66 protein-coding genes, 6 tRNA genes and 4 pseudogenes (2 of these 76 only partly in view) are annotated in these 54072 nt (G+C 49.6%); 30 read left to right on the top strand and 46 right to left on the bottom strand.

Annotated features, from left to right (window positions below; all coding sequences use genetic code 11):
• The 3 genes in view from QUF14_RS26840 to QUF14_RS26830 are tightly spaced (each overlapping or abutting the next) and all read right to left on the bottom strand, a layout consistent with a single transcriptional unit that may run on beyond the window.
• Positions 1–45: the 5' portion of a phage head-tail joining protein gene (locus QUF14_RS26840; protein WP_000198153.1), read on the bottom strand. Its footprint begins 162 nt before the window's first position; only the first 45 of its 207 coding nucleotides appear in the window; the start codon lies at positions 43–45; its stop codon lies beyond the left edge, outside the window.
• The gene (locus QUF14_RS26835; RefSeq protein WP_001027382.1) at positions 42–1967 is read right to left on the bottom strand and encodes a phage terminase large subunit family protein; all 1926 of its coding nucleotides are present in this window, start codon (positions 1965–1967) and stop codon (positions 42–44) included. The genes QUF14_RS26840 and QUF14_RS26835 overlap by 4 nt, the downstream gene beginning before the upstream one ends.
• Positions 1942–2487: a DNA-packaging protein gene (locus QUF14_RS26830; RefSeq protein WP_000453574.1), complete on the bottom strand. Its 546-nt coding sequence runs from the start codon at positions 2485–2487 to the stop codon at positions 1942–1944. The genes QUF14_RS26835 and QUF14_RS26830 overlap by 26 nt, the downstream gene beginning before the upstream one ends.
• 388 nt (positions 2488–2875) lie before the next feature.
• Between QUF14_RS26830 and QUF14_RS26825 the strand changes: the two genes are divergently transcribed.
• Positions 2876–3088: a YlcI/YnfO family protein gene (locus QUF14_RS26825; protein ID WP_000095729.1), complete on the top strand. Its 213-nt coding sequence runs from the start codon at positions 2876–2878 to the stop codon at positions 3086–3088.
• Between the two features lie 1035 nt (positions 3089–4123).
• Here QUF14_RS26825 and QUF14_RS26820 read toward each other — a convergent pair.
• The 5 genes from QUF14_RS26820 to QUF14_RS26800 all read right to left on the bottom strand — a co-directional run bounded on the left by QUF14_RS26820 (position 4124) and on the right by QUF14_RS26800 (position 5851).
• Positions 4124–4348: a hypothetical protein gene (locus tag QUF14_RS26820; protein WP_000735650.1), complete on the bottom strand. Its 225-nt coding sequence runs from the start codon at positions 4346–4348 to the stop codon at positions 4124–4126.
• 23 nt (positions 4349–4371) lie between these two features.
• Positions 4372–4839 carry a lysis protein gene (locus QUF14_RS29125; RefSeq protein WP_001082614.1) on the bottom strand — a complete coding sequence of 156 codons (468 nt, stop codon included), beginning with the start codon at positions 4837–4839 and terminating at the stop codon, positions 4372–4374.
• Positions 4836–4967 carry a hypothetical protein gene (locus QUF14_RS26810; protein ID WP_420056221.1) on the bottom strand — a complete coding sequence of 44 codons (132 nt, stop codon included), beginning with the start codon at positions 4965–4967 and terminating at the stop codon, positions 4836–4838. Before QUF14_RS26810 ends, QUF14_RS29125 begins: the two co-directional genes overlap by 4 nt.
• Positions 4968–4979: 12 nt before the next feature.
• Positions 4980–5162 carry a hypothetical protein gene (locus QUF14_RS26805; protein ID WP_052834940.1) on the bottom strand — a complete coding sequence of 61 codons (183 nt, stop codon included), beginning with the start codon at positions 5160–5162 and terminating at the stop codon, positions 4980–4982.
• A 155-nt stretch (positions 5163–5317) separates the two neighbouring features.
• Positions 5318–5851, bottom strand: a complete 534-nt coding sequence (locus QUF14_RS26800) for a lysozyme (protein ID WP_001092885.1) — start codon at positions 5849–5851, stop codon at positions 5318–5320.
• An 86-nt stretch (positions 5852–5937) separates the two neighbouring features.
• Between QUF14_RS26800 and QUF14_RS26795 the strand changes: the two genes are divergently transcribed.
• Positions 5938–6294, top strand: coding sequence for a hypothetical protein (locus QUF14_RS26795; RefSeq protein WP_000818213.1), 357 nt, complete (start codon positions 5938–5940; stop codon positions 6292–6294).
• A gap of 9 nt (positions 6295–6303) precedes the next feature.
• On the opposite strand, the pseudogene QUF14_RS26790 reads toward QUF14_RS26795, so the two are convergent.
• The 9 genes and pseudogenes from QUF14_RS26790 to QUF14_RS26745 form a co-directional block, all read right to left on the bottom strand.
• Positions 6304–6944: pseudogene (locus QUF14_RS26790) on the bottom strand (hypothetical protein).
• A 3-nt stretch (positions 6945–6947) separates the two neighbouring features.
• The gene (locus QUF14_RS26785) at positions 6948–7163 is read right to left on the bottom strand and encodes a class II holin family protein (RefSeq protein WP_000284518.1); all 216 of its coding nucleotides are present in this window, start codon (positions 7161–7163) and stop codon (positions 6948–6950) included.
• Between the two features lie 561 nt (positions 7164–7724).
• Positions 7725–7889, bottom strand: a complete 165-nt coding sequence (locus QUF14_RS26775; RefSeq protein ID WP_000216624.1) for a DUF3927 family protein — start codon at positions 7887–7889, stop codon at positions 7725–7727.
• Entirely contained in the window at positions 7886–8317 is a 432-nt protein-coding gene (locus QUF14_RS26770) for a tellurite resistance TerB family protein (protein WP_001355126.1), read from the bottom strand. The genes QUF14_RS26775 and QUF14_RS26770 overlap by 4 nt, the downstream gene beginning before the upstream one ends.
• 173 nt (positions 8318–8490) lie before the next feature.
• Positions 8491–8567 (bottom strand) — tRNA-Arg (locus QUF14_RS26765).
• Positions 8568–8580: 13 nt separating this feature from the next.
• Positions 8581–8661: transfer RNA gene (locus tag QUF14_RS26760), tRNA-OTHER, on the bottom strand.
• A gap of 7 nt (positions 8662–8668) precedes the next feature.
• Positions 8669–8743 (bottom strand) — tRNA-Ile (locus QUF14_RS26755).
• 40 nt (positions 8744–8783) lie between these two features.
• Positions 8784–9842, bottom strand: a complete 1059-nt coding sequence (locus QUF14_RS26750; protein ID WP_000799665.1) for a DNA-methyltransferase — start codon at positions 9840–9842, stop codon at positions 8784–8786.
• 150 nt (positions 9843–9992) lie between these two features.
• Positions 9993–10196: a hypothetical protein gene (locus tag QUF14_RS26745; protein ID WP_000917725.1), complete on the bottom strand. Its 204-nt coding sequence runs from the start codon at positions 10194–10196 to the stop codon at positions 9993–9995.
• A 269-nt stretch (positions 10197–10465) separates the two neighbouring features.
• Here QUF14_RS26745 and QUF14_RS26740 point away from each other — a divergent pair, with 269 nt between their 5' ends.
• The gene (locus QUF14_RS26740; RefSeq protein WP_001038608.1) at positions 10466–10912 is read left to right on the top strand and encodes a hypothetical protein; all 447 of its coding nucleotides are present in this window, start codon (positions 10466–10468) and stop codon (positions 10910–10912) included.
• Between the two features lie 85 nt (positions 10913–10997).
• On the opposite strand, the gene QUF14_RS26735 is transcribed toward QUF14_RS26740, so the two are convergent.
• The 13 genes from QUF14_RS26735 to QUF14_RS26670 form a co-directional block, all read right to left on the bottom strand.
• Complete coding sequence (locus tag QUF14_RS26735) at positions 10998–11363, bottom strand: antiterminator Q family protein (protein WP_001204819.1); 366 nt, start codon at positions 11361–11363, stop codon at positions 10998–11000.
• 17 nt (positions 11364–11380) lie between these two features.
• The gene (locus QUF14_RS26730) at positions 11381–12370 is read right to left on the bottom strand and encodes a DUF968 domain-containing protein (RefSeq protein WP_001202270.1); all 990 of its coding nucleotides are present in this window, start codon (positions 12368–12370) and stop codon (positions 11381–11383) included.
• Between the two features lie 9 nt (positions 12371–12379).
• Positions 12380–12832, bottom strand: a complete 453-nt coding sequence (locus QUF14_RS26725; RefSeq protein ID WP_001113917.1) for a pseudouridine synthase family protein — start codon at positions 12830–12832, stop codon at positions 12380–12382.
• A 78-nt stretch (positions 12833–12910) separates the two neighbouring features.
• Entirely contained in the window at positions 12911–13726 is an 816-nt protein-coding gene (locus QUF14_RS26720) for a KilA-N domain-containing protein (RefSeq protein ID WP_001072669.1), read from the bottom strand.
• Between the two features lie 151 nt (positions 13727–13877).
• Positions 13878–14273 (bottom strand): RusA family crossover junction endodeoxyribonuclease, encoded by a 396-nt coding sequence (locus QUF14_RS26715; protein WP_000767110.1) that lies wholly within the window; start codon positions 14271–14273, stop codon positions 13878–13880.
• Positions 14270–14596 carry a LexA family protein gene (locus tag QUF14_RS26710; RefSeq protein WP_000210144.1) on the bottom strand — a complete coding sequence of 109 codons (327 nt, stop codon included), beginning with the start codon at positions 14594–14596 and terminating at the stop codon, positions 14270–14272. Before QUF14_RS26710 ends, QUF14_RS26715 begins: the two co-directional genes overlap by 4 nt.
• Positions 14593–15246 carry a phage N-6-adenine-methyltransferase gene (locus QUF14_RS26705; RefSeq protein WP_024212172.1) on the bottom strand — a complete coding sequence of 218 codons (654 nt, stop codon included), beginning with the start codon at positions 15244–15246 and terminating at the stop codon, positions 14593–14595. Before QUF14_RS26705 ends, QUF14_RS26710 begins: the two co-directional genes overlap by 4 nt.
• Positions 15246–15734 carry a PerC family transcriptional regulator gene (locus tag QUF14_RS26700; RefSeq protein ID WP_000055024.1) on the bottom strand — a complete coding sequence of 163 codons (489 nt, stop codon included), beginning with the start codon at positions 15732–15734 and terminating at the stop codon, positions 15246–15248. The genes QUF14_RS26705 and QUF14_RS26700 overlap by 1 nt, the downstream gene beginning before the upstream one ends.
• The gene (locus tag QUF14_RS26695) at positions 15731–16555 is read right to left on the bottom strand and encodes a helix-turn-helix domain-containing protein (protein ID WP_000061530.1); all 825 of its coding nucleotides are present in this window, start codon (positions 16553–16555) and stop codon (positions 15731–15733) included. Before QUF14_RS26695 ends, QUF14_RS26700 begins: the two co-directional genes overlap by 4 nt.
• The gene (locus QUF14_RS26690) at positions 16552–16776 is read right to left on the bottom strand and encodes a hypothetical protein (RefSeq protein WP_000620696.1); all 225 of its coding nucleotides are present in this window, start codon (positions 16774–16776) and stop codon (positions 16552–16554) included. Before QUF14_RS26690 ends, QUF14_RS26695 begins: the two co-directional genes overlap by 4 nt.
• Positions 16773–17924 (bottom strand): Rha family phage regulatory protein, encoded by a 1152-nt coding sequence (locus QUF14_RS26685; protein ID WP_001087304.1) that lies wholly within the window; start codon positions 17922–17924, stop codon positions 16773–16775. Before QUF14_RS26685 ends, QUF14_RS26690 begins: the two co-directional genes overlap by 4 nt.
• Entirely contained in the window at positions 17921–18472 is a 552-nt protein-coding gene (gene ymfL, locus QUF14_RS26675; protein WP_000515860.1) for a protein YmfL, read from the bottom strand. Before ymfL ends, QUF14_RS26685 begins: the two co-directional genes overlap by 4 nt.
• Before the next feature lie 43 nt (positions 18473–18515).
• Entirely contained in the window at positions 18516–18716 is a 201-nt protein-coding gene (locus QUF14_RS26670) for a helix-turn-helix domain-containing protein (protein ID WP_000649477.1), read from the bottom strand.
• Positions 18717–18806: 90 nt separating this feature from the next.
• Between QUF14_RS26670 and QUF14_RS26665 the strand changes: the two genes are divergently transcribed.
• Entirely contained in the window at positions 18807–19481 is a 675-nt protein-coding gene (locus tag QUF14_RS26665; RefSeq protein WP_000859465.1) for a LexA family protein, read from the top strand.
• Between the two features lie 195 nt (positions 19482–19676).
• On the opposite strand, the gene QUF14_RS26660 is transcribed toward QUF14_RS26665, so the two are convergent.
• Positions 19677–19886, bottom strand: coding sequence for a hypothetical protein (locus QUF14_RS26660; RefSeq protein WP_021559686.1), 210 nt, complete (start codon positions 19884–19886; stop codon positions 19677–19679).
• 844 nt (positions 19887–20730) lie between these two features.
• Between QUF14_RS26660 and QUF14_RS26655 the strand changes: the two genes are divergently transcribed.
• The 6 genes and pseudogenes from QUF14_RS26655 to QUF14_RS26635 form a co-directional block, all read left to right on the top strand.
• Positions 20731–21093, top strand: coding sequence for a YfdP family phage-associated protein (locus QUF14_RS26655; protein ID WP_000135680.1), 363 nt, complete (start codon positions 20731–20733; stop codon positions 21091–21093).
• Between the two features lie 65 nt (positions 21094–21158).
• Positions 21159–21983, top strand: a complete 825-nt coding sequence (locus QUF14_RS26650) for a YfdQ family protein (RefSeq protein WP_000081305.1) — start codon at positions 21159–21161, stop codon at positions 21981–21983.
• Between the two features lie 127 nt (positions 21984–22110).
• Complete coding sequence (yfdR, locus tag QUF14_RS26645; protein ID WP_000008209.1) at positions 22111–22647, top strand: 5'-deoxynucleotidase; 537 nt, start codon at positions 22111–22113, stop codon at positions 22645–22647.
• On the top strand, positions 22638–23000 hold the full coding sequence (locus tag QUF14_RS26640) for a YfdS family phage-associated protein (RefSeq protein ID WP_063815049.1): 363 nt from the start codon (positions 22638–22640) through the stop codon (positions 22998–23000). The genes yfdR and QUF14_RS26640 overlap by 10 nt, the downstream gene beginning before the upstream one ends.
• Positions 23000–23125: pseudogene (locus tag QUF14_RS29120) on the top strand (hypothetical protein); the annotation flags it as partial. The gene QUF14_RS26640 and the pseudogene QUF14_RS29120, both read left to right, overlap by 1 nt.
• A 414-nt stretch (positions 23126–23539) precedes the next feature.
• Positions 23540–23779, top strand: a pseudogene (locus QUF14_RS26635) (DUF551 domain-containing protein); the annotation flags it as partial.
• A 476-nt stretch (positions 23780–24255) separates the two neighbouring features.
• On the opposite strand, the gene QUF14_RS26630 reads toward QUF14_RS26635, so the two are convergent.
• The 6 genes and pseudogenes from QUF14_RS26630 to holD all read right to left on the bottom strand — a co-directional run bounded on the left by QUF14_RS26630 (position 24256) and on the right by holD (position 28377).
• A complete protein-coding gene (locus tag QUF14_RS26630; protein ID WP_000040218.1) occupies positions 24256–24975 on the bottom strand; it encodes a hypothetical protein in 720 nt (239 codons plus the stop codon).
• 239 nt (positions 24976–25214) lie between these two features.
• Positions 25215–26471 (bottom strand): tyrosine-type recombinase/integrase, encoded by a 1257-nt coding sequence (locus QUF14_RS26625; protein ID WP_001218284.1) that lies wholly within the window; start codon positions 26469–26471, stop codon positions 25215–25217.
• A 226-nt stretch (positions 26472–26697) separates the two neighbouring features.
• Positions 26698–26766: pseudogene (locus tag QUF14_RS29115) on the bottom strand (hypothetical protein); the annotation flags it as partial.
• A 90-nt stretch (positions 26767–26856) separates the two neighbouring features.
• Positions 26857–27534 carry a pyrimidine 5'-nucleotidase gene (gene yjjG / locus QUF14_RS26620; RefSeq protein ID WP_000870712.1) on the bottom strand — a complete coding sequence of 226 codons (678 nt, stop codon included), beginning with the start codon at positions 27532–27534 and terminating at the stop codon, positions 26857–26859.
• Positions 27535–27548: 14 nt separating this feature from the next.
• Entirely contained in the window at positions 27549–27995 is a 447-nt protein-coding gene (rimI, locus tag QUF14_RS26615) for a ribosomal protein S18-alanine N-acetyltransferase (RefSeq protein ID WP_001092449.1), read from the bottom strand.
• A complete protein-coding gene (gene holD / locus QUF14_RS26610; RefSeq protein WP_000204018.1) occupies positions 27964–28377 on the bottom strand; it encodes a DNA polymerase III subunit psi in 414 nt (137 codons plus the stop codon). The genes rimI and holD overlap by 32 nt, the downstream gene beginning before the upstream one ends.
• A 102-nt stretch (positions 28378–28479) precedes the next feature.
• Here holD and rsmC point away from each other — a divergent pair, with 102 nt between their 5' ends.
• The 4 genes from rsmC (at position 28480) to QUF14_RS26590 (ending at position 30032) form a co-directional block, all read left to right on the top strand.
• On the top strand, positions 28480–29511 hold the full coding sequence (rsmC, locus tag QUF14_RS26605; protein WP_001272310.1) for a 16S rRNA (guanine(1207)-N(2))-methyltransferase RsmC: 1032 nt from the start codon (positions 28480–28482) through the stop codon (positions 29509–29511).
• Between the two features lie 199 nt (positions 29512–29710).
• Positions 29711–29797, top strand: a tRNA-Leu gene (locus tag QUF14_RS26600).
• A gap of 28 nt (positions 29798–29825) precedes the next feature.
• A tRNA-Leu gene (locus QUF14_RS26595) sits at positions 29826–29912 on the top strand.
• Between the two features lie 33 nt (positions 29913–29945).
• Positions 29946–30032 (top strand) — tRNA-Leu (locus QUF14_RS26590).
• A 27-nt stretch (positions 30033–30059) separates the two neighbouring features.
• On the opposite strand, the gene QUF14_RS26585 is transcribed toward QUF14_RS26590, so the two are convergent.
• Positions 30060–30296, bottom strand: a complete 237-nt coding sequence (locus QUF14_RS26585) for a DUF1435 domain-containing protein (RefSeq protein WP_072271683.1) — start codon at positions 30294–30296, stop codon at positions 30060–30062.
• A 140-nt stretch (positions 30297–30436) separates the two neighbouring features.
• On the opposite strand from QUF14_RS26585, the gene fhuF reads away from it, so the two are divergent.
• Positions 30437–31225, top strand: coding sequence for a siderophore-iron reductase FhuF (gene fhuF / locus QUF14_RS26580; RefSeq protein WP_000331606.1), 789 nt, complete (start codon positions 30437–30439; stop codon positions 31223–31225).
• Positions 31226–31263: 38 nt separating this feature from the next.
• On the opposite strand, the gene bglJ is transcribed toward fhuF, so the two are convergent.
• From bglJ to QUF14_RS26555, 5 genes are read right to left on the bottom strand one after another with little or no spacing between them, the layout of a single operon-like run.
• Positions 31264–31941 carry a DNA-binding transcriptional activator BglJ gene (gene bglJ, locus QUF14_RS26575; protein ID WP_001353481.1) on the bottom strand — a complete coding sequence of 226 codons (678 nt, stop codon included), beginning with the start codon at positions 31939–31941 and terminating at the stop codon, positions 31264–31266.
• A gap of 50 nt (positions 31942–31991) precedes the next feature.
• A complete protein-coding gene (locus QUF14_RS26570; RefSeq protein ID WP_000381395.1) occupies positions 31992–33563 on the bottom strand; it encodes an IS66-like element ISCro1 family transposase in 1572 nt (523 codons plus the stop codon).
• Positions 33564–33582: 19 nt separating this feature from the next.
• Positions 33583–33930 (bottom strand): IS66 family insertion sequence element accessory protein TnpB, encoded by a 348-nt coding sequence (tnpB, locus tag QUF14_RS26565; protein WP_000624622.1) that lies wholly within the window; start codon positions 33928–33930, stop codon positions 33583–33585.
• Complete coding sequence (gene tnpA / locus QUF14_RS26560) at positions 33930–34607, bottom strand: IS66-like element accessory protein TnpA (RefSeq protein ID WP_100733974.1); 678 nt, start codon at positions 34605–34607, stop codon at positions 33930–33932. Before tnpA ends, tnpB begins: the two co-directional genes overlap by 1 nt.
• Positions 34608–34656: 49 nt before the next feature.
• Entirely contained in the window at positions 34657–35331 is a 675-nt protein-coding gene (locus QUF14_RS26555; RefSeq protein WP_100733724.1) for a helix-turn-helix domain-containing protein, read from the bottom strand.
• A 619-nt stretch (positions 35332–35950) separates the two neighbouring features.
• Here QUF14_RS26555 and QUF14_RS26550 point away from each other — a divergent pair.
• From QUF14_RS26550 to opgB, 6 genes are all read left to right on the top strand, one after another.
• Complete coding sequence (locus tag QUF14_RS26550) at positions 35951–36721, top strand: threonine/serine exporter family protein (RefSeq protein WP_100733725.1); 771 nt, start codon at positions 35951–35953, stop codon at positions 36719–36721.
• Positions 36712–37185: a threonine/serine exporter gene (locus QUF14_RS26545; protein WP_000538188.1), complete on the top strand. Its 474-nt coding sequence runs from the start codon at positions 36712–36714 to the stop codon at positions 37183–37185. The genes QUF14_RS26550 and QUF14_RS26545 overlap by 10 nt, the downstream gene beginning before the upstream one ends.
• Positions 37186–37292: 107 nt before the next feature.
• Positions 37293–37832 (top strand): primosomal protein DnaT, encoded by a 540-nt coding sequence (gene dnaT, locus QUF14_RS26540; RefSeq protein ID WP_000098814.1) that lies wholly within the window; start codon positions 37293–37295, stop codon positions 37830–37832.
• A gap of 2 nt (positions 37833–37834) precedes the next feature.
• Positions 37835–38572 carry a replicative helicase loader DnaC gene (dnaC, locus tag QUF14_RS26535; protein ID WP_286333215.1) on the top strand — a complete coding sequence of 246 codons (738 nt, stop codon included), beginning with the start codon at positions 37835–37837 and terminating at the stop codon, positions 38570–38572.
• A 48-nt stretch (positions 38573–38620) separates the two neighbouring features.
• Positions 38621–39115, top strand: coding sequence for a DUF2501 domain-containing protein YjjA (gene yjjA / locus QUF14_RS26530; protein WP_077630113.1), 495 nt, complete (start codon positions 38621–38623; stop codon positions 39113–39115).
• A 253-nt stretch (positions 39116–39368) separates the two neighbouring features.
• Positions 39369–41660, top strand: a complete 2292-nt coding sequence (gene opgB / locus QUF14_RS26525; protein WP_001292672.1) for a phosphatidylglycerol--membrane-oligosaccharide glycerophosphotransferase — start codon at positions 39369–39371, stop codon at positions 41658–41660.
• 134 nt (positions 41661–41794) lie between these two features.
• Here opgB and lgoD read toward each other — a convergent pair whose 3' ends face one another.
• Positions 41795–42820 (bottom strand): L-galactonate oxidoreductase, encoded by a 1026-nt coding sequence (gene lgoD, locus QUF14_RS26520; RefSeq protein WP_000106034.1) that lies wholly within the window; start codon positions 42818–42820, stop codon positions 41795–41797.
• A 138-nt stretch (positions 42821–42958) separates the two neighbouring features.
• Here lgoD and QUF14_RS26515 point away from each other — a divergent pair, with 138 nt between their 5' ends.
• Both QUF14_RS26515 and QUF14_RS26510 read left to right on the top strand, forming a co-directional pair.
• A complete protein-coding gene (locus QUF14_RS26515; RefSeq protein WP_000091572.1) occupies positions 42959–43873 on the top strand; it encodes a GntR family transcriptional regulator in 915 nt (304 codons plus the stop codon).
• A gap of 214 nt (positions 43874–44087) precedes the next feature.
• Positions 44088–45449: an MFS transporter gene (locus QUF14_RS26510; protein ID WP_000410144.1), complete on the top strand. Its 1362-nt coding sequence runs from the start codon at positions 44088–44090 to the stop codon at positions 45447–45449.
• A 48-nt stretch (positions 45450–45497) separates the two neighbouring features.
• Here the strand turns inward: QUF14_RS26510 and tsr are convergent, their stop codons facing one another.
• Together tsr and hpaR are read right to left on the bottom strand one after the other, a co-directional pair.
• Positions 45498–47162, bottom strand: a complete 1665-nt coding sequence (tsr, locus tag QUF14_RS26505; RefSeq protein WP_000919558.1) for a methyl-accepting chemotaxis protein — start codon at positions 47160–47162, stop codon at positions 45498–45500.
• A gap of 118 nt (positions 47163–47280) precedes the next feature.
• Positions 47281–47727, bottom strand: a complete 447-nt coding sequence (hpaR, locus tag QUF14_RS26500) for a homoprotocatechuate degradation operon regulator HpaR (protein ID WP_000543916.1) — start codon at positions 47725–47727, stop codon at positions 47281–47283.
• Positions 47728–47999: 272 nt separating this feature from the next.
• Between hpaR and hpaG the strand changes: the two genes are divergently transcribed.
• The 7 genes from hpaG to hpaX form a co-directional block, all read left to right on the top strand.
• Positions 48000–49289 (top strand): 4-hydroxyphenylacetate degradation bifunctional isomerase/decarboxylase, encoded by a 1290-nt coding sequence (gene hpaG, locus QUF14_RS26495; RefSeq protein WP_000679105.1) that lies wholly within the window; start codon positions 48000–48002, stop codon positions 49287–49289.
• Positions 49286–50752, top strand: coding sequence for a 5-carboxymethyl-2-hydroxymuconate semialdehyde dehydrogenase (hpaE, locus tag QUF14_RS26490; RefSeq protein ID WP_000757521.1), 1467 nt, complete (start codon positions 49286–49288; stop codon positions 50750–50752). The genes hpaG and hpaE overlap by 4 nt, the downstream gene beginning before the upstream one ends.
• A 1-nt stretch (position 50753) precedes the next feature.
• Complete coding sequence (hpaD, locus tag QUF14_RS26485) at positions 50754–51605, top strand: 3,4-dihydroxyphenylacetate 2,3-dioxygenase (RefSeq protein ID WP_000516999.1); 852 nt, start codon at positions 50754–50756, stop codon at positions 51603–51605.
• A 9-nt stretch (positions 51606–51614) separates the two neighbouring features.
• A complete protein-coding gene (locus QUF14_RS26480) occupies positions 51615–51995 on the top strand; it encodes a 5-carboxymethyl-2-hydroxymuconate Delta-isomerase (protein WP_001119868.1) in 381 nt (126 codons plus the stop codon).
• A 68-nt stretch (positions 51996–52063) separates the two neighbouring features.
• Positions 52064–52867, top strand: coding sequence for a 2-oxo-hept-4-ene-1,7-dioate hydratase (hpaH, locus tag QUF14_RS26475; protein ID WP_000459744.1), 804 nt, complete (start codon positions 52064–52066; stop codon positions 52865–52867).
• 10 nt (positions 52868–52877) lie between these two features.
• Positions 52878–53666 carry a 4-hydroxy-2-oxoheptanedioate aldolase gene (hpaI, locus tag QUF14_RS26470; RefSeq protein ID WP_000432048.1) on the top strand — a complete coding sequence of 263 codons (789 nt, stop codon included), beginning with the start codon at positions 52878–52880 and terminating at the stop codon, positions 53664–53666.
• Positions 53667–53789: 123 nt separating this feature from the next.
• A protein-coding gene (hpaX, locus tag QUF14_RS26465; protein ID WP_046076305.1) for a 4-hydroxyphenylacetate permease crosses the window boundary here: on the top strand, positions 53790–54072 show its 5' end (the start). It continues 1094 nt past the right edge of the window; the window shows 283 of its 1377 coding nt (coding positions 1–283); its start codon is at positions 53790–53792; its stop codon lies beyond the right edge, outside the window.

The raw sequence follows: 54072 nt of genomic DNA, 5'->3' as shown, positions 1-54072 counted from the left end.
ATGCAGTGCCGCACGGGCAGCGGCAAGTTCTTCCTGTCGCGTCATTCATCCTCTCCGGATAAGGCACGGGCGTAATCTGCCAGTGTTTTCTTGTTGGTTGCTGCACCATCCTCTTCCTGCAGGCTCGCCAGCAGCGCACTGAGATCCAGCTGCCAGCGGGAAATACTGATGCGCAGCGCCGCCAGCGCATAAACGAAGCAGTCGAGTGCCTCATTGCGTCGCTTTTTGCTGTCCCACAGTATTTTTTTCCTGCCATCCACCCATTTTTCGACCTGCTCTTCAGCAGTCAGCTGCTGCGCTTCGGTCAGATCAAAAATATCCGGGTTATTCGGGAAGTGAACGGCACCGGGAAGCGGTTCATCCCCTTCCGGCGTCAGTGTGAAGCGGTTATAAATCTGCTCTTTCGCGGTATCCGTACCGATTTCGGTAAGGTAAACCCCGTTTTTGTTTCGCTTACGTGGCATGCTGGCCACAGGCTTACCGTAGACGGATGCCCCTTTAATGGGGATCACCCGGAACAGCCCATGCTTTTTCGAGCGTTCATACACAATGGTCGGGTCAATGCCCCCAATATCCCAGCAGATACGGGATACCGACATTTCTGCACCATTCCGGCGGGTATAGGTTTTATTGATGGCCTCATCCACACGCAGCAGCGTCTGTTCATCGTCGTGGCGGCCCATAATAATCTGCCGGTCAATCAGCCAGCTTTCCTCACCTGGCCCCCATCCCCATACGCGCATTTCGTAGCGGTCCAGCTGGGAGTCGATACCGGCGGTCAGGTAAGCCACACGGTCAGGAACGGGCGCTGAATAATGCTCTTTCCGCTCTGCCATCACTTCAGCATCCGGACGTTCGCCGATTTTCGCTTCCCACGTCTCACCGAGCGTGGTGTTCACGAAGGTTTTACGTTTTCCCGTATCCCCTTTCGTTTTCATCCAGTCTTTGACAATCTGCACCCAGGTGGTGAACGGACTGTACGCCGTCCAGATGTGAAAGGTCACACTGTCCGGCGGCTCAATCTCTTCACCGGATGACGAAAACCAGAGAATGCCATCACGGGTCCAGATCCCGGTCTTTTCGCAGATATAACGGGCATCAGTGAAGTCCAGCTCCTGCTGGCGGATGACGCAGGCATTATGTTCGCAGAGATAAAACACGCTGGAGGGATCATCCGGCGTCCATTTGAGGCCAAACGGCGTCTCTTTATCGCCAAATTTAAGGTACTGCTCCTCCCCGCAGTGCGGGCAGGCAACATGAAAACGCATAAAATGCGGGGATTCACTGGCTGCACGCTCAATCTGACAGGTGCCTCTCACTTTGGGCGTGGAGCCACGGATGGACTTTGGCCAGACCGAGCCTTCAATACGCTTGTCACCCAGGAACGTCGGAGAGCCTTCCTGTTCAATATCATCATCAAAGGCAGCAAGTTCATCATAACCCGCCACATCCACTGACTTTTCACGGTAGTTTTTTGCCGCTTTACCGCCCAGGCACCAGAAACCACGCCCATTGGTGAAACGCTTCATGGTGAGCGTGTTATCCCGGTGCTTTTTGCCATACCACGGGGCCAGCGCCAGCAGCGACGGAATATCGCGGATGGTCGGCTCAACGTGGGTTTTCATAAAGTTCTCGGCATCACCATCCGTCGGCAACCAGATAAGGGTGTTGCGCTGCTTATGCTCTATGAAGTAGGCATAAACACCCAGCAGCATTTTGGAATAACCGACACGGGCAGACTTCACCACATTCACCTCACGGATGTAGTCGCTGCCCATCGCATTCATGATGGCCCGCTGAAAGGGCAGTGTTTCCCAGCGCCCTTCCTGGTATGCGGATTCTTTCGGGAGATAGTAATTGGTATCCGCCCATTCAACGGCGGTCTGTGGCTCCGGCCTGAACAGTGAGCGAAGCCCGGCGCGGACAAAATGCCGCAGCCTGTTAACCTGACTGTTCGATATATTCACTCAGCAACCCCGGTATCAGTTCATCCAGCGCAGCTGCTTTGTTCATGGCTTTGATGATATCCCGTTTCAGGAAATCAACATGTCGGTTTTCCAGTTCCGGAAAACGCCGCTGCAACGACAGGGGGATCCCGTCGAGAATACTGGCAATTTCACCTGCGATCCGCGACAGCACGAAAGTACAGAATGCGGTTTCCACCACTTCAGCGGAGTCTCTGGCATTCTTCAGTTCCTGTGCGTCGGCCTGCGCACGCGTAAGTCGATGGCGTTCGTACTCAATAGTCCCTGGCTGGAGATCTGCCTCGCTGGCCTGCCGCAGTTCTTCAACCTCCCGGCGCAGCTTTTCGTTCTCAATTTCAGCATCCCTTTCGGCATACCATTTTATAACGGCGGCAGAGTCATAAAGCACCTCATTACCCTTGCCACCGCCTCGCAGAACGGGCATTCCCTGTTCCTGCCAGTTCTGAATGGTACGGATACTCGCACCGAAAATGTCAGCCAGCTGCTTTTTGTTGACTTCCATTGTTCATTCCACGGCCAAAAACAGAGAAAGGAAACGACAGAGGCCCAAAAGCTCGTTTTCAGCACCTGTCGTTTCCTTTCTTTTCAGGGGGTATTTTAAATAAAAACATTAAGTTACGACGAAGAAGAACGGAAATGCCTTAAACCGGAAAATTTTCATAAATAGCGAAAACCCGCGAGGTCGCCGCCCCGTAACAGGCCGGATCGCCAGAAAGGACCCTAAAATGATAATAATTATCAATTAAATAAAAGTTATCTCAACCGACAAGTTCACCATGAAAGAGGACAAATAATGAGTTCGGTCTCAATGCATTAATTGATCTGCATCAAATTTAAGTAAAAACATCTTTGGACAATACAGAACACTGCCGTGAATATGGAAAAAGACAATGTCATCGAAGAACAAAACCAGCAAAACAACAACCCGTAACATCCGTTTTCCCAATCACATGATTGAGCAGATCAATATCGCCCTTGAGCATAAAGGCTCCGGCAACTTTTCGGCATGGGTTATTGAAGCCTGTCGCCGGAGGCTGGCAGCAGACATAAAATGTGCCCGTCAGTTAACTGTAACAAAGAATGATACACCGTCTGCTCTGTGATAACTGTTCATATAACCATTTCTTTATATTGCTGAATTTACAAAAAGTCGCAGTTATTAGTCGTATTTATTCCGAATTGAAATCATCCGTCATATAAAATAAAAAAGAATAACAATAATAATCTTCTACCCTTATCAGTACCTTTACTGCTGTGCTCCAACACAGCAGTTTTTTTGATTATGCTCACATATTTTTCATCCCCACCGCACTGCACATTATAACTGTTGCTTTTCAATTCAGGCTTTGTGCAGGTATGTCTGAATCTCCTCCGGGAGAGGTCTTCATCGTTATCAGCCCCAAAACACACCAGCGACACTGACAAAGAGCCTGCGAGTGCAGTTGCCCCGTTTTCATTTTATGATGTATTCACCCAGTCAAATAATGAGCAAATTCAATCCATGTCAGACGGCAGAGAATCATAAAATTTAACCATCGTGCTTACATAAACAATCCGATAAAGACTTAACATACTTAAAATCGCATATTGCATAAGAATAAATAATAAGTCATCAAAAAACATCGGGCAAAACTACCGCAACTCCAGTTAAAAAGACAATATATTAATCCAGCGACCTCATTTATTATTCAGAAATGCTTAATAATAAGATATTTCCTGTTATTCCTTTATGGAGATCGGGTAACTGCTCCATGCCAGTCTTGTTGAATGGCTCAAAAAATAAGAGAATAATTCATAACATATATTGTAATTCAGGCTCGGTTATTTCGAATTGAATACTTGCATTAAAATCTGATAAAAAATTCGTCATAACAACAACATTCTCTTCTGCATGTGCCATAACCTGCCGTAACAACCCGGCAGGTTTTTTTATTGAATAAATTTCCGGTTTCTTCCACCATCGCACCGGCCAGGCGACTATGAGGGGACAACGCCGCGCTCCGTTAACGCAGTAAACCCCGGTGTGTATCGTTTTTGATTATCCCCGCACACTCGCGCAGAGGAGTCTCCCTGTCGGGCTACGGTCTCTGTTAATACGGGAATACGGCGACAATACCGCGCATGGATAATAAGGTCGCTCAACACACTGGCTGTAATGCAGCCGATACCATGCGGCATTTAGCGGCATTCATCGTACACTCAACGGTTAGCTCTTCATTCGTGGCATTCACCTGAAAGATCCGGGAGTGTAATTGCGTACATTTACCACTGAACGAACCTTCAACAAGAACACGACCACGCTGCAAAATACGGAACAGAATTGTTCCCTGAAAAGGCTTTACGGTTACCAGTAATTTCTTCATGCATTCTCCGGATAACAAAAATACTAGTTAATACACTGAGTGCGGATATATTCCTGCGCCCCTTCCAGCTGCTTCTGCATCATCATCAACCGCTCTCTGAGAGTGAAATAATCCCGTTCAACTGTGTCTGCCAGTCGGGGGCCGGTTGCATTATCCACGCCGGAGGTGCCGGTGGCTTCACGCACGGTACCGGAGCAGGTGGCGTTGATCCGCAGGCGCTTACGACCAGCGGCAACATCAGCACGCAGAGTTTCATTTTCAGCTCTCGCATCGGCTAATTCCCTCGAGTATCTGGCATCAAGTGCAGCGACATCACGCTGGCGTATCTGCATATCAGTAATTGTCGCGTTCGCCAGCTCCAGCTCTCTGACTTTTTTATCGCGCTGCGCTTTGTAGGTGATGGCGTTATCGCGGTAATGATTCAGCCCCAGACCAAGCGCACCACAGGCTACCAGCAGGACAATAATCACCACACACAGAACACGGTTCATATCCCCCTCACCCCATCATCCCCGACGAAGACAACATCATCCAGCCTAAGAGCAACCAGCATTAGTGAAAATGAAATGCCGACGATTACACAGAGGATCTTCGCCAGCGTTATGAGCTTGTCTGACATGCTTAATCCTCTTCACGATTTCAACGCAATGACCAGTTTTGCCAGCCCATACAGCATCGGAGACACAGCAATACCGACCGCCACCCACTTAATAGCAAAAGCCAGCGCTCTGCTGATGTCATCAGTTACAGGCGCTTTCAGTTCAAGGCCGTTTTTCATAGTCAACCTCAACAGAATTCGTTTATACTTTTCCATGTTCTCCCTTGCCTTATCCAAGGTCAGAAACACAAAACCCCGCTTGCTGCCAACAAACGGGGTTTTACTTTTATTCACTTAGGTTTTGCCAGTTCGCAGGATTTCGTGTTATCCGTCCGCGTTGGTCAACGTCATTTTTCAGCAAAATATTCTGCTTATCTGTCGATTCCCCAGCACGCCAGCGCGCTCTCCTGGTCACGACGGGATATCTGACCGTAACAGTTGTTTGAGCGGATACGGCAGTCTCTGCCACCGTCCTTAATCCACCAGCGAATCGCTTCACACGCTCCCCTGCGATCGCCTGCATTAATTCGTTTATAAAACGTCGACGGGAAACACTTACCGGGGCCAATGTTATACGGGCAGAATGACGCGATCCCCGCTTTCTGGGGTTCAGTCAGTGGCACTTTGATGTTTTTCGCCACCCATGCCAGCGCCTTATCACGTTCAATGGCGTTAACCCGGTCGCATTTTTCCTTTGACAGCTTCATGCCAGGAATAACAGGCTTACCATCCACCCGGGTGGCTCCACGGCAGATGGTCCAGATCCCCGCACCATCACGGTATGCCGTGGTGTGGTTACCTTCCTTTTCATCCAGAAACTGGTCGAGGATTTCAGGCGCAGGCGCACCTGCGGCAATCAGCGCCAGAACGGCAGCCGACAGACCGTATTTGATTTTGGTGTTCATGGATATTTATCAGGATTTATCGGTTCCGAATCCCTGGATATGTTAAGTCTTCAGCCCGCCAGTGGTGGGCACTGGTGTTTTACCTGATGGCTGAAATATATCTGACAATTCCCGTCGAGGATTTAGCAATGTATAACGATGAACATAAATATACCGCCTGCATGCAGGCCATGAATGAACAATTTAAATCAGCATTCCTTAAACTCATTCAGCAAAACCACAAAGCAGTAAAATCCATTCAGGCTGAGCCGTATGGACACCTCACACCACCAACTCTCGACATTATGTCCAGAATATTAACACCAGCCATGCTTCTACGTCTGAAAGACAATATAAATGACTGGTTAAACGAAGAATTAAACTACCTTGAATGTGAGTGGGATCATCATTACGCCAAATCACAAAAAGAACGCATCTTCCGTCGATTATCCGGCAACAGATAACGAGCCAGCTTATATACGTCCTTTAAGATAAGTCAGTCCTGGATGAAACCAGTAAGCAGGCACTTTTTTAAAGGGTGGATTATCAAAATCACGAAGAAGAGCCTCCCGCACAACTGCATCCTTGTCCGCACCACTGGCCAGCGCTTCAATCTCAGCAGCTACCTGCAGATATCCCATGCAACGACCAATGCGCTTCATTAGTCCCTGCTTTTTATTGTTCTTCAGGTAATCAATGGCAAATTCAATGAGCGCCTCACTGTGCTGGTGCGATGCTGGTGTTACTTTTCCATCTTCACGGATCGTGATATTCCAGTCATCGCTTGTCACAATAAAAGATGGCCGATTCCCCCCCCATGCCTGGTCTTTATCCGGTGCAGACGCAATAAAATAACGTTTATTGCCTTCCTCTCCGGCACTTTTAACTGTAATGGAGTACTTTTCTGACAATGCGGTCGGTAAAAACTTTTCCTGCAAAATCTTCTCAAAGGTCCTGCGAGCAATTTTGATGCAATCATCGTAAAACGCTGCTTCCTGCTCATCGCGGCGTTTTTTTCATCTTCAGAAACCATCAGCACCGACAGTTTTTTATTCAGTTCAGTGATTTCATTTTCCAGGCAACTTATGCGCTGATTCATTTCTTCATGGTTCATCGTCTACTCTCCCCGCGCCGCCTTACGCCGGTCCTCTCTGATTTTGAAATACAGGTTAGTCAGGTACGTCAGCAGGCCAAACAGCAGACTCCCCAGCACACCTATCGCCACCCACTGGGACGGAGAGACTTTGTCCAGCAGCTGCAGTAACCAGTATCCCGTCCCCACCGCTGACGTGGTGTATGACACACCTGTTGTGATTTTTTCCATCTGGTACATACCCCGTCTCCCGTTATCCGGAAACTGACAACAATAAAAAAGCCACCCGTTAATTACTGATGGCTCTGATGCATAAACGTCATCATTCCTGACCGTTATGATTGACAATGGTTATCATTTTTATATAAAAATACTCCCGATATGTGTTACATATCATTTCTCCACGGGGAATATCCCCACGCCAGCGTCAGACTCGTTTTCCCGTTCTCTTCTGTGCTGGCGTTTTTTTTATTATGATGTCGGTACATTTATCTCCAGCACCAGGCTTTCAATCTCAACACCATACGCGGAATTTTTGGGCGTAAAAAATCCCCTCCGGTGAGGGGATTTGCTTATGTAAACATTTACACTGCTTACCTGCATGGTGCCGGGTGCCTCCCGGTGAATTCAGTATCAGCACCTGAATCCGCAATTATCCCATATACCTACTTGCTGATTGCCCCTCCGCACAGGGGGATTCACCATGCGAAATTTTTTTAACAAATGCTCAGTCTGACAGGCAACTGTCAACTGGCTGAATTGTGAGACATTTAAAATTTTCGGGGCGTAACTGATACCCGGTTAACTACCTGGCATGTCCTTTTTCACCAAAGGAAAAAGCACCACCACAATACCGACCACCAGCACTCCATCCGCCAGCACCGACATGATCCTGCTGGTGAAATCCACCATCACCACCAGAAACAGCAGGAGTGCCACAGCGGCCAGACGCAGTTTTACCGTCACAGGTGGTTCTCCAGTCGCAGGCCAAGAACACCAGCAATCTCTTCCAGAACCTTACGCTCTTCCGGCTCAATTTCACCATCTGCTTCAGCAATGGCCACCGCCACATCCAGCACATCTTCCGCTTCACGCGTATCGTGTTTCACATCTTCAATTTCACGCAACGCTGCACGACGACCAATTTTAAAATTGGTGTCAAGCTGACCTGTGATCGTGGCACTGATGGCATTAATTTCTGACGTAAACGTGGACAACGCTGGCTGGTTACGTAATACCTGTTCGATCTTCGCTTTCTCTGAAGTCTCACATTCACCATCTGCATAGGCCACTAGGTAGGCAGCATTAATAACCGCCTGTGCCAGATCGCGTTTCTCAAACTTTTTAATTTCAGTTGCTGCTCTGCGGGTTTTCTTTTTGAAAATACCAAACATCGTGACTTTTCCTTTTAGTGGGTGAACCTGCGCCCTGCGGGGACCAGCCCACAGAGAAAGTCACACTGACCATCCCGTAAGCTCACCCCTGAAAAGCTCTGTGGTTTTTGATATACGCCGGGCGTGGCGCGGATACAAAAAAGGCCCGCAAAAGCGAGCCAGGAAAATAAGTATGGCGCGTTGTACTGGATTCGAACCAGTGACCGATTGCTTAGAAGGCAATTGCTCTGTCCGACTGAGCTAACAACGCATGATGCAGATAATGGACCGCCATCGAGGACTCGAACCCCGCACCAACAACCCTGTTATCGTGTCGTCTGCTCTTCCTGATGAGCTAATGGCGGTACGTTATGGTGGCCCTGCTGGATTTGAACCAGCGACCTGGCGATTATGAGTCGCTCACTCTCACCACTGAGCTAAAGGGCCGGGCGCAGGATAATAACGGTACGTAACTAATTCTGCAATATCATCCGTTCTGACTGACTAAATCCTGAACTTCCTTGACCGTCTGCTCAAAACGCTCAGTCTCCAGCTCAACGCCAATTGCACGACGTCCCAGCGCCATCGATGCTTTGACCGTCGAACCCGACCCCATGAAAAAATCTGCAACCAGATCTCCCGGACGACTGCTTGCGCTGATTATCTGCTGCAACATTTCTGCCGGTTTTTCGCACGGATGTTTCCCGGGATAGTACTGCACCGGTTTATGCATCCACACATCGGTGTACGGCACCTGCACAGTCACACCGAAATACCGCCGCAAATTTTTATATTCTCTCAGCAGTTCCGTATACTGCCGGTTCAGTTCACTGTATGTGCTGACCAGCTGGTGGTGTGGCTGCTCCAGTTCACCGCGCTGATGTTTTTCTGCTGCAACACGCGCAAACAACGCCTGCAATTTGTTGTAATCAGCTTCGTTCGGTAACTGCCACTGACTGGTACCAAACCAGTGCGAAGCCATGTTTTTCTTTCCGGTGGCTTCCGCTATCTGTTTTGACGTTATTCCCAGTTCGGCACGAGCATCCCTGAAATACGATATCAGCGGTGCCATTATGTGCTGTTTGAGTTCCCTTTCTTTTGCCGCATAGCCGTCACTTTTGCCGCGATATGGCCCCTGGTAATGTTCAGCAAACAGAACGCGCTCTGTGGCAGGAAAATATGCGCGCAGACTTTCTTTATTACACCCATTCCAACGTCCGGACGGCTTCGCCCAGATGATATGGTTAAGCACGTTGAAACGTTCACGCATCATGATCTCAATATCAGATGCCAGGCGATGCCCACAGAACAGGTAAAGGCTTCCGGCAGGTTTCAACACCCGCCAGAACTGGGCCAGACAGTGGTCCAGCCACTTAAGATAATCTTCGTCCCCTTTCCACTGATTGTCCCAACCGTTGGGTTTCACCTTGAAGTAAGGCGGATCGGTAACAATCAGGTCAATGGAATCATCAGGCAGGGACTGAATAAAATGCAGGCAATCAGCGTTGATTAAATCAACACTGTTTATTTTTACAGTATTTTTCATGGATCAGTAAGCGTAACTCTGGTAGGCTCACTCTGCTTTTGCGCTAAAGCAGTGGGCCGTGGTTCGCTTGTGACCAGTAAGCATGAGCGAATGGCTGGCAGGTGCTACCAACACCCACCAGCCGCCCATTTTCACAGCAGGAAACCGCCATTACTGGCAGCGTCTGAATTTATTCCCGTACCCGCCGTTATCCTTCGCCAGACCCGCCAGAACTAACTGAGTCAGTATTAACTGGCACCGGACTTCGCTTACTCCGGTAGTTCTCGTCATCATGCGTGGCGTTACCCACTTGTCAGCAGGTAAGAAATGAAGGACTGCGGCGGCGGTTTCTGTCATATCTTGCTGTTTTAGCATGTTTTTTCCCTTCTGGTTAACATGACATACCAATAACTCTTGTCTAAAAAGCCAGCAAGATAAAAAGTCAGTATTCACGACCACCAGCGTGTTTACTGTACTGCACCAAGTTTACAGGTACAAAAAAACCGCTCAGCGGCGGGTTTAAGTTGTGTGGCGAAGTAACCACTCTTAACAGCATATTTGATTTTTTACGATTGTAAACGGTTGATTATTCATCTCCAATAAAAATAATTGTGTAGGTATGCCCTTAACAATGGATAAGAAACATGAATAAAATGACTGTATTATTACTTAGCGCAACTATCATTTCAGGTTGTACTTCTTCCGTACCATTGATAAAGAAAACTCAATCAGGAAAACCTGAGGGGGTTTATCAAAATACGACAAAAGATAAAGTCAAAGATGCCCTTGTGAATTACTGCAATAGTAGAGGGTTGATAATTTACAACGCGGATAACAGCAGTGTTATATGTGGTAAAGAACTGGAAGGCGGGTCTGCTGTTTTTGGACAAATGTTAATCGGCAATGCCTATTCAACAACCCCGGTATCAAAAGTCAGATTTACTATCGCTCAAGTTAATAACGATACAAAAGTGTGGGCCGATATGTGGATGGAAACTCAAATGGCAATGGGGCAAGTACAACAAATGGCTATAACAGACAACGCAAGCAAAAACACTATCCAACAACGTCTTGATGAATTAAAACCTTAAGTAAATTAATTAAATAAAATGGGGAGAAATAAATCGACTCCCCACACATTAAACTGATTCAATTACCCCCTCAATAAGAGATCTTCTAACGATCCATCTCTAGCTCAATTTCTAACATCATTAACATGCCATCAACTACACCTTCAGCCTTTTGCAATAAACGCCCAACCCAGCAATCAGAACGCCCATGTTTACGGGCAAGCGCCATAAACGTCATACCACCTACATAATAATCCACTAATAAATCGTGCAAATCGCTGTTGTTCTTTTTCAGGCGAGCCATGCACCCACAAATGATCATCGCGTCATCGTCACAACATTGCGGGCGGGATTTTACTTTTGAAGGGATTAGTCCTTTAAATCCTGCAGCAATAGACGACCAGGTGACATCCTCGTGATTATTTGCCACCCATGCCCCCCAACGTTCAAGAACCATTTGAATATCACGCATCAACTTTCTCCACAAAATCAGGCCAGAACGCCAATTGCCAGCGCACGATCGATAAAACGAAATATCAGCTCCAGCTGGGAGCCATACTTCTCTTCAAATGCCACGGTATCCGCATGCAGCTCGTCGTGATGCTTTCTGCACAAAGGCAACACAAAAAGGTCATGCGCTTTTGTTCCCATTCCACCCTGACCGTGACCTATCAGGTGGTGGGGATCATCAGCAGGCTTTCCACAACATGCACACGGCTGTGTCTTAACCCAGCGCGTGTACTTTTCATTAACCCAGCGGCGACGTTTGGGGCGTAACATAAAAGACTCCGGCGACTCCGGATCCACTTTCAGCGCCAGCACCTTTTTCGCTTTATCCTGGATGATGCTGGTGGCAGGAACCGAAGGCACAAGGTCACACTCCCGGGTGACAGACGGCACAACAGGCGTCGGTAATCTCAGTGCCTTACGGGCTGCACTTTCCGGTAAGGCATCCGCCAGGTCATTACGAGCCAGCCACCAGCACAGTTCCGGCATTGTCACAACGTGACTATCATCAAAACCGAGATCCCGACGCACGACAGATAACACCCACCGGGCACAGTTATCCGTTGCCATTGATTCCAGCCGTTCCGTGAACTGATCGCGCAGCTGGTTATCGCAGTGCCAGCACAGACGGATTGCGCCCGGAGCGTGTCGCATTGTGGTCATATTCTCGCTGTGCCAGTCGGAATGAGGCCACTGGCAGCCTTTTTCACGAAGTAACCAGCTTTCAAGACATTCCACGCCACCAGCACGACGGATTACCGCCTCATTGCGGAACATAGCCCGAACGGCAGGATCATCCGCCAGCGGTTGTGATGCCGCCGGAACGGCACCACTGGCAAAAGATGAATAACGTTCCGGCTCAGGCTCCAGCAGGACACGCCCCTGCATAAACAGGGGCATCAGCTCTGAACCGGGTCTGAACAATACGATCCCCATACGTGGGGCAATTTCAGGGGTCAGTAGTGCTCTCAACGTAGAACCTCACAGCACAATCTGTTTCAGTTTCTGTACCGCTTTCCCCATATCCGCCATAGCATCAACAAACTCATCAAATTTACGACTTGCCATTCCATACGCCTGGAGGATTTCCAGTTTCAGAGGATCCAGTTGCTTTTTAATTTCCGCACGATCATTAAATTTCTTCTCTGCTTCTTCCGCAGCCCTGATCAGCTCCTCAGCATGCCTGCGTAATTCATCCGGAGTAACGGTCTTTTTAATCACAACGGGTTCCTCTGTTTTTACTGGTATTTCACTATTTACTGCCTGATGTCCAAATTTAGGATGATGTAACGTTGTAGTTCTTCCATCATTCGCAACGACCAGAAGTCCACTGTCGCGGATAATGCCAATGAGTATCTCCTTATCCCTTTTATTCAGCAGACTGTACGCCTGCACTTTCTGTGATATCTGGGTCAGTGTTGCGCCTTCCGGCATTCGTTCAACAAAACGTTTAACCCTGGATAAAACTGGCTGCAGATGGGGTGGTGTAATTCGCATGCTCCACGCCTCCCATCAGTGAACGGTATCGAGCAGCTTTAACAGCTCAGGGAATCGGGATTCGAAGAAATGCGGCTGCGTCTCGCGCGGATTTGCAGGACTGGTGATGTTCTTGCCGAACATGCAGCCTTTCGCCGTCAGCGACCAGAATTTTTTGATGTTGTTAATCGCGGTACGGCTGTATCGTTCGCGTTGTTCAACGATCCCCAGCTTCGCCATCTGGTGATATGCCTGATTAGCCGTCAGGCGGATACCATACTGCTTCAGCAGTGCACTCAGCGACAGCGTAGGGCGGCTTGAACCATCTGGCGCATCAGCAGGTGCATCAATGGCATAGATCGGCATAAGTTCAGGAAGACCTGCTACCTTTGATAATTTCTGGTATGCACCAAGTTTCGAGGAGTTTGACAGATTTAGAGTCTTTGCTGCTGATTCAAGCAGAATGACCCCGGATTTAATTTTGTCGGATGTGGTTTCTTCTGGTGATGAATTATGAAGCGCATCAAAAGTACGTATCACTTTTAAGCTGAATGCCGGGCTGATCCACATTGCATATGCATAGACCAGCTCTTTACAGACATACGTCCCACCATTGCGCCCCTGAATGGTGATGACAGGAATACTACGGGAATCTCCCGTAGTTTCTTCTTCCAGTAATTCCACAAGAGCCTTCGTTTCAGGACGACGCATAAACTCGTGAACTTCCAGCGAACGGGAGGAGCGATTCTCACCAGCGGCAAGAAGAGCAGCTTTCTGAAGGTCGTTAAGACAGTAGTTAGATTCAAAGTACTGGCGCACAGAAACGCCATCAATTACAAGCAACTGATTCATTGGTTTCTCCACAAATTTCGGGACTGCACTCCCTTTTCGTTGATGCAAGATGAACTTACTGCGATTTTTAATAGTTATCAAGGATACACTGTTCATAAATACAGTATCTTTAACGAGGTAATACCCAAATTTAGGGTGTTGCTCAATTCCGTTACCGAGTTGCTAATTTGCAACTCGCTTTTTCGTACTTACTGATAGTGATCTCGACCTTACCTTCCGGGATAACCGGTCCCCACTCCACCAGCATTCTTTTCACCTGACTGTCGTCTTCCCACACCCCCGCGTGGGTCAGGGCGTCAAACAGCGCCTTGTTATAGTTGTCCAGATCGCGGATCCGGTTATCCGGAGGAAACAACACGATCTCCACTGAAGCAGGTGCCGACGTTGGTTTCGGCAGACGACGTAACTGCTCAACTATTGCTGCGCACGCCGCGCTCTGGAATTTTCGCCCCGCCGCGCTTATCAGGCTCTTACCAGCAAACGCCCCTTTGTTGGGGTGTCGCCAGTACGTGTTCACGCTGGGCGGGAAAGGCAGTATTAGCTTCATACTTTCAGGCCCCTCTCATGTAACCAGTGGGTTGCACGCAGCCTGGCGTTTTCCTCACCGGCAAGCAGTGAGCGGATAATCCCGACCGCCTCGCTGTCGTCGTCCTTCATCGCAGTATGAAGCGTTATCCCCCGGGCCACGCCACGCTTTATCGTGATGACGCCTTTTTTCTCCAGTGCGCGAAGATGCTCCACCGCTGCATTCACTGAACGGTATCCCAGCATGGTTGCCACCTCCTGATTGGTTGGCGGGAAGCCACGTTCTTTCTGATAAGAAATCAGCATATCCAGCACCTGCTGCTGGCATTGAGTTAACGTCGTCATGCCGCCATCTCCCTGACCAGTTTTTCCGCCTGCTGGCGAACCTGCGCCAGAAACGCCTCACCACATGCCTCAAGTTCATCGCGCCCGATGTAGCTGATTGCCGGTCCCTTCCAGGTCTTGTCGAAAACAGCAATAGCACCAGCGAAGAAAGCGCCTGTCGGCACCTGCTTCTCATCTTTCGGGATAAACCAGGCAGGCAGTTCAAAACCAATACGCCCGCGAATAAAAGCAATATGATCTGCATCTTCCGGCCACCACACTTCGCTGGTGGCAGCTTTGATCAGGAAAACATAGCGCCCGCCTTTATCACGCATGGCACTGGCATGTTTCATGATGTAACGCATGCCGGTGATGTATTGCCCCTCATGCTGACTGGCGCGGCTGTATGGGGGATTACCAAAGGCAGCACCTTTAAGCTCCGCAAGACGTTCTGACCAGTCATGCGCCAGCGCGTTGTCTTCCGCCGTGTAATACGCGGTACATTTGGCGTTATCACCGTCAGTAAACAGATCTAGGACAAACGGGCCAAACAGGGTGTTAATTCCCCAGAAAATGTTACCCGGCGTGCGCCACTGATCGCCCACTTCCTTCAGTTCATGGGCTGGTTTGTTCCGCAGTTCCACCAGCGCCCGGCAATATTTATTACTCATTAAGCCCCCACGTAATTCCCTGACAGATACCACTCTTCACCCGATGCAGCGCGCTTGCTACTTTTCCGTAAGCACCGCTCACGACGCGCCAGAAAATTGTTTCGTTCTGGCAGGGAGTGGCTTTCACGGAATGCCGCCATCCACACGGTTGCAGCACGACGAAATAAGCCCCTGGACTCCAGTTCTTCCGCCTGGCGGGTCAGGCACAAAATCACCCGTGGATCGTTAGTGCCGACATAGAAATTGCGCACAGGTCTGGTTTCACGAACTGGTTGTGGTTCCGGCTCCTGCGCTCTCTCAGTCAGGCGTGGGAAATGTCTGCGTGTATCTCCTTCACAACGGTGAGCCACACGCCCACTCTGACGTAACTTGCTTGCTGACTGCAGAACGCGCTGTCGTGAGTAACCAGCAAAAGCATCCGCAATGTCTCCGGAAGTACACCCCGGATGGGCTTCAATGAATTTCTGAACTTCATTCAAAAGACTCATAATCCCCCCCTGAATCCTGCCGGGATCTGGCTGTAGTCCACGTTGTCGTAACTGGCTTTGAAGTACGGGTCCTCGCGTCTGGCTGCAGATACCGCAGGAACTTCCCAGGATTCTTCGAAATGACGATCCGGACCAAAGAACGTGACAGCCTGTTTCACAAATTGTGTGCCGCTGTTACCCATCGCAGATACCCAGCCCGCGTAGCGTTTCACACCTTCCAGCATGGTTTCGGGGTTTACTCCCTCATTCAAACGGGCTTTCCAGGCTTTGAAGGCTGCAGATTTTGAATTGCCACCAGCACGTTTGGGATATGCCAGCCATGCCTGCTCAAACTCCGGAGAGTATTCCGGTCGGTTTGAACGAACTCGCACGGACTCATCAACTGATGCACCAACAGCTATTGGTTCATTGACTGGTTCTTTGACTGGTTCAAAAGAGTGACTGGTTCTGGGTGAATCTCCTGCACTACCCCCTGGTGCAACTCCTGCACTACCTGGTGAATTTGCTGCACCAGATAGTGAATTATTTGCACTACCCCCTAGTGAATCTCCTGCACCATCCAGATGAAGGAGATAGATATTACTTGAGTTACCTTTTTCACCTTTCCGGGTGACTTTTTTTACCAGCCCGGACTCACAAAGGGCCGCAATATGATTCATCACAGAACGTTTGCTAATCTCGCACTGGTCAGCAATATGCTGGTAGCTGGGCCAGCACTCACCCTGATCGCTGGCATTATCAGCCAGCTTGATCAGAACCAGTTTTCGCAATGGATTACCCACTCGAATTTTCATCGCTTTAACCATCAGCTCCATACTCATGCTGCACCTCCGAGATGCTTCATGTTTTTTCCGGAGCGAAAGGCTATAAGCGGCATACTGACGCGGTAATTACGGCCCAGCGGTTCACAAATCACCTTCTGACATTCACGGTCAACCAGGCTAACACGTAGAACATGCCCTGCAGGCGTGGTGTACCACTGACCCGGTCGAGGACAACGGAAAGTCTGATTGGTAAACCGTTTGAAAATATTCCGGATCATTTGCGCCCCCTTACCTCGGAAGAGTTCAGCGACGAATGAATAAGACGGGCAAGAAATGCCGCATCGTTAATTCGGTCATACAGACTTACAGCCAGCGGTGATTCAGCTTTTTCCAGCATGGGATAAAGCTGCTGCAACCAGACCTGATGAATTGATGAAATGTAGGAATAGAGTACGCTGGCGTTATGTGCAACGTCGCTCGGTACAGCGGGCTTTGAAAGCTGTTTCTCCATCTGGTTAAAGGCATTGATGTATGCCTCTTTGAACTGGGCAGCACGTTTACCCGTGAAACCCATAGCAAGAAACGCAAAACCGTCGCGGGTTATTTGATAGCAAGGTAGTTTGCGGCCTGTGCAATCGGTGTAATCACTCACCGAAAAATTGCGGGCAGTGAATGATGCGGAGCATTCAAGCGTGCGGATCTTTTTCAGTACATCGTCATGACGTTTGGAGAAGAAGTTGGCAACAGCCAGGGATGAAGTAACAGCCTGACCATCAACGATGGCAATTTCAGGTTGAGTGAGGGTTGGGATCGTAGCCATGATGGCAGCCTCTTTGGTGATTTTTAATAACTCACCACCAAGGCTTTCCACGACCTTATTGGTGGTGAGACGTACAGGGGTGGAAATACCGGTCACCAAAGAACCCGGCCCAACCGAAGTTGGCCCTGCACGCCCCACCATAATTTGGGCGTAATGCTGCTCATGACACAAAAAAACCGCAAGAGCGCGGTTGTGCGCTTTGGTGAATTCCGGGTTTCCACGCCCGGCACCCGCTTTATAAGGTGCCTGAACAGTGTAACGTCCCGGAATGGCAGAATCAATGTGCTGGTGGTCCTTCACACTCAACAAAATCACGCCTGAATTTCCACAAAGGGCTAAAGCACTCATGCGGGTAGTCTTTGCGAAGATAGATAACGCGCTGTGTTTCTGGCTCCCAACGAATAACATGAACATAAAGTCCTCTTCCGTCACGAAACCAGCGGTTAAGTTCCTGCACAACTCGCCCCCCACAGTCAGGTAAAGTTCTCTGTGGTTACTTACAGCCAGGAGATTTGGTAATCTGCATTCATGCCGTAACAACAGGTGTTCAGCGACGCTGACCACCAGCTGTTGCGACAAATGGTTATTTGCCGTTAAACTGTTCATGCGTTAGTTTCTCCACAGACACAAAACGCCACGACGCCCGGAGCTGCACACTCGCGGGCGTCACTCTTTTCTGGAGCGCAAAAGATTTTGTAGACCAGTGCTGCATGCTCCTGGAGCTTCGAAATTGACAGATACAACTCATCATTAATTGCTGTCTGCTCGTGTGGCTCCACTACCCCATCTTCGATTGCCGAACGAATCTGCTTTGAGTAACTCCCGATCTGTTCGATGACTTCCAGCAGGCGCTGGTTTATATCGGCGTTCTCTACTTCCTCAATTTCAGGAAGCGATACAAACACCCCACCAGCAGACTGTGCGACAGCATCCGCAATGTAGTGAGTGCCAGCCGCGCGCTGTAAAATCATTGCCCATCCCAGCGGGAAAATCTGATCGCCATCTGCACGAAGGCGGTTGAATAAAGCGTTCTCTGTTACATCCAGCCACTCAGCAGCTTCAGCGTAACCCCCCGGCAACGCCGCGATAGTTTTTCTGACAGCTTTCACGTACCACTCAGGCTGTTTTTCTACTTTCCAGTGATGCTTACCCACGGTTAGCCTCATCGTTCTGTGGTTAAAAATTAAAGGTGTTCTGTTAATCTTTCGGATAGATATCCGGTCTTAAGTCAGATTTCGTAATTGCACCTGACGTGCATTGCTCAAGTTTTTTAGCCAGCACAAAACTGGCTTTTTTATAACCATTGAAAACCAGCCGTAAGTAGCCTGGTGTTGAGCCAACTTTTCCGGCCAACTCGCCCTGCTGTTCTTTGGTTAAAGAGTCCCAATACGCTTTCATACAATATGTACCTCTTATATACATATTACATGATTGAAATGAACCTTCAAGATACTTGTACCCTATCGGTACAAAGGTTTTAATTTCGTTATGAAAACAGTCCATGACATCCGGCGGTCTAACGCCAGAAAACTGAGAGATGGTGTTGGCGGGAATTCTTCCTTTGCCACCATGATTGATCGCGAACCAACCCAGACCAGCAGGTTTATGGGAGATGGTGCTACTAAAAATATCGGTGACAGCATGGCACGGCACATCGAAAAATGTTTCGACCTGCCTGTCGGATGGCTTGATCAAGAACACCAGACAACGAACATCACAAAAAAACCTGATGTTTCAATCACTAATAAACAAATAACGTTAGTCCCTGTCATATCATGGGTACAGGCCGGAGCATGGAAAGAAGTTGGCTATTCTGAGGTTGATTTGAGCACAACAGAAACATATCCCTGCCCTGTACCCTGTGGCGAAATGACTTATATATTGAGGGTGATTGGTGATTCAATGATTGATGAGTACCGTCCGGGGGACATGATTTTTGTCGATCCAGAAGTACCAGCCTGCCACGGCGATGACGTTATTGCATTGATGCACGATACAGGTGAAACCACCTTCAAAAGGTTGATAGAAGACGGGACACAGCGTTATCTCAAAGCATTAAACCCCAACTGGCCTGAGCCTTACATTAAGATAAACGGTAATTGCTCTATCATTGGTACAGTTATTTTCTCAGGAAAACCAAGAAGATACAAAATTAAAGCCTGATCAATGTCTATGAACCTGCTTCGGCAGGTTTTTTTATACTTGACAATGTACCATTAAGATACATAATGTACCTGCATAAGATATCGAACAGGCAGGACGCCCACGAAGTAGCCGTCCGGGGCATACGAAGACCGGAATGGTTCGTAAATAAAAAAGCGCCCAAGTGGACGCTTCACTTTTGAACTGGATTTATAATCAATTATTTTCTTCATAAATGTTTTGTAATGTATTTATGAGATTTGGTATTTCTTTTATGGGAAAAGAATATATTGGACTTTCGATAATTTTATCAGATTCAAATGGTGGTTGTTTGCAGGACAGTTGAACTATAACTGAATTATGATCTTTAACTGGCACACAGTACCAACCACATACATCAAAAACAGGAGTATTTTGATTATCCATTATGTCCTCGACAACTAAAAACACTGCGTACAAACCTCAAAAGCAGGGAGTTATTTATAAAATTTCATAAAGAATAATTACTGATGGCGACAATTCATTGTTCTTGAATTTTGAAAAATAGCAAGACAAAACAATGTAAACTTATTTAAGAAAAGTTCTTATTATGTAAACAAAACAACCAATTCGTTATATAGGAAAAACAAATAGTACGCAAGAAAATATTCAACAGGGGTATTACATTCAACCATAAGAGTAATCGTCTCTTTGGTAACTAATACCGAACATTTTATTGTAACACGTCGTATGGCACATGCGTCGTTAGCGGTCTGGGGACGTTAAAGGGGACAATCCACTCCTTGCTCGGGCAAACAAACCAGGTAGCCGGAATGTGCAAGTCAATGATGATGCTGATAAGACGCCTAACCAGCGTGGCGATCCGGTTTGACGCCTGGGAAGAGACCAGGGTGCAACGATGAGGGCATTTATGGAGCCGCGACAAAGTGTGGTGCCATAACTGGCTAAGTGCTCTCAGCGTTGTGGTAATCCGCGAAATGGCGCGGCGGTAAGTATGGCGGGGTTACTCTTTCCCCGTTGAGGACACCGGATTGTCAGGTTGACCATACGCCTGAGTGACAACCCCACCACAACAGCCACTGCTTTGGCGGTACCAGCTTGTACCCTTGCTTCCGGCTGGTACCGTCCTTTTTACAAAACAGAGAAGAGCATCACCGGACGACGGGCTCATAACCCAATCCATCCGGGCGGCTGCCACCGCAGGTGTTCTTCTCTGTTTTGTGGAGAAACCAACCGGCCTTGCAGGGTCGATATGATGAGGAGCAGCAAAATGGCTAGCGAACGCAGTACTGATGTGCAGGCATTTATCGGGGAGCTGGACGGCGGCGTATTTGAAACCAAAATCGGCGCAGTTCTCAGTGAAGTCGCTTCCGGTGTGATGAACACGAAAACCAAAGGTAAGGTCTCACTCAACCTGGAAATCGAACCATTTGATGAGAACCGTGTGAAAATCAAACACAAACTCTCATATGTTCGCCCGACTAACCGCGGGAAAATTTCCGAAGAAGACACCACCGAAACGCCGATGTATGTCAATCGCGGTGGTCGCCTGACTATTCTGCAGGAAGACCAGGGACAATTACTGACTCTTGCCGGTGAACCTGACGGAAAACTCCGCGCAGCAGGTCATTAATATCGTTCTTAATTAACTGATTATTTATCTCATCACTGAATATCTTTATATAGTGAGGACTTATTATGTCTCAGAACTTAGACGCAACCGCAATTAATCAAATCCATGCCCTTATTTCTGCTCAGGGTGTTAATGAAATTATCAGTAAGATTGGTGCCGATGCTGTGGCATTGCCTGAGAATTTCCGCATTCATGATCTGGAAAAATTTAATTTAAATCGCTTCCGTTTCCGTGGTGCGCTTTCCACTGCCAGCATCGATGACTTTACCCGTTATTCTAAAGATCTTGCAGATGAAGGCACCCGCTGCTTTATCGATGCTGATAATATGCGTGCCGTCAGTGTGCTTAACCTGGGTACTATTGATGAACCAGGTCACGCAGATAACACCGCCACTCTCAAACTGAAAAAGACAGCACCGTTCTCTGCCCTGTTGTATGTTAACGGCGAGCGTAACTCCCAGAAGTCACTGGCAGAATGGATTGAAGACTGGGCCGACTATCTTGTGGGCTTTGATGCTAATGGTGACACCATTCAGGCAACAAAAGCGGCTGCGGCGGTCCGTAAAATCACGATTGAAGCAAACCAGACCGCTGATTTTGAAGATAATGACTTCAGCGGCAAACGCTCCCTGATGGAGTCTGTCGAAGCGAAGACCAAAGACATTATGCCAGTGGCATTTGAATTTAAATGCGTTCCGTTTGAAGGTCTGAAAGAACGTCCGTTTAAATTACGCCTCAGCATTATCACTGGCGATCGTCCTGTACTGGTTCTGCGCATTATTCAGCTGGAAGCGGTGCAGGAAGATATGGCTAACGAATTTCGTGATCTGCTTGTTGAGAAATTCAAGGACAGCAAAGTAGAAACCTTTATTGGTACTTTCACCGCCTGATTTCATTACTGCAAATGCCCCTGCGGGGGCATTTATGGAAACGTAATTTACTCAATAATCGCCGGATGGTGAGGGATTCTTTTTACCAGAATTCAGCGCGGTGCAGCGCATATACGTGGAGAACAAAATGTCATTTATCAAAACTTTTTCTGGGAAGCATTTTTATTATGACAGGATAAATAAAGACGACATCGATATTAACGATATCGCGGTTTCCCTTTCAAATATCTGTCGCTTTGCCGGTCATCTTTCGCACTTCTACAGCGTCGCCCAACATGCGGTTCTTTGCAGCCAGCTGGTGCCGCAGGAATTTGCTTTTGAAGCGTTAATGCATGATGCAACAGAAGCGTATTGCCAGGACATTCCCGCACCACTGAAACGCCTTCTTCCTGACTATAAACGGATGGAAGAAAAAATAGACGCCGTAATCCGTGAGAAATACGGGTTACCCCCGGTTATGAGTACACCCGTGAAATATGCCGATCTCATCATGCTGGCAACCGAACGCCGCGATCTCGGGCTTGATGATGGCTCTTTCTGGCCTGTACTGGAAGGCATCCCGGCAACAGAGATGTTCAACGTGATTCCACTGGCACCGGGCCATGCCTACGGGATGTTTATGGAACGTTTTAACGATTTATCGGAGTTACGCAAATGCGCATGAATGTTTTCGAAATGGAAGGGTTTCTTCGCGGGAAATGTGTACCGCGAGATCTGAAAGTGAACGAAACAAATGCTGAGTACCTGGTACGTAAATTCGACGCGCTTGAAGCTAAATGTGCGGCACTGGAAAACAAAATAATACCAGTGTCAACTGAACTGCCACCAGCAAATGAAAGTGTTCTGTTATTTGATGCTAATGGAGAAGGCTGGCTGATTGGCTGGCGTTCTCTCTGGTACACCTGGGGACAAAAAGAAACCGGAGAATGGCAGTGGACATTTCAGGTCGGGGACCTTGAAAACGTCAATATCACTCACTGGGCAGTAGTGCCAAAAGCACCGGAGGCTGGAGCATAATGACCACATTTACCAATAAAGAACTGATTAAAGAAATCAAAGAACGAATCAGCAGCCTAGAGGTTCGAGACGATATTGAGCGCCGTGCTTATGAAATTGCTCTGGCATCGCTAGAAGAGGAGCCGGTGGCGTGGCTGCATTCAGAAAATGGCTTAGGTATTCCGGCAATAACGAGGAGTAAAAACATTGCTGACAGTTGGTTATCAAAGGGCTGGTATGTTCAGCCGCTATATATAGCCAAGCCAGTGCCGGTAGTGCCAGATGCTCGTCCGTCTTTAAATAATGGCATAGTCGGTTTTGATGAAGGCTGGAACGCCTGCCGCGCCGCCATGCTTCATGGTGCCGAACCTGTAAACCAAACTTACAAGTCACCACACACGCAGTTTGAACAAGTTGCTGACCTCTACGAAATGCAATTTGATGACGGTCGCACTTGTGCCTTTCACACTGATGCGCAAAAGGCTGCGCAATGGCTTCAGGTGTGCGACGGAAACAGGGTTCAGGAATACGTTAAGCTGGAACGGCTGCAGAACGCGCTGTCTGGCAACTCTCCGGTAAGTCCAGGTGGTTGGATAAGCTGTAGTGAGCGAATGCCGAATGATAAACAGTATGTTTGGTGTTGGGGGAAGTCTTACGGCTGGACTGAGTGCGATACCTTCGAAGGGTATTACGATTGGTCGAGAAACAAATGGTGGGCAGTTACTGACAATGAGGAAGAACAGGCATCGAAAGTAACCCACTGGATGCCACTACCGGAGCCGCCGCAGGAGGTGAAGTAATGAACAACTTAATGACAACTAAACAAGTCGCCGATTTCTGTGGTGTTTCAGTATCGACAGTTCTTCGCTGGAACAGCGTAAACAGGAGAACTGGTCAGAAATACAGGCCTGACTTTCCAGATCCTGATATTAAATCCTGCCCAAATAAATGGGCATCACACAAGATTTACAGATTTGCGGGAGTGATTGAGTAATATGTATTAGCTTAGATGTGAGCTGACACATCTATGCTTAGATGCCAAACCTAATCTGAGCGTCCACTCTTTACCAAGAGCGGACGTTACCAATGACCATATGACATGAATCGATAAGATCAAAACATTATCGCCAAGAAATGTCATACCATTGATACAAATAAAATTGATTACCCCCTTACTCTTGTTGAAAAGTTAGTCGTAGAGTACCTATCGCAATGTAATCAGCTTTAATCATCTGAAAATTACTCCTTAAAAATTAGCTTTTATATACTGAACAAATTAAATCTCTGTTTCTTTTCCTGCTCGGCTCAACCAATACTCCATTGTTTGAGTATGAATCTTTTCAGCGTATATTTTATCAATTAATTTATCTTGTTTTTCTTTAATGACTTCACGCAGTGAATCATATAACATAAAAAAACGTTCATCATCTTCCTCATTATTACCGTAATTTATTTGATTGAGCTCTGAAAAAATATGATAGTACCTTTTTTTCTTGGTCCCCGGCAATATTAAAACCAAGCCACATTGATCATATTCGAATTCACCTTTATGGGCAGCAAAGTTATGTCTAACATTCATAATAGAATCATGTAAATCTCTATATTTTTCTGGCACATGCTTTCTCTGCAATGTGAATCGACGCCCTTTCGCCTCTGTAAAACACTTACCGTAAGTAACAACTTTTGATATAAACAAAGACTTTAATATTAGATTCTTTTCTAAATCCGGATAAATAAAGTGTTGTTCTTTATTAATGTTATTACAAATATTTTTTATTATATTCTCCCAACCAATAACATTCCGAAGATCTTTATCAAGCAACTGTAAGGCCACATATTGTTCTACAAAGCGGCCTTTTAAAGGTATTCGTGGTAATATTACACCTTTCTGCTTATAAATTCTTTCTATCGTATTATCTGGATATTGGATCTTCCTTATTTCTATTCCGTCTTCTTCTGATACCCTTACTAATGGTTCATTTTTTAACTTTGACATGTTAACCCTCTTAAATAAAAAACTAACTTTATCCAGATAGTGTCCGTTAAGAAGTTTTCGTTACAACTAAGTTTCTAGGTAAATCATGAATCGACCTATAGTATCAAAAACATTTGGTGGTAAACATCTGCATTTATCAAATGGCAGGAGCGATTTAGGGGCATAGGGATAGTGATGATATCGATACCCGCCCCCTCTTATGTCAACACAATGGCGTAAACTTAACGCTCACATCTCGCTCAAAGTGTGCTAGGAGATTTGGTTATGTTCAGGTGATACAAACCGTCAGTTTGACAATTAACAATCGATTCAACCCTCTTCCACCATGCCAGGTAAGCTTTACGCTGTTCTTCTAGATAATCACTCTTATCATAAACTTGCCATACCCCTGGCAGCTTATGACCAAGCATAATTTCTGCGATATGAGGCGCAGTAAGATCAGAAAAATTTGTTCGAGCTGTACGTCTCAAGTCATGAAGAGACCAATGAGGGAATTGATATCCTAAACACCGCCATGCGTACTGCATTAAATTGTAAGGCAGCGACTGCAATGATGTCCGACCAACGGGTTCCCTGCTTCCTTCCTTAGTAAAAAGCATATCGGAACCATTGTTCATAGAGATAGCGTACTTTATAAGCTCTTCAACCGGTTCAATAATGGGCCGCTTTAGCGGTTCGCCTGTTATCTCCCCAGTCTTATGTCGTTCTGGTGGTACAGTCCATACTTTATTAATGAAATCAAAATCGTCCACCCGGGCGGTAATTAGCTCTGAACTACGGCAACCAAAATGCAGCAATAGTTTAATGAAGGCCCGGTATTTAGGAACCATTCGAGAACCATCGATCGCAGCATAAAGGATTTTAATTTCATCATGTGTCAGAAACCGTTTCTTCTGACCTTTACGGATATCCATATCTTTACCCGTGATATCCGACAGCGGGCGAGTTTCAATGAGCTTTCTCTTATACGCCCAGACATGGGCCTGCTTTGCGTTAATTAGCAATCGGTCTGCTATTGCTGGAGTCTTAGTGCTAAGAGGCTCCAGGACTTCTAACCAATCATGCAATGTAGCTGCATCGTGAGGGATATTCCCGATTTTAGAGAACAGGTGCAGCTCAAACGAGCGAAGTATCTGTTCAGAACCTTTTTTATTTTTTACACAATATGCTTCATACCAAGCACGGATCACAGACTCTACCGTCATGGCTTCAGTAGCTTTTCGTTTTTCAGCCTGCTTGACCAATCGTGGATTACGGTTTGACTCGAGTTCACCACGAAGACGGATAACTTCTTCTCTGGCCTCTTTTAATCCAGTTGCCGGGTAAGTTCCGATATCAAGACGCTCACCTTTCCCTGCCCATTGATAACGATATTGGAACACTACGCGACCTTTCGGTGATACTCTGACAGACAGACCATCACGATCGGATTTAACCAAAACCTTATCACGTTCCTTTCCAACGACTGAACGCAACCACGCATCAGACAGCGCCATTACTCACCTTGTACAAATCGCAAAACACCTCTGCTGTTTTGTACATTATGTACAAGCATATGTACAGATTTTTGATGAAAGCAAGCTGATCGATTTAAAGTTACATGAAAGAGTTTTCAATTAAAGAAGCTACATAACCAAATGTATTTAAATGAGTTACATAACTCAACCTAAATTAACTGAAAGGATTTTGAAAGAGTAAAAGAGCTTTAATTTGGGCTTAATTATTGGGGTGAGAAATAATGGCAAAAGTGCGGCGCTTCGCCACCTCTTGCAAATAAGGAGACAACGTCATAATTCTTTCTTCTTGAGTAAGCGGCATCGCGCCGCGCTTGTTGAAAACGAAAAATTGCGGCTATTTTACCCATCAACGGGGGGGAGGCAATCAGTGTTTACACAGGAGCTGCTCCAGTTCGTGCAACGAAGAAACGGTCCAGGTAGGCGCGATGCCTTCTGGTTGCTCGCGATTGTGCGCATTCAGCCAGCAGGTCGCAAGCCCGGCGTTGATGCCACCGAGAATATCGGACTCGGCAGTGTCGCCAACCATTAGCACGCGTGAACGGTCAGGATTGCCCGCCTGTTCCAGCGCATAATCGAAAATTTTCTTATTCGGTTTGGCTACGCCAACTTCTTCGGAAATCACCAACAAATCGAAATAATCACGCAGGCCCGTGCGTTCCAGACGCACTTGCTGCAAGGCGCTAAAGCCGTTGGTGATGATGCCGATTTTGGCGTTGCCGCGAATGGCATTAAGCAGGGAAACCGCGCCCGGCAGCGGCGTGCAAATTTCCGCCATCGCATTAATGAAGGCCTCGTTGAGTTTACCTGGCTCGACGTTCAGCCGTTCGGCCCAGCTCTCAAAACGCCCGTGCTGAAGCTGTAATGAAGTGATCGCGCCGTTTTGATAATCTACCCACAGGGGCTTGTTAACGGCCTGATAGTCCTGAAAATCTTCAGCGGTAAAAGTGACGCTGTAATCAAGAAACATCCGCTGCAGGCCGGTGAACGAGTCAAAGGTAAACAGCGTTTCATCGGCATCAAAGAAAATCCAGTCCCACTTCATTATTCCACCTTGTCTTACATACTGATTGGCAACGCCATGATGATGGCGTCTTCGCGACCGTCCTTGGTGGGGTAGTAATTGCGGCGAATCGTCGCCTCGTTAAAGCCTAAACTTTCGTACAGGGCAATGGCGGCAGCGTTTGAGGCACGGACTTCCAGCCATAACGTCGCCACACCGCGTTTTTCCAGTTCGTCGATCAGATGTTCCAGCAGCGCCCTTCCCAGTCCCTGACGCTGATAGTCAGGATCGACCGCAATATTGAACAATGTAGCTTCATCCAGCACCACTTGCGTAATCGCAAACGCCGCCATTTTGCCGTTTTGCGTTAACTGAAAGTTGAGATAACGCTCGCCCTGATTACTGGCAAAGGTTTTTTCACTCCACGGAAAGGCGTGGGCGCGTTGTTCAATGTGGAAAGCCGCTGGTAAATCAGTCGTTTCGAGGGAAGAAATCGTGTTCATATGTGCAAATTTGTTGCCATAACGCGGCGCGTGCCGTTGGGTTTGCCCGTAATTCGGTGAGCGCCGGTGATGCCACCTGAGCGCCTTCCAGTGATAGCGGTTCGTCAGTACCCAACCGCCAGCTGTTGCAGCGACTGCCTTGCGGCAGCATAGCGATTTTTTCTGGCGTCAGTTGCAGCACTTGATCGGGGCTGACGGTTAATGCACGCAGAACATCGCTCACCAGAGGATCGGTCAGGGCGGGAAGATCGTTTGCCACCATCACCAGACGGACGTGTGCCGGGATCGCAATGGCAATCTCCCCCTGCAACGCGCCAGGGCGACGCAGCGACCACTGGGTAATGCCCAGTTGCTGTAACTGCCAGTCTCGTCGGGATGTCATAGCGAATCGCTCCTGTTGTCAGGGGCGCAAATATAGCAAATTCGTCGATACCGCGCCAACATATGGCTATAATCGCCGCCAGTATCAATTGAGGAGCATTCCATGTCAGCATTTACCCCGGCAAGTGAAGTCTTGCTGCGTCACAGTGATGATTTCGAACAAAGCCGTATTCTTTTTGCCGGAGACTTACAGGATGACCTGCCCGCGCGTTTAGATACCGCGGCCAGCCGTGCTCATACCCAGCAATTCCACCACTGGCAGGTGTTAAGCCGCCAGATGGGGGATAACGCCCGTTTTAGTCTGGTCGCCACGGCGGATGACGTCGCAGATTGCGATACGCTGATTTACTACTGGCCGAAGAACAAACCGGAAGCCCAGTTTCAGTTGATGAATTTACTTTCTCTGCTGCCGGTGGGAACGGATATTTTTGTCGTTGGCGAGAACCGAAGCGGCGTGCGCAGCGCCGAGCAGATGCTTGCAGATTATGCGCCGTTGAATAAAGTCGACAGCGCCCGTCGCTGTGGCCTCTATTTTGGTCGTCTGGAAAAGCAGCCGATGTTTGATGCCGATAAATTCTGGGGCGAATATAACGTCGATGGCCTGACGGTCAAAACGTTGCCGGGCGTGTTTAGCCGCGACGGTCTGGATGTCGGTAGCCAACTGCTGCTCTCGACGTTAACTCCGCACACGAAAGGTAAAGTGCTGGATGTCGGCTGTGGCGCGGGCGTGCTTTCGGTTGCCTTTGCGCGCCATTCGCCGAAAATTCGTCTCACGTTGTGCGATGTTTCTGCGCCAGCAGTTGAAGCCAGCCGTGCAACACTTGCTGCCAACGGTATTGAAGGTGAAGTCTTTGCCAGCAACGTCTTTTCCGAGGTGAAAGGTCGCTTTGATATGATCATCTCCAACCCGCCGTTCCACGATGGGATGCAAACCAGCCTGGATGCGGCGCAAACGCTGATTCGCGGCGCGGTGCGTCATCTTAACAGCGGCGGCGAGCTGAGAATTGTGGCGAACGCCTTCCTGCCTTACCCGGACGTGCTGGATGAGACATTTGGCTTCCACGAAGTGATCGCGCAAACCGGGCGATTCAAGGTGTATCGCGCCATTATGACCCGCCAGGCGAAGAAAGGTTAAGTATCTGATATCTGTCGCCGCATACTGTGTCGGATGCGGCGTACACGCCTTATCCGACCGACAAACGAATTATCCACAATCCGCCGATGGCCATTTTTCCAGCAATTACACCTCCGTCGATAATTAACTATTGACGAAAAGCTGAAAACCACTAGAATGCGCCTCCGTGGTAGCAATTCTTTTTAAGAATTGATGGTATGCGAAGGTGGCGGAATTGGTAGACGCGCTAGCTTCAGGTGTTAGTGTCCTTACGGACGTGGGGGTTCAAGTCCCCCCCCTCGCACCAAAAACCACGTTGATATTGCTCGCACTGGGCGAAGGTGGCGGAATTGGTAGACGCGCTAGCTTCAGGTGTTAGTGTTCTTACGGACGTGGGGGTTCAAGTCCCCCCCCTCGCACCAAACGAGGCGATATCAAAAAAGTAAGATGACTGTGCGAAGGTGGCGGAATTGGTAGACGCGCTAGCTTCAGGTGTTAGTGTCCTTACGGACGTGGGGGTTCAAGTCCCCCCCCTCGCACCAATTATCTTTACTTCCTTCCTTGTTTTTTCATCCCTGATTCAAATTCATTATCATCAGCATGACGCCAGCAATAAGCACCAGGCACGATGGTAGCAAAATGTAATGCCGTAACTGTTTGTGATACAACATCACCGGCGTCAACACCAATCCCATCAGAATGACAATCCGCCACTGATCCGGCGATAAATCCGCATACGTCAGCCCTGCAATCAGCAATCCTGGCAGAAACACTCCCCAGCCACTGCCCAGCATACGTTGCAACATGGTTTCATCTCTTTCATTGATAATGATAACCAATATCATATGATAATTTTTATCATTTGCAAGTCAGAGAAATCCCTTGCTATCGAATAAACCTATCGCTAGGATTAGCAATCATTATCATTTAGATTACCATCGCGATTATGGCCTATCGTTCCGCACCGCTCTATGAAGATGTTATCTGGCGAACGCATCTCCAGCCGCAGGATGCTGGGCTTGCACAAGCAGTACGTGCGACGATCGCCGAACATCGTGAACATTTGCTCGAGTTTATCCGTCTGGATGAACCCGCCCCGCTTAACGCCATGACGCTGGCGCAATGGTCATCACCGAATGCGTTAAGTTCTCTGTTAGCTGTTTATTCCGATCATATCTACCGCAATCAACCAACGATGATCCGCGAGAATAAGCCGCTGATCTCCCTGTGGGCGCAATGGTACATCGGCCTGATGGTGCCGCCATTAATGCTGGCCCTGTTAACGCAGGAAAAAGCATTAGATGTGACGCCGGAACATTTCCACGTTGAGTTTCACGAAACCGGACGCGCCGCCTGTTTCTGGGTCGATGTGTATGAAGATAAAAACGCAACACCACATTCACCGCAGCAGCGAATGGAAACGTTAATCAGCCAGGCGCTTGTTCCGGTTGTGCAGGCACTAGAAGCAACGGGAGAGATTAACGGTAAACTTATCTGGAGCAATACCGGTTATTTGATCAACTGGTATCTGACTGAGATGAAACAGCTGCTCGGCGAGGCGACGGTTGAATCGCTGCGCCATGCCCTCTTTTTTGAGAAAACGCTCACTACCGGTGAAGATAATCCACTCTGGCGTACCGTGGTGCTGCGCGACGGCCTGCTGGTGCGCCGCACTTGCTGCCAGCGTTATCGCTTGCCGGATGTGCAGCAATGTGGTGACTGTACGCTGAAATAGAAAAATTTGCCGGGGAAGTAAACCCGGCATTAAACGTATTAATAGGGGTGCAACACGTTACTTGCTTCGCAATGACGCATACATAACAGAATGTCTGCGGCCTCCAACAACCCTGCATCAGAACTGACGCCCAGTTTCGACATTACATTAAATTTATGCGCGCGGATCGTTTTGATATTGCGTTTAAGCTGCTCGGCAATTTGTGTCATTGAGTAGCCACGCGACATAAAGCGCAATATTTCTCTCTCCGTCGGGCTTAGCGTCCGGCTTTGGTTAATGTACCACTGATTGTTCAGTCGGTCGGTCGCCTGACGCACACCATTTAATGACAAAAAGAGTTCTTGATGAAAAATCTCCAGCGTCGACGCTTTACTTAATACACCGTCCAGCGGTGATGGCGACAATGAACCAATCAGCCGAGCTTCAATATCATCATCCGCAATAACTAAACGTCGGGTACGCGGAAACTTAATCGCCAGTTCAGTCAGGCAAGATAATCCCTCTCTGCGTTTACTTCTCATGGCAGAAAAAGAAAAAATGACCGCCGCAAATGAGATCCGCGACATGGCATCCTGAAATGACTCCTGACTGGTATAGATATGGAGCTTATAAGGGTTACCTGCAAACTTTCTGAATAAACTCTCAATACCGATACTGCTCATGACGCATTTTTCTATGAGTGCGACATTTCTCTTCTTAATTCGGCTGTGTTCCATTCTGCGGCATCTCCATAAACGTAAGCGACTCGTCAGAACCGTATTGATATTTACTGAGAGCTCAGATCAACTTTCCAGGGCAACAGATCGCGTACCCGGTTTGCCGGCCAGTCCTGGATATGTTCAATGACGTAACGCAGCCACTTTTCTGGCTCCACATTGTTCAGACGGCATGTGCCGATCAGCGAGTACAACACCGCCGCATGTTCACCACCGCTGTCGGAACCCGCGAACATCCAGTTTTTCCGGCCTACGGCCACTCCCCGTAAGGCGTTCTCTGCGATGTTGTTGTCGATTTCCACCCAGCCATTACTGCAGTACACGTTCAGTGCATCCCACTGTTTCAGCAGGTATGCGAACGCTTTTGCCGTATCTGAGTGACGCGACAGTGTTTTCATCTGTTGCTGTATCCAGTCATACAGTGACTGCATCAGTGGCGCGGCTCTGGCTTTTCTTGCCGCCAGACGCTGTTCTGCTGAACAGCCCCGGACCTCTGCCTCGATGGCATACAGTTCACCGATACGCTGCAGGGCTTCCGTGGTGATGTAGGTGGGCGCTCTTGCATGCACATCGTGGATTTTTCTCCGGGCATGAGCCATACACGCGGCTTCCGTTATTCTGCCGGATTCGTATAACGCCCGGTAACCACCGTAAGCATCGGCCTGAAGCACACCGCTGTAACCGGCCAGGTGATTTTGTGGATGGATACCTTTCCGGTCCGGACTGTACGCGAACCAGACCGCCGGGGGCATCTGTGAACCGGCGTTACGGTCATCACGGACGTAGACCCACAGCCGGGCTGTCCGGGTTTTACCGCTGCCCGGCTCCTGGACCGGGACGGGGATATCATCAGCATGGACTTTACCGGGCATCAGCACATACTGGCGCAGGACGTCATACAGCGGCTCCAGCAGTTCAGCAACAGCACCTGTCCAGCGCCCCAGTGTGGCACGGCTCAGCTCCACTCCCTGACGACGGTATATTTCTGACTGGCGGTATAACGGCAGATGGTCTGCATATTTCCCGGTGACAACATGGGCCAGAAGCCCCGCTCCGGCATAACTGCGTGCAATGGGTTTTGAAGGTACTGGTGCCTGCACGATATGGTCGCACCGGCAACAGGCCTGTTTCGGACGTTGTGTTTCGATAACCTTAAAGGCGCTGCTGATAAGCTCCAGTTGCTCTGACACATCACATCCCAGAGAACTGAGTTCACCACCACAGGCAGGACAGCATTCCTCTTCCGGCCGGATAACCCGGGTTTCACGGGGAAGTGAGGCCGGTAACGGTTTACGGGCTGAAGACTGGCGCAGGGCGGATGGCAGTACCGGGTCATATTGCTCACCCAGCGTTTCCGCCATTTCTTCCTGAAGTGCGCTGATTCGCTCCTGTGCTTCCTGTATCTGCCGTTCGGTTTTTGCACGAAGTTTTTCTGAGCTTTTACCGAACTGCATACGTTGCAGTTTCGCAACCAGCGCCTTCAGCCGGTTGATTTCGGAAGCATAAGCCGCCACCCGCTGTGAGAGCAGGCGGTTGTATTCAGCCATCTGGCGGATGGTGTCCTGTTGCGTCTGCAACAGTGCCCGCAGGCGGGCGTTCTCATGAGCAAGTGAGGTGTCCATATCCTCACTTTACAACGGGTTATATGCGGATTCCAGCGCGTTCCGTTCGTTTCGGGTGCTTCCAGTTGATACCTTCAAGAAGCATGGATAACTGAGCCGGAGTAAGGTGCACCTTGCCGTCACGGGTGACTGGCCAGACGAAGCGGCCCCGCTCCAGGCGTTTGGTGAAGAGGCACAGTCCGTCACTGTCAGCCCACAACACTTTTATCTGGTCACCCCGGCGTCCGCGGAAGATGAACAGGTGTCCGGAGAACGGGTCATCCTTCAGGACGTTCTGAACTTTTGATGCCAGGCCGTTAAAGCCATTTCGCATATCGGTGATACCTGCAACCAGCCAGATACGCGAACCTGCAGGGAGAGATATCATCAGTGGCTGCTCCCTTTTATTTCGCGGATAAGTGTCTGTAATAACGCCGGCGTCAGTTTACCTTTAAGCCTGAGAGTTCCGGCCGGCAGAACCAGCTCACAACACAGACTGTCGGACGGTGTATTTATCTGCTCTGGTTCCTGTGCGGGGGCCGGGATTTTATTATCCGGCTCCGGCGTTAACGTCACGGGAAGCAGTGCCGGCATATTTTTTCCGGAAGGCAGCAGGCCACCTTTCCGGTATTGATGGCGCCAGTTGAAGAGCAGGTTATCGTTGATTCCGTTTTCCCGGGCGATCTGCGCCACACAGGCTCCGGGCTGCAGTGACTTCTCCACTAAGGCGATTTTAAACTCATAAGGGAAGTTGGGCCGCCGGGGACGTTTTTTTACCACGGGGGCTTCGGATATAACGGTGCTTTCAGGACGTACGACTGGTACCGTGGAAAATTGTCCGTAAAGGCAGGCATCAAGTTCCTGCTCCGACATGCCTGCGGGCAAAGGCCACGAAAGGCCAGCTCTCCGAAAGCGCACGAACATACTACAAACTGTTGATTTTGGTACACCCAGGCGACGCCCGGCCACAACCCGGGGTAAATGTTCTTCAAAGTGAAGACGTAAAGCTTCAGTGATCCAGGTCCGGTGTTTCATACGATAGTGTCCATTAAAAATGATGGACATTATTTTTGTAGAGCCGGAGGAAACAGACCAGACGGTTTAAATGAGCCGGTTACCCATAAACAGAAGGCAAGTTAAGTTCTCTTGCACCCTGCGCGCTATTTATCCATGCATACATTTCAGCGTTGCTGTGAATTGCCAGTCGACGCATCGCACTGTTTTTTTGGGCGCTGATAGTTTTATTACTTTTCTTAAGCAATGAAGCTATCTGGTTGATGCCCCATCCTTTACCTAATAGCCGCAGTACTTTGCGCTCTGAAAGAGTGAGAATAACGGAGCGATAGCTAAAATCATGCGTTTCAGTCATTGCCGGAGAGGTCAGCATGGCACTGATACGCTCTGCGTGCGTATTGCCAGAACGCACGGTCTTGACCAGATTCTCAATGGGTTCAACATCAGACAATAATGTCGCCGTAGGGCACATGAGCAGTTCTACCGCCTGGGAATACCAGGAGCGTGACACCATGAAAACCCAGTGAATTTCCCGATATTGTGAGATTAAAGAATAATAATGCTCACAAACAGAACGAGGATCTTCACTTTCACCGGCTAAATCTGCAATAACTAATCCGGAACGACGTAATTGTAATAAGGTAAGGTCCTCCGCAGAGGCGCTGGATATTATTTCATATTCAGGGAAGTGAGTCCTCATGACCTCTTTTAACCCTGCTTGCATAACAGGTATTTTACTGATAACAATTCCATTTTTGCAGCATCCTGGCAACATATTTCCTCCACATCCACTGTCTAAAAATCATGATGGTTTATTCAGGATATTCATTCCTTAAATGTTCCCAGCAAATTAATAGATTAAGCGAATAAATTATCCTTTGCATTCACTTTCATATCAGCATACTCCTGCTACACAATAACTCCACTGCATGTGTCAGAAGGTTAGCATCAAATGATAACCTGGTGAAATAGCCTGGAGACATTTAAAATATCTACATTAAGTTGTTAGAAATACTTAATGAAAAACAGAATTCTCATTCATTTAATTTATAATTAAAAAATATTTCTTCTCGCAAAATAAAAAATCACACAATCAATATTTATTCAATAAAATCTGATAGTTTTATCTTTTTTAAACCCTAAAAAAGCACTCAGTTATCGATAATCCCGATTCGTAAAAACCAGACCATACATTCATTATACCGATAATATTCACGTTATAATTTGTTTACAGCTTGAGATTATTCGCTTTTTACCACCGAACCTCTCCCGATAACCAGGATTAATCAGCGCAATTTTGATCTTAACCTGCCGCAAAACAACCGCGCTTCATGATACAAATGGATTCTCATTATCTGAACAATACGCAGCACGTCTATGACAAAGGGCGAGTTATGCAAACTGAGCAACAGCGAGCCGTAACACGGCTTTGTATCCAGTGTGGATTATTTCTTTTGCAACATGGTGCGGAAAGCGCGTTGGTCGATGAACTTTCCTCACGACTGGGTCGGGCGCTGGGAATGGACAGCGTCGAAAGTTCTATCTCTTCGAACGCCATCGTACTGACAACCATTAAAGATGGGCAATGCCTGACATCGACACGTAAAAATCACGATCGCGGCATTAATATGCATGTGGTGACTGAAGTCCAGCACATTGTGATTCTGGCGGAGCATCATCTGCTGGATTACAAAGGCGTAGAGAAAAGATTTAGCCAAATTCAGCCATTACGTTACCCGCGATGGCTGGTAGCCTTGATGGTCGGCCTTTCTTGCGCCTGTTTCTGTAAACTCAATAACGGTGGCTGGGACGGTGCCGTCATCACCTTCTTTGCCAGTACGGCCGCGATGTATATCCGCCAGCTGCTGGCACAACGTCATCTTCATCCACAGATCAACTTTTGCCTCACCGCTTTCGCCGCCACCACCATTTCCGGTTTGCTTTTGCAACTTCCCACTTTCAGTAATACCCCCACCATTGCGATGGCCGCCAGCGTTCTCTTGCTGGTACCGGGCTTTCCGTTGATTAATGCCGTCGCCGATATGTTTAAAGGCCACATCAATACCGGACTGGCACGCTGGGCGATCTCCAGTCTGCTGACACTGGCTACCTGCGTCGGCGTGGTGATGGCACTGACGATTTGGGGGCTACGCGGATGGGTGTGATCGAATTTCTGTTAGCGTTGGCGCAGGATATGATCCTCGCCGCCATTCCTGCAGTCGGCTTTGCGATGGTGTTCAACGTTCCCGTTCGGGCGTTACGCTGGTGTGCGCTGCTTGGTGCGATAGGTCATGGTTCCCGAATGATCTTAATGACCAGCGGGCTGAATATTGAATGGTCAACCTTTATGGCCTCTATGCTGGTCGGCACCATTGGTATTCAATGGTCGCGCTGGTATCTGGCACATCCGAAAGTGTTTACCGTGGCGGCTGTTATCCCCATGTTTCCGGGCATCTCTGCTTATACTGCAATGATTTCGGCGGTAAAAATCAGCCAGCTAGGTTACAGCGAACCGTTGATGATTACCCTGTTAACCAACTTTCTTACAGCTTCATCGATTGTTGGTGCATTATCCATCGGCCTTTCCATTCCTGGATTATGGTTGTACCGCAAGCGCCCTCGCGTATAAAATTGCCTCACTTAAAGCACGCGGATGAGAGACAGCCTCCTCTCCTCCGTGTGTTACTATAAAAGTTATCTCCCTTCTCGTTCATCGTTCCATATTTGAGAAACAGTATGTCTTCCAGAGTTTTGACCCCGGACGTCGTTGGTATTGACGCCCTGGTACACGATCACCAAACCGTTCTGGCAAAAGCTGAAGGCGGTGTGGTTGCCGTATTTGCTAACAATGCCCCGGCGTTTTATGCCGTCACGCCTGCGCGCCTGGCTGAACTGCTGGCGCTGGAAGAAAAGCTGGCGCGTCCGGGAAGCGATGTCGCTCTGGACGATCAACTCTATCAGGAACCGCAAGCCGCTCCCGTTGCTGTACCCATGGGGAAATTCGCCATGTATCCGGACTGGCAACCCGATGCCGACTTTATCCGCCTGGCGGCGCTATGGGGCGTGGCGCTAAAAGAGCCGGTGACCACCGAAGAACTGGCCTCATTCATTGCCTACTGGCAGGCGGAAGGTAAAGTCTTTCACCATGTACAGTGGCAACAAAAACTGGCGCGCAGCCTGCAAATCGGTCGTGCCAGCAACGGCGGACTGCCGAAACGAGATGTGAACACGGTCAGCGAACCTGACAGCCAAATTCCACCAGGATTCAGAGGGTAACGATGAAAAACGTTGGCGACCTGATGCAACGCCTGCAAAAAATGATGCCTGCCCATATCAAACCCGCATTCAAAACGGGCGAAGAACTGCTGGCCTGGCAGAAAGAACAAGGGGCAATCCGCTCCGCCGCTCTCGAACGTGAAAACCGGGCGATGAAAATGCAGCGCACCTTTAACCGCTCCGGTATTCGTCCACTGCATCAGAACTGCTCCTTTGAGAACTATCGCGTTGAGTGTGAAGGGCAGATGAATGCGTTAAGCAAAGCGCGCCAGTATGTCGAAGAGTTTGACGGCAACATCGCCAGCTTCATCTTTTCTGGCAAGCCAGGAACCGGCAAAAACCATCTGGCGGCGGCAATCTGCAACGAGCTACTGCTACGCGGTAAATCCGTATTGATCATCACCGTGGCCGATATTATGTCGGCGATGAAAGATACCTTCAGGAATAGAGGTACCAGCGAAGAACAACTGCTTAACGATCTGAGCAACGTTGATCTGCTGGTGATCGATGAGATCGGTGTGCAGACCGAATCGAAATACGAAAAAGTGATCATCAACCAGATCGTCGATCGCCGCTCTTCTTCCAAACGCCCAACCGGGATGCTGACCAACAGTAATATGGAAGAGATGACCAAGTTGCTGGGCGAACGCGTGATGGATCGTATGCGCCTGGGCAACAGTTTGTGGGTGATCTTCAACTGGGATAGCTACCGTAGCCGGGTAACGGGTAAAGAGTATTAATCCCAATTTCTGGCGGTATACTGCGACACAATTCCACCTTGAGTAATGATGATGAAAACTATTAAACATCTTCTGTGCTGTGCCATTGCTGCCAGCGCATTAATTTCCACCGGGGTGCATGCTGCATCCTGGAAAGATGCGCTCTCCAGCGCCGCCAGCGAACTTGGCAACCAAAACAGCACGACACAAGAAGGCGGTTGGTCGCTCGCTTCATTAACTAGCTTGCTTAGCAGCGGGAACCAGGCCTTAAGCGCAGATAACATGAACAATGCCGCAGGCATACTGCAATACTGCGCCAAGCAAAAGCTAGCTTCGGTAACCGATGCCGAAAACATCAAGAACCAGGTGCTGGAAAAGCTGGGCCTGAACAGTGAAGAGCAAAAAGAAGACACCAACTATCTGGATGGCATTCAGGGTTTGCTGAAAACCAAAGATGGTCAGCAACTCAATCTGGATAACATCGGAACGACTCCGCTGGCAGAAAAGGTGAAAACCAAAGCCTGCGATCTGGTGTTAAAGCAGGGGCTAAACTTCATTTCCTGATCCGCGAAACGCCGCGTTTTAGCTGTTACCCGGCTGACGCGGCTCTCTCCTGCCCTTTTCCCTGCTCCTGTACGGTTTTCCCCCTGTTACACGGGAAGCGACCATAATCAAAAAAGTCTGTTTATAAACTAATTCCTAACAACATCGCATTTTTTTGACACTAGAATTGCAGCAATATGGCGACGCCATTACATTGTGCTTCTCAAAAAGCTTAAACGTTGGCTAAACGGCCCGGTTTAGTGAGGATCGCCCGTTGTCAGAACTACTCTCTTTCGCCCTTTTTCTCGCCTCTGTGCTGATTTACGCATGGAAAGCGGGACGTAACACCTGGTGGTTTGCAGCCACGTTAACGGTGCTGGGGCTATTTGTCGTTTTAAATATCACCCTGTTTGCCAGCGACTATTTTACTGGCGATGGTATTAACGACGCGGTCCTCTATACCTTAACCAACAGCCTGACCGGTGCTGGCGTCAGCAAATACATTCTTCCGGGTATCGGCATTGTGCTGGGGCTGACGGCGGTGTTCGGTGCTCTGGGCTGGATCCTGCGCCGTCGTCGTCATCATCCGCACCATTTTGGTTACAGCCTGCTGGCACTCTTACTGGCGCTGGGTTCAGTGGATGCCAGCCCGGCATTTCGTCAGATAACGGAACTGGTGAAATCCCAGTCACGCGACGGCGACCCGGACTTTGCGGCTTATTATAAAGAGCCGTCGAAAACTATCCCTGACCCGAAACTCAACCTGGTTTATATCTACGGCGAAAGTCTCGAGCGAACCTATTTTGATAACGAAGCTTTCCCGGATCTCACGCCTGAACTGGGCGCGTTGAAAAATGAAGGCCTGGATTTCAGCCACACGCAGCAGCTGCCAGGAACGGATTACACGATTGCGGGCATGGTGGCTTCTCAGTGCGGCATACCGCTGTTTGCCCCCTTTGAAGGCAACGCCTCCGCTTCTGTTTCCAGCTTCTTCCCACAGAACATCTGCCTGGGCGATATCCTGAAGAACTCGGGTTATCAGAACTATTTCGTGCAGGGCGCGAATCTGCGTTTTGCCGGTAAAGATGTGTTCCTGAAGTCGCACGGCTTCGACCATTTATATGGCTCAGAAGAGCTGAAAAGCGTGGTGGCAGACCCACACTATCGCAACGACTGGGGATTCTACGACGATACCGTGCTGGATGAAGCGTGGAAAAAGTTTGAAGAGCTTTCCCGCTCTGGCCAGCGATTCTCACTGTTTACCCTGACGGTCGATACCCATCACCCGGATGGTTTTATCTCGCGCACCTGTAACCGCAAAAAATATGATTTTGACGGTAAGCCAAATCAGTCATTCAGTGCGGTAAGTTGCAGCCAGGAGAACATCGCAACGTTTATCAACAAAATCAAAGCATCACCGTGGTTTAAGGATACCGTTATCGTCGTCTCGTCTGACCATTTAGCGATGAACAACACGGCGTGGAAATACCTCAATAAGCAAGATCGCAATAATCTGTTTTTCGTCATTCGTGGCGACAAGCCGCAGCAAGAAACACTGGCGGTGAAGCGTAATACGATGGATAACGGCGCGACGGTGCTGGACATTCTCGGTGGCGATAACTATCTCGGACTTGGTCGTAGCAGTTTATCCGGGCAGTCGATGTCGGAAATCTTCCTCAATATCAAAGAGAAAACATTGGCGTGGAAGCCAGATATCATCCGCCTGTGGAAATTCCCTAAAGAGATGAAAGAGTTCACCATCGACCAGCAGAAAAACATGATTGCCTTCTCGGGTAGCCATTTCCGTTTGCCGCTGCTGTTGCGGGTTTCAGACAAGCGCGTAGAACCGCTGCCGGAAAGTGAATACTCAGCACCGCTGCGTTTCCAGCTGGCCGATTTCGCTCCACGCGACAATTTCGTCTGGGTTGACCGTTGCTATAAGATGGCACAACTCTGGGCTCCGGAACTGGCACTTTCCACCGACTGGTGTGTCTCGCAAGGGCAGCTTGGCGGTCAGCAAATTGTCCAGCATGTTGATAAAACAACATGGAAGGGCAAAACGGCATTTAAAGATACGGTCATCGACATGGCGCGTTACAAAGGCAATGTCGATACGCTGAAGATTATTGATAACGATATTCGCTACAAAGCCGACAGTTTCATCTTTAACGTCGCCGGTGCGCCAGAAGAGGTGAAACAGTTTAGCGGGATTTCTCGTCCGGAGTCGTGGGGCCGCTGGTCCAACGCACAGCTGGGCGACGAAGTAAAAATCGAGTACAAGCATCCGCTGCCGAAGAAATTTGACCTGGTGATTACCGCCAAAGCATACGGCAATAACGCCAGCCGTCCTATTCCGGTACGCGTAGGCAATGAAGAACAAACCCTTGTGCTGGGCAATGAAGTAACCACCACCACGCTGCATTTCGATAACCCAACCGATGCTGACACGCTGGTGATTGTGCCACCTGAACCCGTCTCAACCAACGAAGGGAATATCCTCGGACACTCGCCGCGTAAGCTTGGTATCGGCATGGTGGAAATTAAAGTGGTGGAACGTGAAGGGTAATTCCTGACTGATTTGTAGGTCGCATAAGGTGCGACCTACACATCTTCTCCGGCTCACAACACATTATTAAGAAACAAAAAAAACAGCGCCCAACACTTCCCCGGACGCTGCATGGCAACTTTAATAATCTCGCCTTATAAGAAAGTAATTACACCCTTAATCAACTCACGGTTGTTAATCACATCGCGCTCATAGGTTTCTGCCAGCGTGGCGAACGGATAGCGATGGGTTAACATCATGTCGGCAGTGATTTTTCCTTCCGCCATCAGTCGACCGACTTTAGCGAAATCTTCCGGCGTGGCGTTGCGGCTGCCCATCATCGTCGTTTCTTTTTTATGGAATTCCGGATCGGAGAACTGCAACTCACCTTTAAACAGACCGACAAATACCACCGTGCCGCCGTGACGAATCAGATTTACGGTGTTATTCATCGCATGTTGATTACCTGTCGCGTCGATCACTTTCTGCGCCAGCGAACCACCAAACTGCGCCCGCAGCTGCGCGTCAAAATCTTCGGCTGACGGGTCCAGCACGGGCAACTCCAGACGCGTTGCCACATGTTCTCGGCGTGCCGGACTGGTATCCGCCACCACCACCTGTGCGCCATCAGCTTTAGCGATTGCCGCCGCGCCCAGACCGATTGGCCCCGCCCCGACCACCAGCACCTGCTCGCCGGGAGCAATGGCTGCACGACGCACCGCATGTGCGCTAATAGCGAAAGGTTCAATCAATGCTGCCGCCTGCGGGTCAATACCGTCTGCGGGCAAAATGTTCGCCACCGGCACGCTCAAATACTCACTAAAACCACCATCCTGATGCACACCAATAACTGAAATTTTTTCACAGCAATTGGTGCGACCGCTTTTACATGCCGGGCATTGCTGACAGGCAACATAAGGGATCACCGCAACTTGCTGACCATTTTTAAGATCAGCAATATTTTTACCCAGCCCAACAATCTCCCCACATATTTCATGGCCTAAAACGCGTGGATAACTAAAAAATGGTTGATTTCCACCCCAGGCATGAATATCGGTACCGCAAATCCCGACAGACTTAATTTTTATTAATGCTTCATTGTCACCCGGAATAGGTATCTCGCGTTGTTTCCAGACTAATTCTTTCGGCTGCTGGCAAATTAAAACATTCATCGTAGACATGATTCGGCTCTCCATTTTTTGTTGCCTTAGATATCAATGAAAATGAAAAATGGCAGCGGAACGGAAAATCTGTTTTGTGAAAACACACGCATAAAAATGTTTTAAATCGGGTTTTAATGGACTCACAAGGAGGAAAATATGAGTCGCTCACAAAATTTACGCCACAATGTGATTAACCAGGTCATTGATGATATGGCGCGGGGTCACATCCCTTCCCCACTTCCATCGCAAAGTGCGCTGGCGGAAATGTACAACATCAGCCGCACCACAGTGCGTCATATTCTCAGCCACTTACGCGAATGCGGCGTCTTGACGCAGGTTGGAAACGACTATGTTATTGCGCGTAAACCTGACCATGATGACGGTTTCGCCTGTACTACCGCTTCAATGAGTGAACAAAACAAAGTGTTTGAGCAGGCTTTTTTTACGATGATAAACCAGCGCCAGTTACGCCCAGGGGAAACTTTTTCTGAACTGCAACTGGCTCGGGCCGCGGGTGTCAGCCCGGTGGTTGTAAGAGAATATCTTTTAAAATTCGGTCGTTATAATCTTATTCAGAGCGAAAAGCGCGGCCAGTGGAGCATGAAGCAATTCGATCAATCCTACGCCGAGCAGCTGTTTGAGCTACGCGAAATGCTCGAAACTCATTCACTTCAGCACTTTCTCAACCTGCCTGATCATGATCCCCGCTGGCTGCAGGCGAAAACCATGCTCGAACGTCATCGACTACTGCGTGACAACATCGGCAATAGCTTTCGCATGTTCTCGCAACTTGACAGAGATTTTCACTCCTTACTGCTTTCAGCTGCCGATAATATCTTTTTTGATCAATCGCTTGAGATCATCTCAGTCATCTTTCATTTTCACTATCAATGGGACGAAAGCGATCTTAAACAGCGCAATATCATTGCCGTCGATGAGCATATGACCATTCTCAGCGCTCTGATTTGCCGCAGTGACCTGGATGCCACCCTTGCGCTCCGTAACCATTTGAATTCAGCTAAACAATCAATGATTCGATCCATTAATGAGAACACGCGTTATGCTCATTAAGTACGGATTAAAAACAGCAAACTATTAGCGGGTGCACGGTTTTATCAAAAGATAAATACCGGAAAATTCCCGCTTACCTATGCTCACAATCAGTCGACTAAAAATGTTTTTGTGAGCGGTAGTAAAGTCCTAAAACTTTTACCTGCCGTTAATGTCAACCTTGCGTAATGCACAATTACGTAAACAATTAAAATTATAAATACAGGAGTCCGGCGTGGAAAAAGAAAATATCACCCTCGATCCGCGTTCTTCATTTACTCCATCTTCGTCGGCAGATATTCCCGTGCCACCAGATGGATTAGTTCAACGCAGTACCCGAATTAAACGCATTCAAACCACCGCCATGTTGTTATTATTTTTTGCGGCGGTAATCAATTATCTCGACCGCAGTTCACTGTCGGTAGCAAATTTAACGATTCGTGAAGAATTGGGATTAAGTGCCACCGAAATCGGCGCTTTGCTCTCCGTGTTTTCACTCGCTTACGGGATTGCGCAACTTCCTTGCGGCCCACTATTGGATCGTAAAGGCCCGCGCCTGATGCTGGGACTGGGGATGTTCTTCTGGTCACTGTTCCAGGCAATGTCTGGCATGGTGCACAGCTTTACGCAGTTCGTGTTGGTGCGTATAGGTATGGGGATTGGTGAAGCGCCGATGAACCCATGCGGTGTAAAAGTCATTAACGACTGGTTCAACATCAAAGAGCGCGGACGCCCGATGGGCTTCTTCAACGCAGCTTCTACCATTGGCGTTGCCGTAAGCCCACCAATTCTGGCGGCGATGATGCTGGTGATGGGTTGGCGCGGGATGTTTATTACCATTGGTGTGTTGGGGATTTTTCTCGCCATCGGTTGGTATATGCTCTATCGCAACCGCGAGCACGTTGAACTGACTGCCGTTGAACAAGCCTATCTCAATGCCGGTAGCGTCAATGCCCGCCGTGATCCACTCAGTTTTGCTGAATGGCGCAGCCTGTTCCGTAACCGCACAATGTGGGGAATGATGCTCGGATTCAGTGGCATCAATTACACTGCGTGGCTGTATCTGGCCTGGCTGCCAGGTTACCTGCAAACAGCCTATAACCTGGATTTAAAAAGCACCGGGTTGATGGCGGCTATCCCTTTCCTGTTTGGGGCTGCCGGGATGCTGGTCAATGGTTACGTTACCGACTGGCTGGTCAAAGGAGGAATGGCTCCGATTAAAAGCCGTAAGATCTGCATTATTGCCGGGATGTTCTGTTCTGCCGCCTTTACGCTGGTCGTACCGCAAGCGACAACATCCATGACGGCGGTTCTGCTGATTGGCATGGCACTGTTCTGCATTCACTTTGCTGGAACATCCTGCTGGGGATTGATCCACGTCGCTGTCGCTTCTCGCATGACTGCATCGGTGGGCAGTATCCAGAACTTTGCCAGCTTCATCTGCGCTTCTTTCGCGCCGATCATTACTGGTTTTATTGTCGATACCACCCACTCATTCCGTCTGGCGCTAATCATCTGCGGTTGCGTCACCGCGGCGGGTGCACTGGCATACATCTTCCTGGTTCGTCAGCCGATCAACGACCCACGTAAAGATTAATTTCCCTATGCCCGATAACATTTTGCTTATCGGGCATTTTTATGGAGATTAAAACGTTTCCCAGTTCTCTCCGCTATCTGCCACTGCCACTTTGCGCGGCGCAGATGGCGTCACAGTTTTTACTACTGCCGATGCTTCGCGCTGGCGTTGCTGCTCTTGCTGAATCCGGAACACTGCCACAGCTTCGGTCAGGCGACTGGCCTGCTCCTCCAGCGCGGCGGCGGCGGCGGCAGATTCTTCCACCAGCGCAGCGTTCTGTTGGGTCACTCGGTCCATCTCAGCTACTGCTAAGCCAACCTGATCGATACCACGGCTCTGCTCATCAGAAGCCGAAGCAATTTCGCCCATAATGTCCGTCACGCGGGTCACAGCGCTGACAATCTCTGCCATGGTTTCCCCGGCGCTTTCGACCAGCGTAGAGCCAACATCCACTTTGCCCACCGAGTCTTCAATCAGGCTTTTAATTTCGCGAGCCGCCTGAGCGCTACGCTGGGCCAGATTACGCACTTCTCCCGCAACCACCGCAAAACCGCGCCCTTGCTCACCCGCACGCGCTGCTTCAACCGCCGCGTTCAAAGCCAGAATATTGGTCTGGAAGGCAATGCCGTCAATTACGCTGATAATATCGGCGATTTTCTGCGAGCTGGTGGAGATATCGCGCATGGTCTGCACCACGTTATCCACCACTTTGCCGCCACGTTGCGCCGTTTCGGAAGCACTTAACGCCAGATGGCTAGCCTGACGCGCATTCTCGGCGTTCTGTTTCACCGTTGCGGTCAGTTGTTCCATGCTGGCTGCCGTCTCTTCCAGCGAAGCGGCCTGTTGCTCGGTGCGCGAAGAGAGATCGTTATTGCCGGTGGCGATTTCGCTGGCACCGCTATAGATAGCATTGGCCCCGTTGCGCACATCACCGACGGTACGCATCAGCTCCCCCTGCATATGGCGCAAACTCTCTGCCAGTTGCCCCATCTCATTAGAACCATCCACCTCAATCGGTTTCACCAGATCGCCACCTGCAATATGACGAATGCTGTCAATCAGGCGATTCATTGGCGCTACCAACGAGGCTTTAATACCGAACCAGACGGCGAAGATGACCGCCAGTACGACGATCATCACGCCCACCAGAATCCACATCGCCTGGCTGTAGGAGGCATTATTATCGCTGACGGCGATATCATAGAGCCGATCGTTTTGCTCCATGTAAGCCACATACTGCTTCTCGAAACCGTCCTGATATCCCTGAGTCGGCTGATCAAAGAATTCGTTGATTTTGCCTGCACCTAACAGTTGGATCAGTTCCGCCAGCGCATTGTGATAAATATCGTAATTACGTTTGATCTCTGCCGCTGCGGCGGTGCTCTGACGCGGGTCACGCGGCAATGCTTCGTAATCCGCCCAGTTTTTTTCCGCCTGTTTCAGCGAAATACTGGCACTCTGCATCAGCTCGGCAACGGTTGAACCGCTACCAATATTGTTCTGATCCATCATGTAGCGGATCCCCGCGCGGTTGAGGGTGTTACGCGTCTGCAACAACGCGACCCAGCTGCCATTCAGCGTGGATTGCTGTTGGCGAATGGTTTGTAAAACAGTGAAATTTTCTTTGTCATTCTTTAAGGCATTAAAGAACAGACCGCCTGATGTCAGTTGTAAAAGGCCAAAAACGGCCAAAACCAGCAGTAAGCTGGTCACGATCTTGATACGTTTTAACATGGTTTCTCTTTCCTGTGGACCGATGCAAGATTTTCGGCCTGGAAAGCAAAAACTTTATGAAAAGGTGTAACCCGCCATCCATGGAAAAACCAGATGCTGGTTATCAGATACTAAAAAGTTATTCATTATCGCCCGGAATGTCTTCTTGTCGGGAATTACCCAGAGCAATAAATTCCTCTAACAGATGGGTTAACTGTTGCATTTTCTCGGCAGTAAACTGAGCTTCAATCTGCCGATAGGCTTCTTCAATCTGTGTCTGAGCGCGGTTATACAGGGCCTGCCCCTCTTTGGTCAGCGAGATATAAAGCTTCCGCTGATCATTGATCGGCTTTAATCGCAACACTAAACCGTCGCGTTCCATCCGCGTGAGGATCCCGGTCAGGCTTGGGCGCAAAATGCAGGCGCGATACGCCAGATCGTGAAAATCCATTGATGGGCTTTCCGCCAGAATACGCACGATGCGCCACTGTTGCTCAGTCAAATTATGCCGTTTAACGATTGGGCGAAAATAACTCATCGCCGCTTCTCGCGCCTGGAGCAACGCAATGGTTAGTGAGTCGTGCATTATCTTTCCCCTGAAAAAATTCAAAATCATTAATATAGAAACAGTTAATCGTCACGTTACCGGGACTGAGCTATCCCCGCAATTCCTCATTTTATCAAAATTGAGCATACTTTATTAACTTACTGATATTTAGTATTTTATTACCTGAAAATGTAAATAGTTTGTTAATTAGATCACATTTACATCACTTACTTTTGCCAAACTACGCAATCGGGAATAAAAGTAATCATTAACATATTAATGATTAAAATGATCGAATCCGAGGAGTGGTAATGAAAGGCACTATCTTCGCCGTAGCGTTGAACCATCGCAGCCAGCTTGATGCATGGCAGGAAGCGTTCCAGCAATCCCCCTACAAAGCCCCGCCTAAAACTGCGGTCTGGTTTATTAAACCGCGCAATACGGTGATTAGTAGCGGTGAGCCGATTCCCTTTCCGCAGGGTGAAAAGGTACTGAGTGGTGCGACAGTTGCGCTGATTGTGGGAAAAAAGGCGACGAAAGTACGCGAAGAAGATGCAGCAGAGTACATCGCCGGATACGCGCTGGCTAACGACGTCAGCCTGCCGGAAGAGAGCTTTTACCGCCCGGCAATCAAAGCAAAATGTCGTGATGGATTCTGCCCCATTGGTGAAACCGTGGCTCTCAGCAATGTCGATAATCTGACCATCTATACCGAGATCAACGGGCGTCCTGCCGATCACTGGAACACCGCCGATTTACAACGTAACGCCGCACAGTTGCTGAACGCCCTCAGCGAATTTGCCACACTAAATCCTGGCGATGCCATTCTGCTCGGCACGCCACAGGCGCGCGTGGAAATACAGCCAGGCGATCGCGTTCGTGTTCTCGCAGAAGGTTTCCCGCCGCTGGAAAATCCGGTAGTGGACGAACATGAAGTGACCACGCACAAAACCTTCCCAACGCTGCCACACCCGCACGGCACGCTGTTTGCCCTCGGCCTGAACTACGCCGACCACGCCAGCGAACTGGAATTTAAACCACCGGAAGAGCCGCTGGTGTTCCTGAAAGCGCCGAATACCCTCACTGGCGATAACCAGACCTCCGTGCGCCCGAACAATATTGAATACATGCACTACGAAGCGGAGCTGGTGGTGGTGATTGGCAAGCAGGCGCGTTACGTCAGCGAAGCCGATGCTATGGATTATGTCGCGGGCTACACCGTGTGTAACGACTACGCCATTCGCGACTATCTGGAAAACTACTACCGCCCTAACCTGCGGGTAAAAAGCCGCGACGGACTGACGCCGATGCTTTCAACCATCGTGCCTAAAGAGGCGATCCCGGACCCGCATAATCTGACCCTTCGCACCTTCGTCAACGGCGAGTTACGCCAGCAAGGCACCACCGCCGATCTGATCTTCAGCGTGCCTTTCCTGATCGCCTATTTAAGCGAATTTATGACCCTGAATCCGGGCGACATGATCGCCACCGGCACACCAAAAGGCTTATCTGACGTGGTGCCTGGCGATGAAGTAGTGGTGGAAGTAGAAGGCGTGGGCCGCCTGGTGAACCGAATTGTGAGTGAGGATACAGCGAAATGAAAAAAGTAAATCATTGGATCAACGGCAAAAATGTTGCAGGTAACGACTACTTCCAGACCACTAATCCAGCAACGGGTGAAGTGCTGGCGGATGTGGCCTCTGGCGGTGAAGCGGAGATCAATCAGGCGGTAGCGGCAGCGAAAGAGGCGTTCCCAAAATGGGCCAATCTGCCGATGAAAGAGCGTGCGCGACTGATGCGCCGTCTGGGCTCACTGATCGACCAGAACGTGCCAGAGATCGCCGCGATGGAAACCGCTGACACGGGCCTGCCGATCCATCAGACCAAAAATGTGTTGATCCCACGCGCTTCTCACAACTTTGAATTTTTCGCGGAAGTCTGCCAGCAGATGAACGGCAAAACCTATCCGGTTGATGACAAGATGCTCAACTACACACTGGTGCAGCCGGTGGGCGTTTGTGCGCTGGTGTCACCGTGGAACGTGCCATTTATGACCGCCACCTGGAAGGTCGCGCCGTGTCTGGCGCTGGGCAATACCGCAGTGCTGAAAATGTCGGAACTCTCCCCGCTGACCGCTGACCGCCTGGGTGAGCTGGCGCTGGAAGCCGGTATTCCGGCGGGCGTGCTGAACGTGGTACAGGGCTACGGAGCAACCGCAGGCGATGCACTGGTCCGTCATCATGACGTACGTGCCGTGTCGTTCACCGGCGGTACGGCCACCGGGCGCAACATCATGAAAAACGCCGGGCTGAAAAAATACTCCATGGAACTGGGCGGTAAATCGCCGGTGCTGATTTTTGAAGATGCCGATATTGAGCGCGCGCTGGACGCCGCCCTGTTCACCATCTTCTCGATCAACGGCGAACGCTGCACCGCCGGTTCGCGCATCTTTATTCAGCAAAGCATCTACCCGGAATTTGTTAAACGCTTTGCCGAACGCGCCAACCGTCTGCGCGTGGGCGATCCAAACGATCCAAACACCCAGGTTGGGGCGCTTATCAGCCAACAGCACTGGGAAAAAGTTTCCGGCTATATCCGTCTCGGCATTGAAGAAGGCGCAACCCTGCTGGCGGGCGGCCCGGATAAACCGTCCGACCTGCCTGTGCACCTGAAAGGCGGCAACTTCCTGCGCCCGACCGTGCTGGCAGACGTTGATAACCGTATGCGCGTCGCCCAGGAAGAAATTTTCGGGCCGGTCGCCTGCCTGCTGCCGTTTAAAGATGAAGCCGAAGGCTTACGCCTGGCAAACGACGTAGAGTACGGCCTTGCGTCGTACATCTGGACCCAGGATGTCAGCAAAGTGTTACGCCTGGCGCGTGGCATTGAAGCAGGCATGGTGTTCGTCAACACCCAGAACGTGCGCGACCTGCGCCAGCCGTTTGGCGGCGTAAAAGCCTCCGGTACCGGGCGCGAAGGCGGTGAGTACAGCTTCGAAGTGTTCGCGGAAATGAAGAACGTCTGCATTTCCATGGGCGACCATCCCATTCCGAAATGGGGAGTCTGATATGGGTAAGTTAGCATTAGCAGCAAAAATCACGCACGTGCCGTCGATGTATCTCTCTGAACTGCCGGGGAAAAACCACGGCTGCCGCCAGGGCGCGATTAACGGGCATAAAGAGATCAGCAAGCGTTGCCGGGAAATGGGCGTCGATACCATTATCGTTTTCGATACCCACTGGCTGGTGAACAGTGCTTATCACATCAACTGTGCAGACCATTTTGAAGGCGTCTACACCAGTAACGAGCTGCCGCATTTTATCCGCGATATGACCTACAACTACGAGGGCAACCCGGAGTTGGGGCAGCTTATTGCCGATGAAGCGATAAAACTCGGCGTGCGCGCAAAAGCGCACAACATTCCCAGCCTGAAACTGGAGTACGGCACGCTGGTGCCAATGCGTTACATGAATGAAGACAAGCACTTCAAAGTGGTCTCCATCTCTGCATTCTGTACCGTCCATGATTTTGCCGACAGCCGCAAGCTGGGCGAAGCGATTCTGAAAGCGATCGAACAGTACGACGGCACCGTGGCGGTCCTTGCCAGCGGTTCGTTATCGCACCGCTTTATTGACGATCAGCGTGCGGAAGAAGGGATGAACAGCTACACCCGCGAGTTCGACCGCCAGATGGACGAGCGCGTGGTGAAGCTGTGGCGAGAAGGCCAGTTCAAAGAGTTCTGCAATATGCTGCCGGAGTATGCCAACTACTGCTACGGGGAAGGCAATATGCACGACACGGTGATGCTGCTGGGGATGCTTGGCTGGGATAAATACGATGGCAAGGTGGAGTTTATTACCGAGCTGTTCCCAAGCTCTGGCACCGGTCAGGTTAACGCTGTTTTCCCGCTGCCCGCATAAGGAACCACCATGCCGCACTTTATCGTGGAATGTACTGAAAATATCCGTGAAGAAGCCCGCTTACCTGAGCTGTTTGCCAGTGTTAACACCGCACTGGCGGCGACGGGGATTTTTCCGCTTGGGGGAATACGTAGCCGGGCGCACTGGATCGATACCTGGCAAATGGCTGATGGCAAGCACGATTACGCCTTTGTGCATATGACGCTAAAAATCGGCAGCGGGCGCAGTCTGGAAAGCCGTCAGGAAGTGGGCGAAATGCTGTTTGATCTGATTAAAACGCACTTCGCCTCACTGATGGAGAGCCGTTACCTGGCGCTTTCATTTGAGATTGCAGAACTGCACCCAACGTTGAATTTCAAACAGAACAACGTACACGCGTTGTTTAAATAAATTTGCACCAGCTTCCAGGCCGGATGATAAGGCGCAGCCGCCATCCGGCAATGCCACAGGATATCGCCATGTTCGATAAACACACCCACACCCTGATCGCCCAGCGTCTGGATCAGGCAGAAAAACAGCGCGAACAGATCCGCGCGATCTCCCTGGATTACCCGGAGATCACCATCGAAGACGCCTACGCAGTACAGCGCGAATGGGTCCGCCTGAAAATTGCCGAAGGCCGCACGCTGAAAGGCCACAAAATCGGCCTGACCTCGAAAGCCATGCAGGCCAGCTCACAAATCAGCGAACCAGATTACGGCGCACTGCTGGATGACATGTTCTTCCACGATGGCAGCGATATCCCGACCGATCGCTTTATCGTGCCACGCATTGAAGTGGAGCTGGCTTTTGTGCTGGCAAAACCGCTGCGCGGGCCAAACTGCACCCTGTTCGACGTCTACAACGCGACGGATTATGTGATCCCGGCGCTGGAGTTGATCGACGCTCGCTGCCACAACATCGATCCAGAAACCCAGCGCCCGCGCAAAGTGTTCGACACCATTTCCGATAACGCCGCCAACGCCGGGGTGATCCTCGGCGGTCGTCCCATTAAGCCCGATGAACTGGATCTGCGTTGGATCTCCGCGCTGCTGTACCGCAATGGCGTGATTGAAGAAACCGGCGTCGCCGCGGGTGTGCTGAATCATCCGGCCAACGGCGTGGCATGGCTGGCGAACAAACTCGCACCGTATGACGTGCAACTGGAAGCCGGGCAAATCATTCTCGGCGGATCGTTCACCCGACCGGTTCCGGCGCGTAAAGGCGACACCTTCCACGTCGATTACGGCAACATGGGCTCCATTAGCTGCCGCTTTGTTTAAGGAGAGAATCATGGAAAACACCTTTAAAGCGGCGCTGAAAGCAGGTCGCCCACAAATCGGTTTATGGCTGGGGCTGAGCAGCAGCTACAGCGCGGAGTTACTGGCCGGCGCGGGGTTCGACTGGTTGTTGATCGACGGTGAACACGCGCCGAACAACGTGCAAACAGTGCTCACCCAGCTGCAGGCGATCGCGCCCTATCCCAGTCAACCGGTAGTGCGCCCGTCGTGGAACGATCCGGTGCAAATCAAACAACTGCTGGACGTCGGCACACAAACCTTACTGGTGCCGATGGTACAAAACGCCGACGAAGCCCGTGAAGCGGTACGCGCCACCCGTTATCCCCCCGCCGGTATTCGTGGCGTGGGCAGTGCGCTGGCACGCGCCTCACGCTGGAATCGCATTCCTGATTACCTGCAAAAAGCCAATGATCAAATGTGCGTGCTGGTGCAGATCGAAACGCGTGAGGCAATGAAGAACCTACCGCAGATTCTGGACGTAGAAGGTGTCGACGGCGTGTTTATCGGCCCGGCAGATCTGAGCGCCGATATGGGTTATGCCGGTAATCCGCAGCACCCGGAAGTGCAGGCCGCGATTGAACAGGCGATCGTGCAGATCCGTGAAGCGGGCAAAGCGCCGGGGATCCTGATCGCCAATGAGCAACTGGCAAAACGCTATCTGGAACTGGGCGCGCTGTTTGTCGCCGTCGGCGTTGACACCACCCTGCTCGCCCGCGCCGCCGAAGCACTGGCAGCACGGTTTGGCGCGCAGGCCACGACCGTGAAGCCCGGCGTGTATTAATGCCGGATGCGCTGCGCTTAACCAGCCTACACGCGCACCAAACCGTAGGCCGGATAAGGCGTTTGTGCTGCATCCGCCATAAACCTTGTCGTACCCTACAAAAATCCCATTAGAGGAAGAAAAATGAGCGACACCTCACCTGCCATACCGGAAAGTATCGATCCGGCGAATCAGCATAAAGCGCTGACTGCCGGACAACAGGCGGTTATTAAGAAGTTGTTTCGCCGCCTAATCATCTTTCTGTTCGTGCTGTTTATCTTCTCGTTCCTTGATCGCATCAACATCGGCTTTGCCGGACTGACGATGGGGCGCGACCTCGGTCTGAGCGCCACCATGTTTGGCCTCGCCACCACCCTGTTCTACGCCGCTTACGTCATCTTCGGCATTCCCAGCAACATTATGCTGA

It is taken from the genome of Escherichia sp. HH091_1A (genome assembly GCF_030295175.1).
In the GTDB taxonomy this organism is placed as follows: domain Bacteria; phylum Pseudomonadota; class Gammaproteobacteria; order Enterobacterales; family Enterobacteriaceae; genus Escherichia; species Escherichia coli_F.
This window is presented reverse-complemented; position numbering and strand designations above follow the sequence as displayed.

Excerpts from the sequence above, each read along its gene's own strand:
- QUF14_RS26830 (WP_000453574.1), bottom strand. The coding sequence starts at position 2,487 with ATGGAAGTCAACAAAAAGCAGCTGGCTGACATTTTCGGTGCGAGTATC.
- QUF14_RS26825 (WP_000095729.1), top strand. The coding sequence starts at position 2,876 with ATGTCATCGAAGAACAAAACCAGCAAAACAACAACCCGTAACATCCGT.
- QUF14_RS26820 (WP_000735650.1), bottom strand. The coding sequence starts at position 4,348 with ATGAAGAAATTACTGGTAACCGTAAAGCCTTTTCAGGGAACAATTCTG.
- QUF14_RS29125 (WP_001082614.1), bottom strand. The coding sequence starts at position 4,839 with ATGAACCGTGTTCTGTGTGTGGTGATTATTGTCCTGCTGGTAGCCTGT.
- QUF14_RS26810 (WP_420056221.1), bottom strand. The coding sequence starts at position 4,967 with ATGTCAGACAAGCTCATAACGCTGGCGAAGATCCTCTGTGTAATCGTC.
- QUF14_RS26805 (WP_052834940.1), bottom strand. The coding sequence starts at position 5,162 with ATGGAAAAGTATAAACGAATTCTGTTGAGGTTGACTATGAAAAACGGC.
- QUF14_RS26800 (WP_001092885.1), bottom strand. The coding sequence starts at position 5,851 with ATGAACACCAAAATCAAATACGGTCTGTCGGCTGCCGTTCTGGCGCTG.
- QUF14_RS26795 (WP_000818213.1), top strand. The coding sequence starts at position 5,938 with ATGGCTGAAATATATCTGACAATTCCCGTCGAGGATTTAGCAATGTAT.
- QUF14_RS26785 (WP_000284518.1), bottom strand. The coding sequence starts at position 7,163 with ATGTACCAGATGGAAAAAATCACAACAGGTGTGTCATACACCACGTCA.
- QUF14_RS26770 (WP_001355126.1), bottom strand. The coding sequence starts at position 8,317 with ATGTTTGGTATTTTCAAAAAGAAAACCCGCAGAGCAGCAACTGAAATT.
- QUF14_RS26750 (WP_000799665.1), bottom strand. The coding sequence starts at position 9,842 with ATGAAAAATACTGTAAAAATAAACAGTGTTGATTTAATCAACGCTGAT.
- QUF14_RS26745 (WP_000917725.1), bottom strand. The coding sequence starts at position 10,196 with ATGCTAAAACAGCAAGATATGACAGAAACCGCCGCCGCAGTCCTTCAT.
- QUF14_RS26740 (WP_001038608.1), top strand. The coding sequence starts at position 10,466 with ATGAATAAAATGACTGTATTATTACTTAGCGCAACTATCATTTCAGGT.
- QUF14_RS26735 (WP_001204819.1), bottom strand. The coding sequence starts at position 11,363 with ATGCGTGATATTCAAATGGTTCTTGAACGTTGGGGGGCATGGGTGGCA.
- QUF14_RS26725 (WP_001113917.1), bottom strand. The coding sequence starts at position 12,832 with ATGCCGGAAGGCGCAACACTGACCCAGATATCACAGAAAGTGCAGGCG.
- QUF14_RS26720 (WP_001072669.1), bottom strand. The coding sequence starts at position 13,726 with ATGAATCAGTTGCTTGTAATTGATGGCGTTTCTGTGCGCCAGTACTTT.
- QUF14_RS26715 (WP_000767110.1), bottom strand. The coding sequence starts at position 14,273 with ATGAAGCTAATACTGCCTTTCCCGCCCAGCGTGAACACGTACTGGCGA.
- QUF14_RS26710 (WP_000210144.1), bottom strand. The coding sequence starts at position 14,596 with ATGACGACGTTAACTCAATGCCAGCAGCAGGTGCTGGATATGCTGATT.
- QUF14_RS26705 (WP_024212172.1), bottom strand. The coding sequence starts at position 15,246 with ATGAGTAATAAATATTGCCGGGCGCTGGTGGAACTGCGGAACAAACCA.
- QUF14_RS26700 (WP_000055024.1), bottom strand. The coding sequence starts at position 15,734 with ATGAGTCTTTTGAATGAAGTTCAGAAATTCATTGAAGCCCATCCGGGG.
- QUF14_RS26695 (WP_000061530.1), bottom strand. The coding sequence starts at position 16,555 with ATGAGTATGGAGCTGATGGTTAAAGCGATGAAAATTCGAGTGGGTAAT.
- QUF14_RS26690 (WP_000620696.1), bottom strand. The coding sequence starts at position 16,776 with ATGATCCGGAATATTTTCAAACGGTTTACCAATCAGACTTTCCGTTGT.
- QUF14_RS26685 (WP_001087304.1), bottom strand. The coding sequence starts at position 17,924 with ATGAACAGTTTAACGGCAAATAACCATTTGTCGCAACAGCTGGTGGTC.
- QUF14_RS26670 (WP_000649477.1), bottom strand. The coding sequence starts at position 18,716 with ATGAAAGCGTATTGGGACTCTTTAACCAAAGAACAGCAGGGCGAGTTG.
- QUF14_RS26665 (WP_000859465.1), top strand. The coding sequence starts at position 18,807 with ATGAAAACAGTCCATGACATCCGGCGGTCTAACGCCAGAAAACTGAGA.
- QUF14_RS26660 (WP_021559686.1), bottom strand. The coding sequence starts at position 19,886 with ATGGATAATCAAAATACTCCTGTTTTTGATGTATGTGGTTGGTACTGT.
- QUF14_RS26655 (WP_000135680.1), top strand. The coding sequence starts at position 20,731 with ATGGCTAGCGAACGCAGTACTGATGTGCAGGCATTTATCGGGGAGCTG.
- QUF14_RS26650 (WP_000081305.1), top strand. The coding sequence starts at position 21,159 with ATGTCTCAGAACTTAGACGCAACCGCAATTAATCAAATCCATGCCCTT.
- yfdR (WP_000008209.1), top strand. The coding sequence starts at position 22,111 with ATGTCATTTATCAAAACTTTTTCTGGGAAGCATTTTTATTATGACAGG.
- QUF14_RS26640 (WP_063815049.1), top strand. The coding sequence starts at position 22,638 with ATGCGCATGAATGTTTTCGAAATGGAAGGGTTTCTTCGCGGGAAATGT.
- QUF14_RS26630 (WP_000040218.1), bottom strand. The coding sequence starts at position 24,975 with ATGTCAAAGTTAAAAAATGAACCATTAGTAAGGGTATCAGAAGAAGAC.
- QUF14_RS26625 (WP_001218284.1), bottom strand. The coding sequence starts at position 26,471 with ATGGCGCTGTCTGATGCGTGGTTGCGTTCAGTCGTTGGAAAGGAACGT.
- yjjG (WP_000870712.1), bottom strand. The coding sequence starts at position 27,534 with ATGAAGTGGGACTGGATTTTCTTTGATGCCGATGAAACGCTGTTTACC.
- rimI (WP_001092449.1), bottom strand. The coding sequence starts at position 27,995 with ATGAACACGATTTCTTCCCTCGAAACGACTGATTTACCAGCGGCTTTC.
- holD (WP_000204018.1), bottom strand. The coding sequence starts at position 28,377 with ATGACATCCCGACGAGACTGGCAGTTACAGCAACTGGGCATTACCCAG.
- rsmC (WP_001272310.1), top strand. The coding sequence starts at position 28,480 with ATGTCAGCATTTACCCCGGCAAGTGAAGTCTTGCTGCGTCACAGTGAT.
- QUF14_RS26585 (WP_072271683.1), bottom strand. The coding sequence starts at position 30,296 with ATGTTGCAACGTATGCTGGGCAGTGGCTGGGGAGTGTTTCTGCCAGGA.
- fhuF (WP_000331606.1), top strand. The coding sequence starts at position 30,437 with ATGGCCTATCGTTCCGCACCGCTCTATGAAGATGTTATCTGGCGAACG.
- bglJ (WP_001353481.1), bottom strand. The coding sequence starts at position 31,941 with ATGGAACACAGCCGAATTAAGAAGAGAAATGTCGCACTCATAGAAAAA.
- QUF14_RS26570 (WP_000381395.1), bottom strand. The coding sequence starts at position 33,563 with ATGGACACCTCACTTGCTCATGAGAACGCCCGCCTGCGGGCACTGTTG.
- tnpB (WP_000624622.1), bottom strand. The coding sequence starts at position 33,930 with ATGATATCTCTCCCTGCAGGTTCGCGTATCTGGCTGGTTGCAGGTATC.
- tnpA (WP_100733974.1), bottom strand. The coding sequence starts at position 34,607 with ATGTCCATCATTTTTAATGGACACTATCGTATGAAACACCGGACCTGG.
- QUF14_RS26555 (WP_100733724.1), bottom strand. The coding sequence starts at position 35,331 with ATGTTGCCAGGATGCTGCAAAAATGGAATTGTTATCAGTAAAATACCT.
- QUF14_RS26550 (WP_100733725.1), top strand. The coding sequence starts at position 35,951 with ATGCAAACTGAGCAACAGCGAGCCGTAACACGGCTTTGTATCCAGTGT.
- QUF14_RS26545 (WP_000538188.1), top strand. The coding sequence starts at position 36,712 with ATGGGTGTGATCGAATTTCTGTTAGCGTTGGCGCAGGATATGATCCTC.
- dnaT (WP_000098814.1), top strand. The coding sequence starts at position 37,293 with ATGTCTTCCAGAGTTTTGACCCCGGACGTCGTTGGTATTGACGCCCTG.
- dnaC (WP_286333215.1), top strand. The coding sequence starts at position 37,835 with ATGAAAAACGTTGGCGACCTGATGCAACGCCTGCAAAAAATGATGCCT.
- yjjA (WP_077630113.1), top strand. The coding sequence starts at position 38,621 with ATGATGAAAACTATTAAACATCTTCTGTGCTGTGCCATTGCTGCCAGC.
- lgoD (WP_000106034.1), bottom strand. The coding sequence starts at position 42,820 with ATGTCTACGATGAATGTTTTAATTTGCCAGCAGCCGAAAGAATTAGTC.
- QUF14_RS26515 (WP_000091572.1), top strand. The coding sequence starts at position 42,959 with ATGAGTCGCTCACAAAATTTACGCCACAATGTGATTAACCAGGTCATT.
- tsr (WP_000919558.1), bottom strand. The coding sequence starts at position 47,162 with ATGTTAAAACGTATCAAGATCGTGACCAGCTTACTGCTGGTTTTGGCC.
- hpaR (WP_000543916.1), bottom strand. The coding sequence starts at position 47,727 with ATGCACGACTCACTAACCATTGCGTTGCTCCAGGCGCGAGAAGCGGCG.
- hpaG (WP_000679105.1), top strand. The coding sequence starts at position 48,000 with ATGAAAGGCACTATCTTCGCCGTAGCGTTGAACCATCGCAGCCAGCTT.
- hpaE (WP_000757521.1), top strand. The coding sequence starts at position 49,286 with ATGAAAAAAGTAAATCATTGGATCAACGGCAAAAATGTTGCAGGTAAC.
- hpaD (WP_000516999.1), top strand. The coding sequence starts at position 50,754 with ATGGGTAAGTTAGCATTAGCAGCAAAAATCACGCACGTGCCGTCGATG.
- QUF14_RS26480 (WP_001119868.1), top strand. The coding sequence starts at position 51,615 with ATGCCGCACTTTATCGTGGAATGTACTGAAAATATCCGTGAAGAAGCC.
- hpaH (WP_000459744.1), top strand. The coding sequence starts at position 52,064 with ATGTTCGATAAACACACCCACACCCTGATCGCCCAGCGTCTGGATCAG.
- hpaI (WP_000432048.1), top strand. The coding sequence starts at position 52,878 with ATGGAAAACACCTTTAAAGCGGCGCTGAAAGCAGGTCGCCCACAAATC.